The organism is Mesorhizobium sp. WSM4823 (genome assembly GCF_055811195.1).
On record NZ_JBVVQL010000002.1, the window covers coordinates 225,552 to 282,457 of the forward strand.

Sequence of the window (56,906 nt, forward strand, 5' to 3'; positions counted from 1 at the left end):
AATTGCCTACGTTAAGCCTATGTTGATTTTCGACGGCTTAGCTTTGTGCGGGGTTGGTGCGAATCATTGCGACGTTTTCTGATATGTGTTTCGTATGGAATGCGTTGCGGGAGCCGGAACACTGGCGGCGGCGAATTCCCGCGATAGATTGAATATGCGCCCTTTCAACCAGACCATCGGCGGGCGGCTATGAAAGGACATGAAAATGAGCAAGGTCGGCAACAACGGCGGTGATTCCAAGAACACGCTCTATTGCTCGTTTTGCGGCAAAAGCCAGCACGAGGTGCGCAAGCTGATCGCCGGCCCGACGGTGTTCATCTGCGACGAATGCGTCGAGCTCTGCATGGACATCATCCGCGAGGAGAACAAGACCTCGATGGTGAAGTCGCGCGAGGGCGTGCCGACCCCGCAGGAGATCCTCAAGGTTCTCGACGACTACGTCATCGGCCAACCCTACGCCAAGCGCGTGCTGTCGGTGGCCGTCCACAACCATTACAAGCGCCTTGCGCATGCCGGCAAGAACAACGACGTCGAGCTGGCGAAGTCCAACATCTTGCTGATCGGCCCGACCGGTTGCGGCAAGACGCTGCTTGCGCAGACGCTGGCCCGCATCATCGACGTTCCCTTCACCATGGCCGATGCGACGACGCTGACCGAGGCCGGCTATGTCGGCGAGGATGTCGAGAACATCATCCTGAAGCTCTTGCAGTCGGCCGACTACAATGTCGAGCGCGCCCAGCGCGGCATCGTCTACATCGACGAGATCGACAAGATCTCGCGCAAGTCGGACAATCCTTCGATCACCCGTGATGTGTCGGGCGAGGGCGTGCAGCAGGCGCTGTTGAAGATCATGGAAGGCACGGTCGCTTCGGTGCCGCCGCAGGGCGGCAGGAAGCATCCGCAGCAGGAATTCCTGCAGGTCGATACCGCCAATATCCTGTTTATCTGCGGCGGCGCCTTCGCCGGGCTGGACAAGATCATCTCGGATCGCGGCCGCAAGACCTCGATCGGCTTCGGCGCCACCGTCGCTTCGCCCGAGGATCGCCGCACCGGCGACGTTTTTCGCCTTGTCGAGCCTGAGGATCTGTTGAAGTTTGGCCTCATTCCCGAGTTCGTCGGCCGCCTGCCTGTCCTGGCGACGCTGGAGGACCTCGACGAGCCGGCGCTGATCCAGATCCTGACCGAGCCGAAGAACGCGCTGGTCAAGCAGTATCAGCGGCTGTTCGAGATGGAGAATGTCGACCTGACCTTCCATGAGAATGCGCTGTCGGCGATCGCCAAGCGCGCCATAGAGCGCAAGACCGGCGCGCGCGGCCTGCGCTCGATCATGGAAGCGATCCTGCTCGACACGATGTTCGAGCTGCCGGCGCTGGAAGGCGTGCGCGAAGTGGTTATTTCGGAAGAGGTGGTGTCCGGCAACGCCAGACCGCTCTACATCTATTCCGAGCAGAAGGAAAAGAAGGGCAACGTCAGCGCCTGACGTGAGCCGACAATGGACTTTGTTTTGAAACGGCGCCGCGAGGCGCCGTTTTGCCGTTGCGGATGTGCCAACTTGTGATGAACGGATTGTGACAGATTGGATGAACGGATTGTGACAGATTGGATGAGCGGTTTCGTGTTGGCCCTTGATCTTTGCCCCCCGGGCCTCCAACTAACTGAGGAAGGCCGGGGTGCCGAATTCTGTGCTGTAAAACTCCCGTCACAAACGGTGGTAGGCGGAACGATCCTCGGTCGTTAATATGAGATTCGCGGTTGGCCAATTGGCGGTCGCGACATGAAAGGTTGGACAATGGCCAAAATATCCAAGGCTCCCAGCGACGGCGTCTTCGCAGTCCTCCCACTGCGCGACATCGTGGTGTTCCCGCACATGATCGTTCCGCTCTTTGTCGGGCGTGAAAAGTCGATCAAGGCGCTGGAAGAGGTGATGGGTCAGGAAAAGCAGATCCTGCTTGCGACCCAGATGAATGCCGCCGACGACGATCCCGAGTCCGATGCCATCTTCGACATCGGCACGCTCGCCAATGTGCTGCAGTTGCTGAAGCTGCCGGACGGCACCGTCAAGGTGCTGGTCGAAGGCGCCTCGCGCGCGAAAATCGTCTCCTTCACCGACCGTCCCGACTTCCACGAGGCCCGTGCCGCAGCGCTGGTCGAACCGGAGGAGGAAGAGGTCGAGGTCGAGGCGCTGGCCCGTTCGGTCGTCACCGACTTCGAGAACTACGTCAAGCTGAACAAGAAGATCTCGCCCGAAGTGGTGGGTGCCGCCAGCCAGATCGACGACTATTCCAAGCTCGCCGATACGGTTGCCTCGCACCTTGCCATCAAAATCCCCGAGAAGCAGGAGATGCTGGCCACGCTCTCGGTCAAGGAGCGGCTGGAAAAGGCGATGGGCTTCATGGAAGCCGAAATCTCCGTCCTGCAGGTCGAGAAGCGCATCCGTTCGCGCGTCAAGCGCCAGATGGAGAAGACCCAGCGCGAATACTACCTCAACGAACAGATGAAGGCGATCCAGAAGGAGCTCGGCGAGGGCGAGGACGGCCGCGACGAGGCCGCTGAGATCGAAGCGCGCATCAAGAAGACCAAGCTCTCCAAGGAGGCCCGCGAAAAGGCGGAAGCCGAACTGAAGAAGCTGCGGACGATGTCGCCGATGTCGGCTGAATCGACCGTCGTGCGCAACTATCTTGACTGGATCCTGTCGATACCGTGGGGCAAGAACTCCAAGGTCAAGCATGATCTGGCCTTCGCGCAGAACGTGCTCGATACCGATCATTTCGGCCTCGACAAGGTCAAGGACCGCATCGTCGAGTATCTCGCCGTACAGAGCCGCCAGAAGAAGCTGAAGGGGCCGATCTTGTGCCTCGTCGGACCTCCCGGCGTCGGCAAGACCTCGCTCGGCAAGTCGATCGCCAAGGCGACCGGCCGCGAGTTCATCCGCATGGCGCTGGGCGGCGTGCGCGACGAGGCCGAAATCCGCGGTCACCGGCGCACCTATATCGGCTCGATGCCCGGCAAGGTCATCCAGTCGATGAAGAAGGCGAAGAAGTCCAACCCGCTCTTCCTGCTCGACGAGATCGACAAGATGGGCCAGGATTTCCGCGGCGATCCGTCGTCGGCTTTGCTCGAGGTGCTCGATCCCGAGCAGAACTCGACGTTCATGGACCATTACCTCGAGGTTGAATACGACCTGTCGAGCGTGATGTTCGTGACGACGGCGAACACGTTGAACATCCCTGCGCCTTTGATGGACCGCATGGAGATCATCCGTATCGCCGGCTACACCGAGGACGAGAAGATCGAGATCGCCAAGCGCCACCTGATGCCCAAGGTGATCCGCGATCATGCGCTGCAGCCGAAGGAGTTCTCCGTCGGCGAGGACGCGATCCGCGGCATCATCCAGACCTACACTCGTGAAGCGGGCGTCCGGAGCCTGGAGCGCGAGTTGATGAAGCTCGGCCGCAAGGCAGTGACCGAGATCCTGAAGACGAAGAAGAAGACGATCACCATCACGGCGGACAATCTCGCCGATTATCTTGGTGTTCCGCGCTTCCGCTTCGGTCAGGTCGAGGCCGACGATCAGGTCGGTGTCGTCACCGGCCTCGCCTGGACGGAAGTCGGCGGCGAGCTGCTGACGATCGAAGGCGTCATGATGCCCGGCAAGGGCCGCATGACGGTGACCGGCAATCTGCGCGACGTGATGAAGGAATCGATCTCGGCGGCGGCCTCCTATGTCCGCTCGCGGGCCATCGATTTCGGCGTCGAGCCGCCGCTGTTCGACAAGCGCGACATCCACGTCCACGTGCCCGAGGGCGCAACGCCCAAGGACGGACCGTCGGCGGGTGTGGCGATGGCGACGGCGATCGTCTCGGTGCTGACCGGCATCCCGGTCAGGGCCGATGTGGCGATGACCGGCGAGATCACGCTGCGCGGCAGGGTGCTGCCGATCGGTGGGCTCAAGGAAAAGCTGCTTGCAGCACTTCGCGGCGGCATCAAGAAGGTGCTGATCCCGGAAGATAACGCCAAGGATCTGGCGGAGATTCCGGACAACGTGAAGAACAATATGGAGATCGTTCCGGTCTCACGGGTCGGCGAAGTCTTGCGCCATGCGCTGGTGCGTATGCCGGAGCCGATCGAGTGGGTCGAGCCGGTCAATGCGCCGGCTGCGGTGGATGCCGGAGACGACGCCAGCAAGTCGCTGGCCCATTAGCACTTACTAAAGTTGCAATGCACAAACGGAGAGCCGGGCCTTGAGCCCGGCTTTTTCATGTGAAAAACCCCGGAATTCCGGGCTTTTTTCGATTTTTTTCACGCTTTTCGACTTGGTTGCAAGGACGCTTCTTTCTAAAGTCCGTTTCCTGCCGGATGAGTCGTACGTTTCCGGTTTTCTCATGGAAGGGAATTTTTATGAACAAGAACGAACTGGTGTCCGCTGTCGCCGATGCCGCGAGTATTTCGAAGGGTGACGCGCAGTCGGCGGTGGATGCGGTGTTTTCCGTGATCACCGGCGAGCTGAAGAAGGGCGGCGATGTCCGGCTTGTCGGCTTCGGAAATTTCACCGTGTCAAAACGCGCCGCATCGACCGGCCGCAACCCGCAGACCGGTGCGGAGGTGAAGATTCCGGCGCGCACCGTGCCGAAGTTTTCGGCCGGCAAGGGCCTCAAGGACGCAGTAAACTAAGCGCGCCCTCTTATCATTTTCAGAAATCAGAAAAGCCGGGCATGCCCGGCTTTTCTTTTACGTCCACTTCGGTGGCTTGTCCCTATCGCGAGATGACGGCGGACCAGGTCTATGCGGTCGGCGCATCCGCGCGCATCAGCCCTTCCTTCTTGAGATCGGCCCAGAGTGCCGATGGCAGCCTTGCCTCGAGCAGCGCCCGGTTGCTTTCGACCTCGCTCGGCCGCTGGCCGCCGGGGATCACCGACACGACCGAGGGGTGCAGCAGCGGAAATTGCAGTGCCGCCTCGATCAGGCGCACGCCGTGGCGTTTGCAGATGGCCTCGATGCGCGTGACGCGGTCGATAATGTCCTGCGGCGCCTCGGAATAGTTGTAGTAGGCGCCGGGCTTCGGCCCGGTTGCCAGGATGCCGGAATTATACGGCCCGCCGAGAACGATGCCGATGCCGCGCTTCTGGCACAGCGGCAGGAAGGACTGCAGGGCCTCCTGCTCCAGCAGCGTATAGCGCCCGGCAAGCAGGAAAAGGTCGAAGTCGCCACGCTCGGCAAGTGTCTGGGCGACCGGCCATTCGTTGATGCCGCCGCCGAACGCCTTGATGACGCCCTGGTCGCGCAGCGCCAGCAGCCCGTAATAGCCCGAACGCATGAACTCCTCGATGCGTTGGTCCGAGGCTTGCTTGCTGCCATGGGTGAAGATGTCGACGTCATGCACGAAAAGGATGTCGATGCGGTCGACGCCGAGTCGCTCCAGCGAGGCTTCGAAGGAGCGCATGACGCCATCATAGCTGTAATCGTAGACCTCCTGGCGCGACGGTGTGTCGAAGAATTTGCCGATGCCGGTGCGTTGGTCCGGCGGGCAGGCGCGCATGATGCGGCCGACCTTGCTCGACAGCACATAGTCGTCGCGCTTCTTCGAGCGCAGGAACGGATTGAGCCGCGTTTCCGACAGGCCGAGCCCGTAGAGCGGCGCGGTGTCGTAGTAGCGGCAGCCGATCCGCCAGGCGGCCTCCAGCGTGGCGTTGGCATCCTCGTCGGAGACGGCGCGATAGAGGTTTCCCAGCGGCGCCGTGCCAAAGCCGAGTTCCGTGAATGCCATGCCGCCATTGCCGATGCGGTCGAAATGCCGTGTCTTCATGTCCCGTTATTTCCTCACCTACGCAATTGCCATGACACTATCACGCCTGCGGCACTTCAAAAGTACTTCGAGCCGTTGGACACGGATTTTCACGGTGATAGCATGAGCAAAAACAAGCTGTTCGGGGGAAACGTGGCCAAAACGTTCAGACAGGTTTTTGATGCCGGCCAGCTGGTGGGTCTGCCATGACGAATGCCGGCACAAATCTGTTCGGGATTGCGCTGGGCGAGCTTGGCAGCGTGCTGGCACGGGTCGACGAGAGCCGCGTCGACGCTGCTTGCGCCATGCTGGCCGGCGCGAACAAAGTCGTCGTTTATGGCTGCGGCCGCGAGGCGCTGCAGGTCCAGGGCTTTGCCATGCGCCTCTACCATCTCGGCCTGCCTGTGTCGGTGGTCGGCGACATGACGACGCCGCCGCTCGGCGCGGGTGACGTCTTTCTCGTCAGCTCCGGCCCGGGCGAGACCTCGACCGTTCTGACCTTAATGCAGGTCGCCCGCAAAGCCGGTGCGACCGTCCTGCTGCTGACCGCGCAAGGCGAGAGCAGCGCCGCGAGACTTGCCGACTTCGCCTTGCTCATCCCTGCTCAAACCATGGCCGACGACCAGAGACCGGAAAAGACATCCATCCTGCCGATGGGTTCGTTGTTCGAAGGCGCGCTGTTCGTTCTGTTCGAGGTGATGGTGCTGAAGCTCAGGACAATCACCGGCATATCACCCGAAGCGATGCGCGCCCGTCACACCAATATGGAATAGATCATGCGCTACGAACTGATGCTGCCGCACCAGATCCGCAAGGCCATCGCCGAGAACTGGCCGGCCGTGCTCCCTCTCGGCGTGCTCGAATACCATGGCGAGCATATGGCTGTTGGCATGGACACGCTGGCGGTCGTCAAGATGCTGGAGTTGTACGAAAAGGAGGCCGACATCGTCATCCTGCCGCCCTTCTACTATGGCGCGGCGAGCTACGCGGTGGCGCCGCCGGAGGGCAATGGCTCGGTGCAAGTCGGCGGCAATTCATTGGCGCCGTTCGGCGAAGAACTGTTCTACAGTCTGCTGCGCATCGGCTTTCGCAACATCCACGCCGTCATCCACCACCAGACCGAGAATTTTGCCGCCGGGATGCCGACCGATCTCGCCTTCAAGACCGCCGGCCGCCAGGCGATCTTCCGCTTTCTCGAAAAGGAGCGCGGCGAGGGCTGGTGGGGCTCGCAGGCGATGGCCGACTACTATGCCGGGCATGCCGCGGGTGAAAATTTCTTCAACTGGGTGCAGGTGCATCCGCTGATGCCCGCCGCAATGAACGGCCAATATCCGTTCGATCATGCCGGCATCGGCGAGACGTCGCTGATGCTCGCGCTATGCCCGGAGGCGGTCGACGCCGGCCACTTCGCCGACAACAAGAGCTGGTATACGGCGACCGCCAAAGACGGGTCGGCGGAACTCGGGCAAAAGGGCGTTGCGATGATTCTTGAGCATCTGCGGGCGATATTGTAACCTATCGCGGCTCTGCCTTCTCCCCCTGTGGGAGAAGGTGGCCGAGCGAAGCTCAGTCGGATGAGGGGTGTTCCAGCTTGACACCGATGGTGCTCCGTCCAGCACCCCTCAACCGTCTTGGCGCTACGCGCCAATCCACCTTCTCCCACAAGGGGAGAAGGCAAGAGGGGGCGGCCTACTTCACCGCGCCCGCGGTCATGCCCATGATCAGATAACGCTCCAGCGCGATGCCGATGACGGCAAGCGGCGTGATCGCGGCGGTGGCCAGCGCCGCCATCGACCACCAGTTGATGCCTTGCGAGCCGGTCTGGCTCGCCACCATGACGGGAATGGTCTTGGCATCAGTCGAGGTCAGCAGGGCGGCGAAGAAATACTCGTTCCAGCACAGCACCATTGCCAGGATAAAGGCGGCGACCATGCCCGGCAGCGCGATCGGCATGACGATGCGGAAGAAGGCGCCCCAGATCGACAGGCCGTCAACGAGGGCTGCTTCCTCCAGCTCGACAGGGATCGAGTTGAATTGGTCGCGCATGATCCAGATGACGATCGGCAGCACCATCAGCGTGTAGAGCAGGATCAGGCCGATGCGCGTGTCGAGCATGCCGACTTCGCGGTACAGCACGAGAAAGGGCAGAGCGAGCACGACCGGCGGTAGGATCAGCTGCGACAGGAAGAAGAAGGAGATGTCCTCATTCTTGAACCAGGCGAAGTGATAGCGGTAGCGGGTGAGGCCGTAGGCGGCGAGGCTGCCGATGACGATGGCGAGGCTCGACGCGCCGACCGAGGTGATGACCGAATTCATGAAGCGCTTGATGAACTCGTCGCGCACTGTCGACGTCCGGAAGATCGAGTCGGGCGACAGGCCGAGCGAACGCCAGCCCTTCCAGTCCGGCCGGAAGTCGACGAAGGGGATGAGATGGCCCTGGGTGACGTCGACGGCGGTTTTGAACGAGGTGGTTATCGTCCAGTAGATCGGGAACAGGCAGATGAAGGCCCAGAACACCAGCGCGCCATAGATGAAAACGCGGTTGGCGAAAAAGCTCGCCGGCGAGCGGATTTCGGAAGCGGCATACTCGGTGGTCTGAACGCTCATGTTGCCGCCCCAATCAATTGACGTTGCGCACGAAGCGGTTGGCGAATTTCAACAGCCATGTCACGAACACGATGATGATGATGAGGTAGGCCATCGCCAGCATGGTGCCGTAGCCGACATTCGAGCGGTCGCGATACTCGCGATAGATGAAGCTCGACACAGAATCGGTCGCGCCGCCCGGGCCGCCCGAGGTAACGGTGATGATGATGTCGGCAAGCTTCAGCTTGAAGATGATGCGCAGGATGATCGCCGTCACCGACACCGGCAGCATCAGCGGGAAGGTGACCTGCCAGAAGGTCTGCCAGGCATTGGCGCCGTCCACCCTGGCCGCCTCCAGCACCTCGCGTGACATCGCCTGAAGGCCGGCGAGCAGCATGATCATCATGAACGGGATAAACGTCCAGGCATCCAGCACCATGATCGAGATGCGGGCGGTGATCGGGTTTGAAAAGAAGGCGGGGTTTTCCCAGCCGAGCTGGCGCGCCAGCGTTGCGGCCGGTCCGAAGCGGTATTCCATCAGCGACTTGCCGATCATCCATGATACTGCGACCGGCGACAGCATCAACGGCATGAGGAAGACGACGCGGAAGAATTTGCGCGCCCGGATCTGTGCGTTGAGGAGCAGTGCGAGGCCAAACGCGATGACATATTCGACCAGCACCGCGAGCACATAGAGCACCATGTTGAACAGCGCGTTGCGGTAGTAAGGATCGGCCAGCATCTGCCAAAAATTGTCGAGCCCGTTGAACTTCCGGCCACTGAAGGAACTGAGGTTCCAGTCGGTCAGCGCGATGTAGAAACCGAACAGCGTCGGGAAGATCACCATGGCGATGGTGAACAGCAGCGCCGGCAGCAGGAACAGCGCGCGTTGGCCATCTTCGCCGCGCGTCAGCACCTGGCCGATGCCGAGCGCAACACCCCACAGCACATAGGCATAGACGACCGGCCGCCAGGTCTCGAACCCGATGGTGTCGACCTCTGTTTTGTACAGGATCTGAACTGCGATCACCGCCAGAAGACCGAGTGTCGCAATAGCCATCAAGGTCCGGCCGAGCCGCTTGCGGCCCGGCGATATCAGATCGGATGGAACGGCGTTTGCCGGCCATGCATTGGTGGGCAAAGTCTGGTCAGCCACGCGTCTGGTCCGTTCACTGAAGGCTTTTGACCGGCTGGCCGGTCAAGCTGCGGTCCGGCGGCTTTGCGTCGCCGGACCGCGGTTCACGACAGTCTCAGCCTACATGCCGAGCGAGGCCTTGTAGAGCTTGATCTGATTTTCGCGGCCTATCTGGTCGGTCAGCTTCTCCCAGGCGGCTGCGATCGCGTCGGCGCCTTCCTGCGCCTTCATCTTTCCGGCAAACGTGTTGGCCAGAATGTCCTCGGCGGCGCTGTAGTACTGGAAGATGCCGGGGATGCGGGGTTCGATCGCGGCGTTCGGATGATTGTAGCTATCGGCTTCCGACTTCAGATACGAGGTGATGAACGCCTCGTCGTAACCGGCCGCCACCCATTCCGGAATGTCGAAATGCGAATTACGGTAGGGTTGGAAGCCGGACGGGTACATGGCTGTCCAGATCGACAGATCCTTGCCGCCGAGATGGGCAGCGGCCGACCACGCCGCCTTCTTCTTCTTTTCGTCGCTGTCGACGCGAGCCATGACATAGACGCCCCAGCCGAGATAGGCGCAGTTCGGCGCATAATTCGGTCCGCTGGCGAGCTTGTCCCACTGGCCGGTCTTGGAATTGTAGACGTCGTCCGAGCCCGGCAGGATCGAGAAGCCGGTGACGTCGCCGACGACGGAACTGTCGTTTGTCTTGACGTTTGAGCCGACGTCGCCCCACCAGGTGACCATCGAACCGGTGCCGGCCAGGAACTGCTGGAAGGCGGTGGTGTTCGGGTCGGCGTTGATCTGGTCGGCGGGCTCGGAAGGCAGCGCGTCGATGACGTCCTGGATCGCCCGCACCCAGGCTGGATTGTTGATGCGCGGCTTCATCGTGTCGGCGTCGAACAGCCAGGCCTTGTCGTCGGGATGCTTGGCGTAGGCGGTGGCGCGGCTGCCGAGGAAGTAGAAGCCGAAGCCGCCCCAGGCCTTGGGTGCGTCGAGATAGCCGAAGACGTCCTGGCCCTGGAACTGCTTGCCCTTGAGGAATTTGGTCACGGCCTGCACCTGCTGCCAGGTCTTTGGCACGCCCCATTCACCGCCACCACCGCCGTCCTTCCACGCCTTGGCGAGGTCGGCATCGGCGAACACGTCGGTGCGGTAGTTGAAGTTGTGGGCGTCGCCATCGACGGTCACGCGGTACTGCTTGCCGTCCCAGGTGCCGACAGGTGGCTGCAGATAGGCGACGACGTCCTTCATGTCGATCTGGTCCTTGACCCAGTCCGGCATTTCGGAGGTTAGGCCCTTGCCGCAGACATCGCCTTCGAACGGCGCGCCCATCTCGATGATGTCGAAATCGACGGTGCCGGTGGCGATCGACTGCTGCAGGCGGGCGTTGTAGTCCGCCTGCGCCAGGTCAATCCAGTTGATCTTGGCGCCGGTGTAGGTCTCCCACGGCTTCAGGAAGCCGCGAAACAGCACGTTGTGCAGGTTCTGGTTATTGAGCCCCATGAAGGTGAGCTGGACGCCGGCGAATTCGCCTTCCTTGACGTTGGCTTTGGTCGCCTCCAGGCAAAGCTCGCCGACTTGCTGGAAGTCGGCATCGGTCGGCTGGCCCTTGCCGACACCGGGAATCTGCAGGATCTGCGCGCGCAGTTCGCTTGCGGCGGAAGCCGGGCGCGTCAGCGCGCCAAGCCCGGCGCCGGATGCCGCGGCGATCGCGGCCATACTGGCCGCGCCCTTGAGCACATCGCGGCGAGTGGCTCCCGCGCGCATAAACTGGTTGTAAAGGCTGACTTTCATTTCGTTCCTCCCAGAATCTCAAATGATGATTGTTTTCGGATGCCTGGAGCGCTGGACCTGTTCCCCAACGACAGCGACTCCCCAGGATTAGTGGCCCAAATTCCCTCCCGCGACGCATCGATTTCCGTGGTCCGGATTAGCGTGAAGGCGCGCCCGGAACAGGGACATAGCACGAGCCCTTTCACTATTCTCGCAACCACGTGCCGTGTCAACGAGGGTGGAGTTTTTTATCGATAAAAGACTGACTTGCCCTCGCCGTTTGCGTTGTTTAGCTTCACCGCAACGAAAGGGGGGCCGATGGCTCAAGTCGCGATCAGCAATGTGGCCAAGGCGTTCGGAACCGTCAAGGTCCTGCACGATGTCAGCGTCGACATAGCTGATGGGCAGTTCGTGGTGCTGGTCGGCCCTTCGGGGTGCGGCAAGTCCACGCTGCTCAGGATGGTGGCGGGGCTGGAGACCGTTTCCGGTGGGACGATCGCCATCGGCGACCGTGTCGTCAACCATCTGCCGCCGGCCAAGCGCGACATCGCCATGGTGTTCCAGAATTATGCGCTCTACCCCCACAAGACGGTGGAGCAGAACATGGCCTTTGCACTGAAGCTGCGGAAGACCGACCCGGCTGATGTCGCCGAGCGGGTCAGGCGCGCCGCCGATATCCTCGACCTCAATCCCTACCTCAAGCGCTATCCGCGCCAGCTCTCGGGCGGGCAGCGCCAGCGCGTCGCCATGGGCCGCGCCATCGTGCGCAACCCGCAGGTGTTCCTGTTCGACGAGCCGCTGTCGAATCTCGACGCGAAGCTGCGCGTACAGATGCGCACCGAGATCAAGGAATTGCACCAGCGGCTGAAGACCACCACCATCTATGTCACGCACGACCAGATCGAGGCCATGACCATGGCCGACAAGATCGTCGTGATGCGCGACGGCCGCATCGAGCAGGTCGGCGCGCCGCTGGAACTGTTCGACCGGCCGGCCAATCTGTTCGTCGCCGGCTTCATCGGCTCGCCGTCGATGAACCTGCTCAAGGGCGCGGTGCGCAAGGGCGACAAGCCGGTCGTCGAGATCGCCGGGACGCCATTCCCGATATCAGCGAAGAGTGCGGTGGAGGACGGCCGCAATGTCGTCTACGGCGTGCGGCCCGAGCATCTCGAAATCCACCCCGACGGCGTGCCGGCGAAGATTTCGGTAGTCGAGCCGACCGGTTCCGAAACGCTGGTGTTCCTGCGTTTCGGCGAGGGCGAGATGGTGGCGCTGTTTCGCGAGCGCCACGACTTCAAGCCAGGCGACACGCTGCACCTGAAACCGCGGCTCGAGCAGGTCCACCTCTTCGACGCAGAGACCGGCCGCCGTATCTGACCTCACACAAAAAGCCCGTTCGGGAGGAATGCCATGCTCAAAGGGATCAATCCGCTGCTCAATGCCGACGTGCTCCAGGCGCTGCGGGCGATGGGCCACGGCGACGATTTGATCATCGCCGACACCAATTTCCCCTCCGATTCGGTGGCGCGCCAGACCGTGCTCGGCCGGCTGCTGCGCATCGACGCGCCGGCGGCGGATGTGGTCAAGGCGGTGCTGTCGCTCTATCCGCTGGACAGTTTCGTCGACGATGCCGCCGCCCGCATGGAGATCGTCGGGCAGCCGAACGAGATCCCGCCCGTCCAGAGGCAAGTGCAAAGAGAGATCGACGCGGCGGAGGGCAAGCCATGGCCGATGATTTCGGTCGAGCGTTATGCGTTCTACGAGCGCGCCAAGAAGGCCTATTGCGTCATCCAGACCGGCGAGCGCCGCTTCTATGGCTGCTTTGCCTTCCGCAAAGGCGTCGTTCCGCCGGACGCCGAGTAGCGGCATGCCAGGCAAGCCTGTCGTCATATTGGGCGTGTTCGTCGCCGACACTGCCTACCGCGCCGCCCGCCAGCCGCGCATGGGCGAGACGATCCTTGGAACATCCTTCACCCTCGGTCCCGGCGGCAAGGGCTCGAACCAGGCGGTCGCTGCCGGCCGTCTCGGCGCCGACGTCACCTTCCTGACGCGCCTCGGCGTCGATCCCTTTGCCGATATGGCCAGGCAAACCTGGACGCAGGCCGGCGTGAAGAGCGCTGTCATCGAGACGCCGGAAAGTTACACGGGTGCAGCCTACATCTTCGTCGAGGAGACGACCGGCAACAACGCCATCATCGTCAGCCCCGGCGCGGCCATGCTGATTTCGCCCGACGACATCGAGACCCATGCCGGCCTGATCCGCTCGGCCGGCGTTTTCGTCACCCAGCTCGAGCAGCCGATCGACGCGGCGCTGCGGGCGCTGGAGATCGCGCGCGGGGCAGGGGTGACGACCATCCTCAACCCGGCGCCCGCGGCAAAGCTTCCGAACCGTATCTACACGCTCTGCGACTATGTCACGCCCAACGAGACCGAGGCCGAGGAACTGACCGGCATCAAGGTGTTGTCCATCGACGGCGCCCGCCGCGCCGCCGACAGCCTGCTCAAAAAGGGCGTCGGCGCGGTCATTGTGACGCTCGGTGAAAACGGCGCGCTCCTGCATGCGGCCAGCCGCTCCGACCATGTCGGCGCGGTCAATGCCGGCCCGGTGGTCGAAACTACCGGCGCGGGCGACGCCTTCAATGGCGGCCTGGCCGCAGCACTTGCGAGAGGGGTGGAACCGTTGCAAGCGGTCCGCTTCGCCTGCGCGGTCGCCGGCATTTCGGTGACGCGGCCGGGCACGGCGCCGTCGATGCCGTCACTGCATGAGGTCGAGGCGCTGCTCGCCGGGTAATACTGGCTGTATGCGCAATGTCCGCAGGAAATGCTTGTCCGGCCGCGCTGAGGCGATCTAGCCGCGAATGCTCGACAATTCCCGGACCTCTGTCCGCAGCGCCTGTATCTCCGCAAGGATGGTGGCCTGATCGCTATGCAGCGTTGCCCTGTCGGCCGATTCTACCGCTTCATGCTCGGCCTCCATCGCCGAAACGATCACGCCGATGAATAGATTGAGCACGGTGAACGAGGTCGCGATGATGAATGGGATGAAGAACAGCCAGGCGGTCGGATAGACTTCCATGACCGGGCGCACCACGCCGTCCGACCAGCCTTCGAGCGTCATGACCTGGAAAAGCGTGAAGAGCGATTCCGGTATGCCGCCGAACAGTTCGGGAAAGGACGAGCCATAGAGCTTAGTCGCCATCACCGCAAAGACGTAGAACACCAGCCCGAGCAACAGCATGATCGAGCCCATGCCGGGCAGGGCGGTGATGAAGCCGGTGACGACACGGCGCAGCGACGGAACGATGCTGATCAGCCGCAGGACCCGCAGGATGCGCAGCGCCCTCAGCACGGAGAGCGAACCGGTCGCGGGGATAAGCGCGAAACCGACGACGAGGAGGTCGAAGATGCGCCATGGATCGCGGAAGAAATGCGTCCTGTAGACGACCACCCGGATCGCGAGTTCGAGCACGAAGACGCCGAGGATCGCGCGGTCGATGGCCGTCAGAAGCGGCCCAAAGGCAGCAACCGCGCCAGGCGAGGTTTCGAGGCCGAGCGTGACGGCGTTGATCAGGATCAGGACCATGATCACGAGGTCGAAACGGCGCGATTCGATGAGCGATTTCAGAGCGTCCAAGGCTTTTTCTCCGCCAGAGCATCGGACCCAAAAGTGGGAACCGGTTTTTGGGAAAATCCGATGCTCAAACAAAAATAGAGCATCGGACCCAGAAGTGGGAACCAGGTTGGGAATATCCAATGCTCAAACAAAAATAGCGGCGGCACTGCGGGCGCTGGAAATCTCGCGCGGGGGAGAAACGACCAGAATCCTCAATCCGGCTCCGTCCCCCGGGCAACGTTTCCCGACCGGATCTACGCGCTTTGCGACTTTGAGGATTTTTCCGAACGCAGGCTGGTGGCGATCCTTCGCAAGGGCCTCGTGATGCGCCAGCTTCTGGACTGGTACAAAGCTGCGACTACCGCTCGGCAAGCTTGCAGTTCTTTCTCCATCTTGTCCTTCTCCGTCGTCGCATTAGAGGCCGTATCCTGTAGTTCGATATAGCGTTGGCGAGCCAGATCGAGCTCATTTTGCAACCTCGATACCTCCGGTTGCAGTATGGCTTTTTCTGCTTGGACTTTTGCAAGTGTGGGTCGAGTCTTCTGCACGTCTTCCCAGGCAAGCCGTGCCACGAGATCGCCGACGGCCCGACGCATCTGCTCAACCCACGCCGCAGGTTCGACACGCATGAGGCGTGAATACTCGTGCTGTTCATTGCTGCCCGCCGGTACCCAAACTTGTAAGGCGGGGGGCCACCAGCCTGCTCTATCCGCAATCGCAAGGAGCGTAGAGAGTTGCGATACTGCGGAGTGCCGGGATTTTTTCCATGTTGCGCTGAAATGCAAGACAGTTGGGATACGGCAATAGCTGAAGGGATTGTGTGGATTCTCCCGTATGATCCGTTGCCACAATCGCCAGTCGGCGGCCGACGCGACATCCTCCGGCCAGACGTCTCGCGAAGGCAGGCTATCAGCCCGATACAGAAAACAACTGGCTGGTATTGTGTTACCATTCTCCATGAAAAATCGAAACTCGTCGGCCATGTCCAGATTGGTCAAAAAGGGCGCGGCTATGCCGTCCGTGGAAACCCACAGCGCCTGGCTGTACGAGATGGCAGCCCCGCCTTTGAGCGCATCGGCAAGAATCTCAAAATGATCTGGAAACAACAGATCGTCGTCGGCTGCAAAGCCAATCATTTCGCCCCGTGCCTCGCGCAGCGCGATGTTGCGATTTGTGTAGCCAAAACTCGGCGCCTTGGGGAGATCGAAGAAGCGAATGCGGTTGTCTCGAAAGCCTTCAACAACCTCCGCCGTGCCGGGCGCGCAGCCGTCGCCTACCACCAGCAGTTCGAAATCCTCGAAGGTTTGATCCAATACCGATTGGATGGCCAGGCCGATAACATCGACGCGCGAATGGGTCGGCATCAGGATGGAAATGCGGGGTGTGTTCACCATCCCTCTACGTTTCCGAAATCATAAGGAATGAGATCGGTATCAATCGGCAAACGGTACTTATCCGGATTTGAATGATCATACTGTATTGTTGGAAAATTAATAACGACTAGTTCGGATTTTCCAATATTGCGGTCGGCATGCCAGACAAATTTCGGAATATTGACAAGGCGGGGACGACTGCCAGAGAGGTAAACCTTCGAAATCTTCCCGTAGGTGCTGGATTCAGGTCGAGGGTCGTAAAGGACAAGTTCCAATTCGCCGCTCACCACGAAATAGCGGTCTTCATGCAGCTTGTGCAAACCCCAACCCTTCACCATGCCAGGACGAATCGTGAAAATGTAGGAAAAAACCAGGGGATCGGGATGCCAATCCCAGCGCGGATCATAGATCTCGGTGACGCTGCCGCGATCGTCATTGTGCCGAACGCTGTCAAAAAGAGACATGCCATCCACGAGAGGCGCAATGCTCTGACGCTGTTCGTCCACCGTACGTTGGTCCTGGAGCGCGGCGGCAAGTGTGGATTCAAGAAGATTTAGGTAACCATCGGTTTGATCACGCATGAACAAAGTCCCCCTTATTTGACCGGTCAGATCGAACCTAAATCTCACAATTTTCGATGGATGTCCTCATTTGCAAGAACCTCTCATCGCCATTAAGATTTTTGCAGCCATGGCACGAGCTTTGGATAGTCTTGGAGACAATGATGTTGACGGGCTACCTTGCTGGCGCGTCTTCTCGGATCTTACACTATCGCGATTTGTAGAGCACCTCACGGGTCGAGGCGATCACCGCTACGATTCGATCGACGAAAACCAGGCGCTAAAAGGAACCATCTGCCAGCTCAACTTTCAGAAAGAAATGAAAGTCGAGACTTTTCAAGGGACGGTAGCTAACCCCTTGAAAGAAATGGCGCGAGTGACGGGGCTCGAACCCGCGACCTCCGGCGTGACAGGCCGGCACTCTAACCAACTGAGCTACACCCGCGCATAGACGAGCACGTGTCAGCCGTGTTCGTCGTTGGGGCGGTGGATAAGGGGTAAGCCGCCGGGTGTCAAGCGGAGCAGGACAGCATTACAGCAAACAGGAGAAGGTTTTTTGACAGGCAGGATTTTGTTGCCAAAACCTGCTAGCGGCCAATGCGTTGTCTGCTCATTTGGCCTTGCGAAGCGTGCCCTAACTGCTTAAAGGTCCGGCCCGGAGCGGGCGATTAGCTCAGTTGGTAGAGCGCTTCGTTTACACCGAAGATGTCGGCGGTTCGAGCCCGTCATCGCCCACCACAACTGTTTGGTTCTAGCCTGGATCGCTGATCGGCTCACTTGCCGATGTGGCAGATGCAACGACGGTGCCAGTTCTTGGTATTTCGACGGGGCACAAAAGAGCAGCGCTCACTGGCTTCGGGGCAACTAAGCGCTTTTAGGTTCCGCACGTTTTGTCAGGTTAGAGCGGGGCGACTCGGGATTGCAAATCCGTCGAATGCACAAGCGATCTGTTATGGCTCCTGCCAGCCATGAGCCGCTACGCGACAGCGCCACCGCAACTCGGACAAGAGTTGGATTTACTTTTAGATGTAATTCTGTATCTGGATAAGATAATCATCATAAAAATTAACAGTTTTGTTTTAATTTACTGTTAACCATGCTCTGTATGACCATATGCGGGTTAACGCTTAAGACCACTATTGAGGTTATATTTCGGATCTCACCGATATATGGGCTGTAGTAATGTGCGGATTCGGGGGCTATTTCGGTTCGATCCGGGATGCGGAAGCTTTGCTTGCGCGCATGACGGCTGCGATCGCCCATCGCGGGCCGGATGAGCAAGGGACGTTTATAGCGCCGGACGCAGGGCTCGGGCATGCGCGGCTGTCCGTGATCGGGATCGGTGATGGCCAGCAGCCGATGTCGGACGTGTCAGGCAATTTGACGGTTGCGTTCAACGGCGAGATTTTCAACTATTTGGAATTGCGCGATGGGCTGATAGCCAAGGGCCGACGCTTCCGCACGTCGAGTGACACAGAGGTTATCCTGCAGCTATATGACGAGATGGGCGAAGACTGCCTGTCCCTTCTGAACGGTGATTTCGCCTTCGCGATATGGGATAACAGGCGTCGGCGTATGGTGCTTGCACGGGACCGGATGGGTGTCCGGCCGCTGTTCTACACGAGCAAGGACGGGGTGCTTTACTTCGCGTCGGAGATCAAAGCCCTGCTGAAGGTGCCCGGTGTCTCGGCCGAAATCGATCCGGTTGCACTCGACCAGATCTTTACGCTGTGGGCGCCGATCGCTCCCCGCACGGCTTTCCGCAATATCCACGAGCTTGAGCCGGCAAGCGTGATGATCGCGACGCAGGGGCAGGTCACGGTCAAACCCTATTGGCACCTGGACTATCCGCATCGAGACGCGCCGTCGAAAGTCACGAACGAGGACGATGCGGCCGAGGAGCTGCAGGCGCTTTTGACCGATGCGGTGAGGCTTCGCATGCGGGCCGACGTGCCGGTCGGCTCCTATCTCTCGGGCGGCCTCGATTCATCAGTTGTTTCGGCGCTCGCCGCCGGCATGACCCCTCGGAAATTGCAAACATTTTCCGTGACGTTCGACAGCACCGAGCACGACGAAAGTGTCTTCCAGGCCGAAATGGCTTCGGCACTTGGCACCTATCATCGAGCTATTGCCTGCCATGCCGGCGATATCGCTCGTGTCTTTCCCGAAGTCATCCATTTTACCGAACGGCCGATCATCCGCACGGCGCCGGCGCCTCTCTACCAGCTGTCCGGCCTCGTTCGCCAGGCCGGCCTGAAGGTCGTGCTGACCGGCGAGGGCGCCGACGAGGTCTTCGCAGGCTATGATGTCTTCAAGGAAGCGCGTGTTCGCCGGTTCTGCGGACGGCAGCCGGCATCGCGCATCAGGCCACAGCTGTTTCGCAGGCTTTATCCCTATCTGCCGGGTCTGCAACAGCAATCCGTGGAGTATCTGTCTGCATTCTTTGGCACCGGCAACGCTGACCTCGGCGATCCGCTATTCTCACATCGGCCGCGCTTCAAGACCACGGCGGCGGCGAAGATTTTCTTTTCCGGTGACCTGCGTGCGACCTTGAAGGGTTATGACGCGGCCGAGGATCTGGTCAGCCGGTTGCCCCAGGCATTTTCCCTATGGCACCCGCTGCATCAGGCGCAATATCTCGAAACCCGCTTCCTCCTGCCGGGCTACATCCTCTCCAGCCAGGGCGACCGCATGGCCATGGCGAATGGTATCGAAGGACGGTTCCCTTTCCTTGATCCTCGTTTGGTCGAGTTCGCAGCAAGACTCCCGCCGGGGATGAAGCTGAAGGGGTTGGTGGAAAAGCACATACTGCGCAAGGCAACCAAGCACCTGCTCCCGATGGCGATCGGGGGGCGTACCAAACAGCCTTACCGGGCTCCGGACGCCAGCTCCTTCGTAGGAGCCGGTGAACTGGATTACGTCCGCGACTGCTTGAGCGAAGCGAGCATCGCCGCCGGCGGACTGTTCAACGCCAAGGCGGTGGCAAAGCTTCATGAGAAATGCCGCACGCAGCCGGCGTCCGGGTTCCGCGACAACGCGGCCTTTGTCGGCATTTTGTCGACGCAACTGTGGCAGAAAAATTTCACCGGCCAAGAGGTCGGTGCAGCACGAGCAGCTTGAGAAGGGAAGGAAAGAAAATGGTTACAATCAAGGACAAGGTGAGAAGCTTTATCGTCGACAACTTCCTGTTCGGCGACACGTCGTACCAGCTTGCGGATACAGATTCGCTGATCGAAAACGACATCATCGACTCGACCGCCGTGCTGGAACTGGTGGCCTTCATCGAGGACGATTTCGGCATAGCGATGGTCGATTCCGACGTCGTGCCGGCCAATCTGGATTCGATTGAACGCCTCTCATCCTTCATCAGTGCGAGAGCAAAGGCGCTGGCAGCGTAGGTGCGGTCGGCGAGGAGCGTCCATGCGGATCGAACATTTTCTGGCCGCCAAGGCCGCTGCCCATCCCGCCAAAACGGCATTGATCACCAAGGACAAAAGGCTGAGCTACGAAGAACTGGACAATCTTTCTAGCCGCCTGGCCGCCGCACTTTTTGCGAATGGCGTCAGGCGCAACGATCGAGTCCTGATCTTCATGGACAATTGCTGGGAGGCTGCGGTTTCGATTTTCGCAGTACTCAAGGCAGGGGCGACGTTCAGTCCAATCAACGCATCCACCAAGGCCGACAAGCTTGCCTACATCATCGGCGATTGCGACGCTGCGGCGATCCTTACCCAGTCAAAACTGATGCCTGTGGTCACTGAGGCGCGCGGGTCGCACGGCATCTTCGTAGCTTCGACCGTCGGTACTGATGGCCAACGTCCGGTAGGGGCTGCGTCCCTGGCGGACTGCCTGACGTTCGAAGCCCGCGAGGTAGACCACCGCGGCATCGACGTCGATCTTGCGATGCTGATCTACACTTCGGGCTCAACGGGTCGACCCAAGGGCGTGATGATGACGCACCGCAATTGCGACGCGGCCGCGGACTCCATCACCACCTATCTGCGCAATTCGCCGGACGACATCATCCTGAATGTTCTTCCCCTTGCCTTCGACTACGGTCTCTACCAGTTGCTGATGGCCGTCAGGCTCGGCGCCACGCTCGTGCTCGAAAAGTCCTTCGCTTTTCCTCAAGCGGTCTTTGAGCGTATCCGCGAGGAGGGCGTGACCGGGCTTCCGCTTGTGCCCACGATGGCAGCGATGATCCTGCAGATGCGTGAGCTGACGCCGGGCTTCCTGCCCAGCCTTCGCTATATTTCCAACACGGCAGCTGCTTTGCCACCGGCGCATATAGAGCGCCTGCGCTCGCTCTTTCCCGGCGTCAGGCTCTATTCGATGTATGGCCTGACGGAGTGCAAGCGCTGTACCTATCTGCCGCCCGAGGAACTCGACCGCCGGCCGGGGTCGGTAGGAATAGCCATTCCGAACACTGAAGCCTTTGTCGTCGACGATAACGGGCAAATCGTGCCGCCGGGCGTAGCGGGTGAGCTGGTCATTCGCGGGCCGCATGTCATGCAGGGTTATTGGCGAAACGAAGCCGCAACGGAACGGACCCTGCGGCCAGGCCCCAACCCTTGGGAGAAGGTTCTCTACACCGGTGACCTGTTCAGGACCGATGAGGACGGCTACCTCTATTTCGTCGGGCGCAAGGACGACATCATAAAGACGCGGGGAGAGAAGGTGGCCCCGAAGGAAGTGGAAGCCGTGCTTCATGCCCATCCGGGCATCGCGGAGGCCGTAGTTGTCGGCGTGCCGGACCCGATGCTTGGGCATGCGATCGGCGCATTCGTCGTACGCTCGGACCTGACGCTCAGCGAAAAGGATGTCATGCGCCACTGCGCACGTCACCTTGAAGATTTCATGGTCCCCAAGGTCGTCGAGTTCCATCCGGAACTGCCGAAGACGGATACGGGCAAGGTTAGCCGTCGGCTTGCAGCAGAGATGATGGAGGCCGCGCAATGAATGTTCACCCGACCGAGGACGCGCAGGCCTTTCTGGCGCAGGCTCTGGCGATCGACCCCGCCATCGAAACGGACCGTATCGTAACGGCCTTGCGCCAGCAGTTGCGCGGCATTCGCAAGCGCGGCCTCGTGCTCGGTCTTTCGGGCGGGATCGATTCCAGCGTTTCGGTCGCCTTGGCCGCGCGGGCTATCGGCGGTCAGAATGTACTCTGCCTCTTCATGCCGGAAAACGACTCCGATCCGGAAAGTCTGCGGCTCGGCCGTCTTGTCGCCGACACTTTCGGTGTCGAGGCTCTTGTAGAGGATATCGGGCCGGCTTTGCGTGCCATGGGCTGCTATGAGCGTCGCGATGCTTTCATCCGAGAGGTGGTCCCGGAATACGGCGAAGGCTGGGCCTCGAAGATCGTGATCGCGAATGCTCTAGAGAGCGAGGGCTACAATATTTCGTCGCTTGTGGTGCAGGACCCCAAGGGCAAGCAGACGAAAATAAGAATGCCGCTGCCGGTCTATCTCGGTGTCGTCGCCGCCACCAACATGAAACAGCGCACGCGCAAGCAGATCGAATACTATCATGCCGATCGGCTGAACTTCGCCGTTCTTGGAACGCCGAACCGGCTGGAATACGATCAGGGGTTCTTCGTCAAGAACGGTGACGGGGCGGCTGACGTCAAGCCGATCGCACATCTCTATAAAACACAGGTCTATGCGCTGGCGGCCTATCTCGGCGTTCCCGAGGAAATCCGCAACCGGCCGCCTACCACCGATACCTACTCGCTGGCGCAGACACAGGAGGAGTTCTACTTCTCGCTTCCCTATGACCGCATGGATATTTGCCTTTGCGGCCTCAACAAAGGCGTGGCGGCCGAAGTGGTGGGGCAGGCGGCCGGCCTAGACGCCTCACAAGTGGAACGCGTCTGGGCGGATATCACCGCGAAGCGAAAGGCCACGCGCCATCTCCACCTGCGCCCGCAGCTCGTTGCCGAGGTCGAGGAAGTCGAGACCTGACCTGCCTCTCGAGCCGGCCACGGCGAGCGCTTCAGCTGAAACGGCCGCCGATCAGCTGGCTCCACTGCTCGCCCGCAAGCCCGTTCAGAAAAGCTTGTGAGGTCTTCATGGCGTCCAAAAGCCCGGAATCGCGTGAATGCACCACGGTCGAGGCAACGGTCAGGAAAGCTATGCGTCGCCCAAGCATCGCTTCCAGAAGTGCAGGTTGAATGCGTCCGCGCAGGCCGCTGACGCCGCGCGCGGCCGCATGATCGATCAGGCAGTCGATGACCGAACCGGCCTGGCCGGGGAGGGCGAGGATCTGCAGCACGCGACCGATTTCACCCCTCCGTGCGTGGTAGGCGAATGCGCCGATATTGGTGCCGACCGGGGATGCCACGGACACGAAAACGAGCTCGCCCAGATCAAGCTTTTGTGCCGCATCGGTCAGGATATGATCAAGCAGGTCTTCCGCCCACGCCGGGCGCAGGGCGAAATGGGCGGTCAACGGTTCGACGAGCTTGGCAAATGTGTGGCTGTCGATTTCGGACATCCGAAAGGCGCCATGGCCTGCCCCGTCCGCCGCCACACCGGACCAGCGCCGTTCGCTGGACTTCATTCGCCTGCAATAAAATCGATCGATAGCATGGGCAAACGGAATGAGCATCCGGACAAGCTTCATGCGACTGGCGGAAAGGCCGAGCACAAAGGCCGACGGCCGCATTACGCGTACCCAGTCAAGACTGTATTGCGGCAGGACCACGCCGCGCAGCCGGGTCCACAACTTCGTGGAGATATCATTAGCCGTCTCGCTGAACGAGATGTCCTGCGGACCATCCAAATAAGCTTTCAACAAGCGAGCGCCGGCCATCGGGTCGCGCTCATGATCCTCGACCATGAGCGAGCTGCAGATGGCGGCTCGTAGCTGTCGGCCGTTGAACTGCATCGGCAATACGTGAACGCCGACAAACCCCGACACGCGGCCTGAATCGTTGATATGGACAAGCGACCGCAGATCGCCTCCGCAACCCGGCGCCTCCAAGTAAAACCGTCTCATATATTCGATCAGCGCGGCCGGCGCTTCGGTCCGCTCTTTGCGCAGCACGCGTTGAAACATGCCCGCGATTGCCGGAAGATCGGCACCTTCCAGGGCGCGAATGATGCTCAAGCCCGGCTCCCTGCACCGGAGTCCCGCCCACCGCGTTTCCGGGCCATGGCAACACCAGCCTTCGCATTGGCCATCGCGGCGAACGTCAGGTGTTCGCGGCGGTGCAATCTCGACCAGTTGCAATCGCTCCGGTGGCCGAAAGGAGAGCTGTAATGCCGTGGCAAGGTAGGCCCTTTGCTTGAAGGATGAAAACCAGCGTCGTTGCTGTTAGCAACTTCGGGTAAACCGAAGTTAAAGTATTGGTAGCAAATCGAGTTTTATCGGCTCGGCCTTGCTTTGTCGGTGCCGCGGCACGTCAGCCTACAACTCCCGGTGCGAAGCCAAGTCGCTTGGCGACATAGATGCAGCGGCTTGGTAATTCGACGTCCTGCAGCACCTCGAACCCGACAGAATTATAGAAGTTCAGCGCATCGATATTCTGCGGCATGACTTCGAGGCAAAGTCCGGTTGAGCCGCTTGCGGCAAGGCGCTGATCGAGAAAGTCCATCGCTCTCCTGCCGATGCCCTTTCCGCGCGCCTGCGGCAACAGGTCGATATGGCCATGCGACGGATAGGCGGCCAGCGCTTGCGGTACGGCGAAATTTGGATGATGAATTTTGTGCCGCAGCCAATCGCTGCCGCGCCAGCGGGAACTGTCGGGTCCTGGGTCGGCCACGCGTGCCTGAAGGTTCGGATACCACTCCGCGGCCAACCTGGCATTGAAGGAATTTGTGTCGGCTGCGCCAAGGAGATAGCCGCAGGCACCTGCGGGGCCATCGACGATGAACGCCAGATCGGGTTCGAGGACCTGGTAGGGAATGGTGTAGACGAGGCCGAGCAGATCCGGGTCGTCTTCGCGGCCGGTCGCGTCCTTGCCTGCGTCGCCGGTCTTGAGGCAGATCATAGCAAGTGCCGGATGATCGGCTGTTGTTGCCTGGCGCAGGAAAAAACCGTCGCCAAAATCGAGGATCATGGCGGAAGCAGCCGAAAATCCTTGCCCTCGGGCAGCAACTGCCCGCCGTCGACGATTATGGTCGTGCCGGTGATGTAGCTGGCGTCGTCCGAGGCCAGGAACAGAAAAGCGTTGGCCACGTCGCGAGGACTGCCGAGGCGGCCGAGCGGAATGGCGTCTTCCATGTTCTTGATGAAGGCCGCGCCGCGATGTAGCTGGATTGCTTCGGTGAGGATGTTGCCGGGCTCGACGCCGTTGACGGTGATGCCATAGCCCGAGAATTCGAGGGCGGCCGAACGGATCAGGCCGTTAATGCCAGCCTTGGTCGCCGAATAGTGGCCATGACCCGGGCTGGTGACGTGCGGGCCGGTGATGGAGGAGGTGAACAGCATGCGGCCAAAGTGCTGCGCCTTCATCGGAACGAGCGCGGCACGGGCGGCATTGAAGGTGCCGCGTAAATTGACCGCCATGACACGGTCCCAGTCATCCGGGCTGGTGTTTTCCAGCAGCTGCCAGGGATAGATGCCGGCATTCTGGACCATGATGTCGAGACGGCCGTGATGTTCGAGCGCCAGCGCAACGGCGGCCTCCGCATCGGCCATCTGCGAGATATCGGTGCGAATGAAGGCAGCGCCGAGCTCGTCCGCGGCCGCTTGCCCGGCCTCGACCTCGGTATCGGCCAGGACGAGCTTCGCGCCCTCTTCGGCAAAACGTTGCGCAATGCCCCTGCCGATGCCGCGCGCACTGCCGACGATCAGCGCGACCCTATCTTCGAGACGGCCGGTCATGCCAGCCTCTGGCGGATGGTTTGCTTGAATGCGTCGAGCAGCACGGCGGCAAGCACCAGCAGCCCGTGGATCACCTGGGTGAAGTTGGCCGGAAGGCCCATGAGATTGATTGCAGTGTTGATGGCGGACAGCAAAAGCACGCCGGCATAAACGCCGGGCAGGGTGCCGACGCCGCCCTTCAGGCTGACCCCGCCGATGACGACGGCGGCGAAGGCGTTGAACAGCAGGCCGACGCCGAGATTGGCAGTGGCGCCGGAGGTGCGGATCGCCAGCAGCCAACCGGCAAGGCCGGCTATGGCGCCAGCGAGAACGAAGGCAACAACGAGGTTGCGGTTCACACGGATGCCGGCGCGGAAGGTTGCGGTCTCGTTGCCGCCGATCATGACGAGATGTCTGCCGAAGGGTGTCTTGGCCATGATCAGCGAGAAGACCACGAAACACGCAATGGCGATCCAGGCGGTAAGCGGCAGGCCAAGGAGGCGCTGAATGCCGAACCAGCGGATTGCCGGCGCAAGATCCTGTGCGGAGCGGCCGCCGGAAATAACCAGCACAAGGCCGCGCACCCAGATGTAGGACGCAAGCGTGATGATGAAAGCACTCATCTTCACCTTCACGACCAAATAGCCGTTGATGACGCCGATAATGCTGCCGACAGCCAGGGCAAGCAGCAGCGAAACCGGAACCATCAGCCATTCCGGGTGCAATTGAACGCCAAGGCCGATGCCCGCCGAGCAGAACAGGATGCCGACCGCCATGGCGCCGAGCGCTGCCACGGATTCGACCGACAGGTCCATGTGTCCGGTGATGATGACCAGCGCCAGGCCGATCGACATGACGCCAAGCACGCTCGACGCCTCTATGATGTTGGCGAAGATGCCGAGCTGGAAATAGTTCGGAATGAAGATTGAGAAGACCACCAGCACGAAGACCAGCATGAACCAGACGAGATTGTCGAGGATGAACTCGAGGACGTGGCGCGTGCGGGGGGACATCTGCTGATCCGGCTGGCGCATGCCCCGAAAATCATTTCGATTCTCGGAAGCGATTATGCGCGGATTGAAGTTGCTGCAGCGTTGCCTGCGCGTCTGTTCGGACGCGCCGAGCTGCAGAGGCAGGGCTTCGGGTCAGCGTGGCCCGAAGCCCTGGGCGACCTTGCTATTCGACCGGCTTCACAGTGTCCGAGGGCGGCTTCATGTTTCCCCAGAAGGCCGGGTTGTCGACGTTTTCCTTGGTGATCGCAGCGCCGGGGATCTTGATGTTCGGCCCCCAGGCTTCTTTGGTCACGGTCGACTTCAGGCCGAGCACTTCGTATTCGCCCGGCTTGATCTCCTGCTTGTTGACGACCTTGTCCATGAACATGGCGACGGCGGCGGCCTGAGCGTAGAGCGGTTGCTCGACTTCGACATTGAGCCAGCCCTTGCGGATCAGGTCGAGGCCGACCGGGGCGCCGTTCGAGCTCATCAGCATGACGTCGCCGGGCTTCTTGCCGGCGGCCTCGAGCGAAGCGACGGCCGCGACCGAGAGATGCGCGGCATGGCTGAAGATCAGGTCGATATCCGGGTTGGCGAGCATCTGGTCGGCAACGATCGTGCCGGCATTGCTGGCCTCCCATTGCATGGCTGGAACCGAGATGATCTTGACGTCCGGGAACGCCTTCATCTTCTCCTCGAAACCCTTCTGGATGTCGAGCGTGTAGGGATCGCCGGGATCGCCGAGTACCTGGAGGATCTTGCCTTTCACCGATCCGTTCTTCGCCTTCAAGAGCTTCTCGGTTTGATCGGCGGCGACGTAGCCGATCTCGACTGTTCCCGCCACCGATGTGAAGTCGGACGGTGTCGAGGTGATCTGGCGGTCGAATTCGACCACCGGGATGCCGGCGGCGCGGGCGGCTTCGATGGACGGCTTCAGCGCATTGAAATCGACGGCGGCGAGAATGATCGCCGACGGCTTGAGGGCGATAACGTCGTTCATCTGCGATTGCTGAGCGTCGGTCTTGTTGTCGGCGTTCAGCGTCTTCATCTCGTAGCCGACCTGCTTCAGGAACAATTCCAGAGCGCTCACCGAGCCGGTCTGAAATTCATCGAGTAGCGTCGGCACCATATAGTAGACGGTGCCCTTGGACTGGGCGAATGCCGGCGTGAGCGTGGCAAAGGCCAGTGCCAGGATACCGAAGACAGCAAGAAGTATTTTCTTCATGTCGTTCGCTCCTTTTGCGCCGGACCCCTCATTGGTCCCTCAACTCGCCGGTCCGGCACCGGCAAGCGTCTCACCGGTGATCATGTTGATCACCGCATCGGGACTTGTTTTATTGCGTGCGACATCGCCGGCCACGACGCCTTGCCGGATCACCACGATCCGGTCGGCGACCTGGAAGGCCTGCTGCATGATATGCGTGATGATGACGACGCCGATACCTTGGCTCGCCACCTGGCGGATCATGTCGAGGCCGCGCCGCGTCTGCTCGACGCCAAGTGCTGCGAACGGCTCGTCGAGAAGCACGAGCTTGCCGCCAAAATGCACGAAACGGTTGAGCTCGATGGCCTGCCGCTGGCCGCCAGAAAGGTGCTCGACATTGGTTCTGAGCGAGGGGATGCGCGTGCCGGCGCTGGCCAGCGCCTTTTTGACCACGTGCTCCATGGCAGGTTCGTCGAGCACGGGAACGCCGAGAAATTTCCTGGTGATCTCGCGGCCCATGAAGAAATTGGCGACCACGTCGACATTGGTGCAAAGCGAAAGATCCTGGTAGACGGTTTCGATCCCCGCCGCTTTTGCCTCGGCGGGAGACTTGGCCAGGAATTCCTTTCCCTCGAAAAGCATGCGGCCCGAGGTCGGCTCCAGTCCGCCGGCGATGATCTTCACCAGCGTCGATTTGCCGGCGCCGTTGTCGCCCAGAAGTGCCACCACCTCGCCCTTGCCGATCGAGAAGCTGATGCCCTTGAGCGCTTCGATCGCGCCATAATTCTTGGTGACGTTGTCAAGCACCAGCAGGGGCTCGCTCATGCCAGGCTGAGCTCCGATTATGCCAGGCTGAGCTGCGCTCATGCCGCGATCCCCTTGCTTTGCAGAATATCTCGCCCGCGTTCGCGCTCGGCGGTGAATATCTGGCCGAAGCGCGGCGAAAGCACCCCTGAGACGGCAAGCGCTGCGGCCCCGCGCAGCACCGCATGCTGGCCTCCGCGTGCGACGGTGACGCGGGGCGTCGTGCGGTCTCCGCGCGCCGAGACCGAGTTGGGGGGATTTGTGACCGCGCCGGCCAGCCGTTCGAGCAAATCGGTGGACGCCAATCCGCCGAGGATGATGGTTTCGGGATCGAACAGGTTCTCGATGATGGTGATGGCGTTGCGGAAGATCGGCCCGACTTCATCAACCCAATCGGCGTCGCTGACGTTCCGGCGCCGCAACGCCTCGAGCGAGAGGTATCTTTCCAGACAGCCCCGATTGCCGCAGGGACAGGGCTCGCCAGCCGGCACGACAGGAATATGACCGATTTCGCCGGCATTTCCCCAGGCGCCGCGCAAGGCGGTTCCGTCATGCACCATGACGCCGCCAAGACCGACACCGAAATAGAGATAGTAGTATTCGGAATATCCCGCTCCGAGGCCATACAGGCGCTCGCCCATTGCCGCGGCCGCCATGTCCGTCTCAAAAAACGCGGGCAGGCCGGTCGAGGCCTCCAGCCGTTCCCGAAGCGCCACGTCCTTCCAGCCGGTCATCGTCGTCGGGCCGATAAAGCTCATCGACTCCACGCCGAAAGGGCCGGGCAGGGCCATGCCGATGCCGAGAACGCGACCGCCGGGGCGCAGCCCGGTCAATTCGAGCACCATCGCGCCGATCAGCTCGAAGGCAAGGTCGGGCGTTGCGCTGGGGGCCTCACGATAGGTGCTCTCGATCACGTCTCCGCTCAGATTGATAAGCGCCGCATTGATGCCGAGGGGAGTGACGTGGATACCGACGGCGTAGCCGCCCTCCGGGTTGATCCGCAGGGTCGCCGGAGGCAGGCCGCGCCCGCGCGGCTCCTCGCGCATCGACAGAACGTAGCCGTGTTCTTCCAGCTCGCGAACGATGGTCGATACAGTTTGCACGGTGAGCCCGACCCGCCGGGCAATGTCGCCGCGGGCGATCGGGCCATGAAGGCGGATGGACTCAAGCACGATGCGCCTGTTGTAAGGCCGCCCGAATTCCTGATTGGTCCCCCGCAGTGCCATGTCTTGCGCGCCTCTAGGAAAGTATGAGGTTCGCACCGAATATTTATTCAGTCAAATGGAATTCAAAAATAAATTCGCTTGTAATTCGCAACCTTCGAGATTGGCCAGGCCCACCCGATTTCGTTTCCCAGGCGGAGCAGGAGCGAAGCGACGTTGCGGGATCCTCGGATGAGGAAGTCATGGAGGCCGGTGGGCTTCAGAGATACTGCGCGACTTTCTTGCCGACCCTCAGGAAGCGCAGCGGGTCGATGGCTTCGCCATTGTGGCGAATCTCGTAGTGGAGGTGCGGGCCGGTCGAGCGGCCGCTGCTGCCGGTCTTGCCGATAACGTCGCCGGCGTTGAGCTTCTTACCGACCGTCACGCTGATTTTGCTGAGATGCCCATAGCGCGTCGCAAAGCCATTGCCATGGTCGACCTCGACCATGCGACCATAGCCGCCGTTCCAGCCGGCCTTGACGACGACGCCAGGCGCCGTGACCTTGGCGGGCATTCCGGTCGGCGCCCTGAAATCCATTCCCGAATGCAGCGCGGCGGTGCCGAGGAGCGGGTCGGTGCGCACGCCGAACGGGCTGGTGACCGAACGGCCGGGGGCGGGATTGGCGAGCGGCAGCCGTCGCGCTTCCGTCTTCAGGCGGTCAAGCGCGTCCAGCGCCTCGTCGAGCTCCTTGACCTTGCTGTCGAACACCATCGAACTGTCGAGCGGTATCAGCGGGCCGCCGGCATCGCTCTTGCCGAAATCGCTGTCGATCGGCAGGCCAGCCGACTCGAGTGCCTGGGAAATCGCATCGGCGTTTCTGTAGGCGTTGTCGGCGAGCCTAGTGATGCGGGTGAGTTGCTGGCTCTCTATGGCCTTGAGCGACTCGTTGATCGACACGAACAGTCTGTCGGCACGGTCGGCCGCCGTGTCGCTCGGCAGCGGATCGGAGCGGGTCGACCACAAGGAGAACGGCCTGGTGTCGCCGGCTCCAAGTTCGGCGCCGACGCTGGCAACCGAATAGGTCTGCGGCTGGGCGTCGGTCACGTCGGCGCGTTTATCCGGGTTTGCGTTAGCCGCAGGTGGTGTTCCAACGTCGCTCCCGGTGCGTTCAAGGATCGGGCCGAGGCGGCCATGGCGCAGGCTGAGCTGGGTCTGCCGTTCCAGCAGTTCGCCAACCTTGGTTTCCATGAGCTGCTGGTCGAGAAGCTGGCGGCTGGTGATCCGGTCGACCTGGGCTCGGAGTGCGGAGATGCGGTCCTCATAGGCCTGCTGCATGCGCGCCTGCCGTGCCGTGGTCGCGCCGATCAGGTCGTCGCGCAGCACCAGGTAGGAGGTCGCCAGCAGATAGCCGATGGCCATCGCTGCCAGCGCGGAGCCGCAAAACGCGGCAACCCATGGCCGTATGGTGAAATGCCTTATCTCGTTGCCCCGGGCGATAATGACCGTGTGGGGCTCCTTGCGCCTGCCAAAGACCGTTGACTGACTGGCTACGTTCACGGGACCAAGCTTTCGTTACGACACCAACGACAAGCCTGATTACACATCATTAAGGTTAACGGTCGGTTGCTTCAGCGCAACTCCCTTACCGTTGGTTGCGTCGAATTTTGGCGGCTCATGTTTCATTTGGGGCTTTCAAGGCCGCCATCGGCTCACCGTCAAAGTGCGCGCACCGCCTCCAGCACCGCCTCAGCATGGCCTTTGACCCGAACATTTCGCCAGATCCTGGCAATCCGTCCGTCGCTGCCGATCAGGAACGTCGCACGCTCGACACCCATGTAGCGGCGACCATAAAGCTTCTTCTCGACCCACAGATGATAGGCTTCGATTACCTTGCGATCCTCGTCGGCGACAAGATCGACGGCGAGGCCGTATTTCGATTTGAATTTGTCGTGCTTTCGGATGCTGTCCGGCGACAGGCCGATGACCGCGGCGCCGAGCTTTTCGAACTCCGGCTTCAACTGCGTAAAGCCGATCGCCTCAGTGGTGCAGCCTGTGGTGTCGTCCTGCGGATAGAAGTAAAGTACGACCGGCTTTCCCAGCAATGCCGCGAGGCTGAGTGATCCGCCACCGTCTCGGGGAAGTTCGAATTGCGGCGCAAGCTCGCCGACGTCGAGATCAGCCATATCGATGCCCTTGTTTGTGGTTACGCGCCAAGCCGCATCGATATAATGTCAAACTGGGATTCGTCCACCGGTCGAGTTCGTTCAACGGAAAATTGCGTGGATCAGGAGCAGCCGCAGCACGAGAAGATCAGATTCAGGCGTGATGAGATCACCGACCTGGGGACCTTCCCGTCCGCGTGCCGCATACCGCCGCTCGGCCAGGCGCCGATCGGCCGCGGCGTTCGTATTCTTGCGCGGCTATTTGCCGGCCTTGTGGCCCTTGTGCTGCTGGCCGCCGTCGCTGTGTATGCGATCGGCATGTCCGGTTTCGGCGCCGAGCGGCTGCGGGCCGAAGCCGAAACGGCCATCGAGAAATTGGCCGGCGTCGACGTTGACGTTACGGTCGGGCCGGCCCGTCTCACGCTCGACGGATCGAGCTTCATCGCGCTGCAGGTCAGCGACGTCAGCCTCAAGACCGCCGACGGCAAACCGATGGCCGATGCCGGGCGGGTCCGTTTCGGCATAAGGCTGATACCGCTGTTTTCGGGCGAGGTGCGGCTCACCAGCGCCAGGATTTCCGATGCGCGCATAATGATGGCGGCGATGCCGTCGGGCGGCGACTGGACGGCGCCGCTGCGCAATGACGATGGCCTCATCGACCCGGAAAAACTGTCCGATGCGGTCTTTGCTAACGTCAACCACGCGCTCGATGCGGTGCGGGAGGATTCGATGCGCCAGATCGACCTCAGCAATGTCGACCTCGTTCTGCCCGAGACCGGCTCGGTCAAGCTGGTCAGGATCACCGATGCGTCAGTTGCGCAGTCCGGGCCGGGTGGCATGGAGTTTTCATCCGACGCGGATGTCGACGGCAGGGCGCTTACCATCGCTGCCTCAGCCGCCCGCAATACCGCAACGCGGCGCGTGACCGGGTTGGACGCCAGCATCGAGATAGCGGAGGCCGACAAGGCTGCCGCGACGCCAGGCGGAAAAATCGGCGCCATTGCCTTGAAGCTGGCTGGATCGGAGGGATCCGGCGAGACCCCGTCGCGGCTGACGGCCTCCTTGTCGCTTGCCGGTTCCGTGCTCGATTTCGGTCCGCGTGCCGGGATACTTCCAGCCGACGTCGATCTCGATGCGACGCTTGTTGCCGGCGCCAACAAGGTCCAGGTGGATCGGCTGCAGGTCAGGACCGGTCGCTCGACATTCGATTTCGCCGGTTCGATCGGGCCGAAGCCGGCGACTGGAACGGCGGGCGAGGAGCCATCCTACCGCTACGATCTGACCAGCGATCACTCGACACTGGCGCCTTTGGAATCGTCCGAACCTGCGCTCGATTTCATCGCCCGCGTCGCCGGCGTCTACCAGACCAGGAGCCATAAGCTCGTGGCCGAGCAGATCGGGATCAGGTCCGGGGGAGCCAGCGAGGCGCTGGGCACGGCGTCGGTAGAGTTCGTCGAGGGAAAGGTGCCGGGCATATCTGTCGCCTTCAACCTCCACGACATGCCGCTCTCGCATGTCAAGCAGTTGTGGCCCTGGTTTTCCGCGCGAAATGCTCGCCTTTGGGTGCTGAAGAACCTGTTCGGCGGCCACGTCGTTGACGCCAGCCTGCAGTTCCAGGTCGTGCCGGGGCGCCTGGGCAACGGCATTCCGCTATCCGACGACGAGGTGTTCGGCCGTTTCCAGATCGAAGGAGCGCGCTTCGATACGGCCGGTCACATTCCGCCGATACGCGATGCCGTCGGCGTTGTCGAATTCCACGGCAACGACGTCGACGTCAGGCTCTCCTCGGGTAACGTCTATATGGTGAGTGGCCGCACGGTGGCGGCGAGCAACGGCACGATGACGGTTAAGGCTGCAAACCGCCCGCCGGTGATCGGCGCGCTCGACATCGACGTCGCCGGCGAGGCGTCCGCAATCGCCGAACTCGCCTCCTACGAGCCGATCAACGCCATGCGCCATGTTGGCCTGCTGCCGGACGACCTGTCCGGTACCGTGACCGGCCACGTGAGAGCGGACATTCCGCTGCAGTCCGGCGTCGACACTTCGAAACTCGATTGGCTGGTGGCGCTCGATTACAAAGACCTGTCGCTGGCCAAGCCGTTCGAAGGCCAGGCGGTGACGGACGCCGACGGTTCGATTACCGTCGAGCCCAATCGGGCCGTGATATCAGCCAAGGCGCTGCTGAACGGCATTCCAGCCGAGCTCGATCTGATCGAGCCGCTCAACAATGCCGGGCCGCCACGCAGCCGGAAAGTGGCGCTGGTGCTCGACGACAAGATGCGGGCAACCGCCATGCCTGGCCTGTCGGCGCTGCTTTCGGGAACCATCAAGGTTGCAATCGACAAGAGCGGTGGCAGCAACCAGACTGTTTCGGCGGACCTGACCAATGCCAGGCTGAACATTCCCTGGGCAGGCTGGAGCAAGGGACCCGGCGTCCCAGCCAATGTTACATTTGCCATGACCAAGTCCGCCGACACCACGACGCTGTCCGATTTCGGCCTGAATGGAAAAACTTTTTCGATCGACGGCGGCGTGGTGCTGGTCAACGGCGCCCTGTCCTCGGCGCGGTTCAGCAAGGTCACGTTGAACCGGGGGGACGACGTTGCCGTATCGGTGAAGCGATCGGGCAAGGGCTATGCAATCGACATCAGCGGCAACAAGCTGGATGCGCGTTCGCTGATCAAGCAATTCACGTCCGATGTCGACACCGCCACCAAGGCCACGGGTTCCGACGCGATTTCCGTCAGCGCCGATGTCAATTCCCTGATCGGCTTCCACAACGAGACACTGTCGAACCTGAAGCTCGACTACAGCGCCGCCGGTTCCAGGGTGAACGGTCTCAAGGTGAGTGCCACGGCAAGTTCGGGTGCTGCCATAAGGATCAGCAATACGACCGGCGCCGGCAGGCGCAACCTTAACATGACGTCGGCCGATGCCGGCGCCATCCTGCGGTTCCTCAACATTTACGAGCATATGGAGGGCGGTTCGATCACGCTGGCGCTTGCCGGGGCAAGCGACGGGCCGATGAAGGGCCAGGTCGACTCAAGCGACTTCTTCGTGGTCAACGAGCCGAAGCTCGCCTCGCTCGTGTCGACGACGCCGGCGGGCGACAGCCGCAGCCTCAACGAGGCTGTAAAAGCCAATATCGACACGTCGAGAGTGAAATTCGAGCGCGGCTTTTCCGAGATCGAGAAGGGCGACGGTTATCTCAAGCTGGCCAATGGCGTACTGCGCGGTCCACGCATCGGCACCACCTTCCAGGGCACGCTCTACGACCGGAACAACAACATGGACATGACCGGCACGTTCATGCCGGTCTACGGCCTCAATCGCATCTTTGGCGAACTGCCGCTCTTCGGCGCGCTGCTCGGCAACGGCCGCGACCGCGGGCTGATCGGCGTGACCTACCGGCTCAGGGGCGATGCCAACAAGCCGAAACTGGACGTCAACCCGCTGTCGGTGATCGCGCCTGGAATTTTCAGGTCGATCTTCGAGTATCGGTGAGGGCCAAAACCCAATCACTTCGAGCGACCTAGTCTTGACTCTAAGCGGACTCTAGCTCGCCCCGGCCAAATTCACGCCCATGACCCATAGACGACGGTTTGCGAACAACGCTGAGACCATCACGTGCATGATACCCAAATAGATCGACTCGCCGTTTCACAAGCCACTTATGATCATTTTCCCGATCGCCAACTCGCTCGGGAAATAGCCGCTGTATTTGGGCAAGCTATCGGGCATGTCCAGCACACGACGGTGATAGAATACATCCATCCGAACCGGCGGCAGCCGGGCCTCGGGCTCGAAATTGCTGGCCGGGATGAACATCACCTTGAACGGCCCGACGCCCGCAACCTCCACAACCGGCTTGCCGCAAGTCCGGCAAACCCCGCGATTGAAGTTCGGCGGCGGACGGTATTTCTTGAATGAGATATTGCCGGCGTTTTTCAGCACGACATCCTTGCCGCGAACGGCGACCACATCCGCGAACGGTTTGCCGTTGAACGCCTGGCAGATCAGGCAGTGGCACCGGAACCTGGCTTTCGGCGAGGTATGCACCTCGAACGAGCAGGCGCCGCATTCGCATGAGCCGCGTAGCGGCAACGACGTGTGGGTGGTCATGTGCTGATACTCCTGAGCCTGACTTGATGACGGCATGCTGATCACCGGAGCATCAATGTTGAGGATGGTATCGATCGGCTGTCTGAAGGGCGCGCGCAGGAGATTGGAGAGGTTCCAACGGCCCTGCTCATAGATCCCCTTGGCATGGCTGAGGGTACGGAAGCCCTCGACGCCGTGGTAAGCGCCCATGCCGCTGGCCCCGACGCCGCCGAAGGGCAAGTCATCCTGGGCGATGTGCATGATCGTCCCGTTGATAGTGACGTTGCCTGAGGTTGTTCGGCTCAGCACCATGCGTCGGTCTTCGTCATCGGCACCGAAATAGTAGAGCGCGAGCGGCCGGGGCCGGGCGTTCACATAGGCGATCGCTTCTTCGACGTCGCGGTAGGAAAAGATCGGCAGGATCGGGCCGAAGATCTCCTCATGAGCGATGCGCATTTGCGACGGTTGCGGATCAGATACTTTGTGCCCTCGGCGACCCCTCCAACCTCCATGATCGCTGTCTCATACCTTGAGCGATGCCCGAAATCGGCATTGATGGCGATCGCCTTGCGATGCCCGATGATCGCGGCTCGAAACTTGGTCAGATCGGCGCGTCGCTGCGCCAGCGAAGGCGCTCCGTCACGCAGGAAGGCAGCACGCTGGGCCGCGAGGAGGCTGCCTAGCCGATCAGCGTCGATGATTTTTGCGATTGCGTTCATTGTTCACTCCGATGTAGACAGGAGAAACTTACGCCCTTGATGTAGCCCCTTAAGTAGCCACTGTCAACAATGTATTCACAAGAAACTTTGAGGTACCATGCAGGACGCACCCAACCGTCCCTATCACCACGGTGATCTCCGTCGTGCGGTTATCGAGACGGCGTTGGATATGCTTCGGGAGGAGAAAGGCTGGCAGTTCACGCTGCGGGAAGTCGCCCGCCGAGCTGGCGTAAGCCACGCGGCACCCTATAAGCACTTCCCCGACAAGGCCGCGCTGCTTGCGGAGATCGCCATGATTGGGTTCGACCGGTTGCGCGCGTCCCTAGCGGCTGCGAAGCCCAAGGCGGCCAAAACTCTGCGCGACGAAATTGCTCCGATAGCTCGTGCCTACGTCGCGTTCGGAACGGACAACCCCGCTCTCTACCGCCTGATGTTTAGCGCGGAGGAGGGGAAAGCGGTGGGAATGCATCTCAATGAGCGGGCGCTGGCGGTATTCGATGTTCTCCTCGAAATCCTCCGGCGCGGCCAAGCCGCGGGGAGCATTCGCAAGCGGCCTATACAAGGTCAGGCGGCAGCCGGCTGGGGGCTCATCCACGGCATGACCATGCTTGCGATCGATGGGCTCCTGGTGCCCGAGAAGGTGGGATCGGCCCCCTTGGATGCGGCCTTGAGCACGCTGGTGGAAGGGCTGGAGAGCCCAGCAACATGACACTAACTGCGCATGCAATAATACCCGCTCGTGCGATGTTCCGGCTATCAGTTCTGATTGCGACCGACATCCTCTTTCGGGAAGGGAATCCGGCGCGGCAAGGGCAGTTCACGTCGATGGCAGGCAGCCCTCCTGAAGGTCCGCTTCTGACATTCCGAGCCTCTAAGCCGCGCGTCCGCTTACTTTATCAGAGGATCAGGCGACCGGTCAGACCGGCCGCACCAGAACGTGTTTTTTCTTACCGAGCGAAAGTTTTACGACCTCTTCCGGGCCGAGATCCTGAAGTGTCACCAACCGGCGATCGTCGGATACAGGCTGGTCGTTCAGGCGCACGGCGCCGCCCTGGATATGCCGCCGCGCCTCGCCGTTGGACGCGGCAAGCCCGGCGGTGACTAACAGCGACAATATTCCGACGCCGCTTTCCAGATCGGCCTTGCCCACCTCGACGGTCGGTAGCGTTTCGGCCAGCGCGCCTTCTTCGAACGTCTTGCGTGCGGTCTCCTCGGCTTGCTCTGCTGCCTCGCGGCCGTGCACGATGGCTGTCGTTTCGGTGGCCAGGACTTTCTTGGCTTCGTTGATCTCCGAGCCGCCAAGGGCGGCGAGCCGTGCGATTTCGGGCAGCGGCAGACGGGTGAAAATCTTCAGAAAGCGCGCAACGTCGGCATCCTCGGTGTTGCGCCAGTACTGCCAGAAATCATAGGGCGAGTAGAGATCCCCGTTCAGCCAGACCGCGCCCTTGGCCGATTTGCCCATCTTGGCGCCTGACGAGGTCGTCAGCAGCGGGGTGGTCAGCGCGTAGAGCTGCGGCGTGCCCATCCGGTGCCCGAGATCGACGCCGTTGATGATGTTGCCCCACTGGTCGGATCCTCCCATCTGCAGGCGGCAGCCATAGCGACGGCTGAGCTCGACGAAATCGTAACCCTGCAGGATCATGTAGTTGAATTCGAGGAACGACAGCGATTGTTCGCGATCGAGCCTCAGCTTGACGCTGTCGAAGGTCAGCATGCGGTTGACCGAAAAATGCCGGCCGACATCGCGCAGGAATTCGACATAATTGAGCTTCATCAGCCAGTCCGCATTGTTGACCATGATCGCGTCGTTCTGCCCGTCGCCGAAACGCAGAATGCGGCCGAAAATGCGCTTGATGCCCTCGATGTTGGCGGCGATCGCCTCGGGCGTCAAAAGCTGGCGCTGGTCGTCGCGGAAGGAAGGGTCGCCGATCATCGAGGTGCCGCCGCCCATCAGGGCGATCGGCCGGTGGCCGGTCTCCTGCAGCCAGTAGAGCATGGTCGCCGAAATCAGATTGCCGATATGAAGGCTGGTCGCCGTGGCGTCGTAGCCGACATAGGCGGTCACCGTTTCCTTGGCGAAAAGCTGGTCGAGGCCGGTATCATCCGAAATCTGATGGATGAAACCGCGCTCGCTCATTATGCGCAGGAAATCGGATTTGAAGGCGGACATCTTTACTTTCCCGAAAGCGCCCGACCGAAGCGGATCGGGCATGGTATGCGTGAACGCGGGCGTTTAGCATCCAAGCGCGCTCAGCAAAAGGGGCGCGCTCAGCAAAAGGGGCGCGCTCAGCAAAAGGGGAATCCGGTTCTGCGGCCCGCACGGATGGCGTGCAGATGCTTGCTTCATCGTTTGGGCTGGCGTAATGAGGCGCCGCGCCAGCGGGTTCTTGCAGTATCCAGTCCGCTGGAACGGCACCGCACGGCATCGAATCGAATGCCATATCCTGTGACAGAGCCCGACGCGACATGCCGGAGATATCCATCGTCATCCCTTGCCGGAACGAGGCGGCGAACCTGCCGCTTCTGCTCGACGAGATCGGGGCGGCGATGGCCGGACGCGATTTCGAGGTGATCGTCGTCAATGATGGTTCGACGGACGAGACCGCTTCGGTGCTTGCCGCCCAGGCGGCACTTCGCCCGTTTCCGCTCCGCCACCTCAGGCATGAGAAATCCGCCGGCCAGTCTCTCTCGGTGCGTTCGGGCGCATGGGCGGCCCGCGGCGATATCGTCGCCACGATCGACGGCGACTGCCAAAACGATCCGAAATACATTCCGGTGCTGGTCGACGCCCTGCGGCAGGCCGGTCCCGATTTCGGTGTTGCGCAAGGAGAGCGCCTGAAGCGCCGTGACAGCAAGATCAAACAACTGGCGTCCCGTTTTGCCAATTGGCTGAGAAAGGCCATCCTCCATGACGAGACCCGCGACACGGGCTGCGGCCTGAAGGCGATCCATACCGATATCCTCAGGAAATTGCCGTTCTTCGACGGCACGCACCGCTTTGTTCCGGCGCTCGTCATCCAGGAGGGGTATCGGGTCGTGCATTGCGACGTCGTCGACCGCTCTCGCCGGCACGGCAAGTCGAATTACGGGATCTTCGATCGCGGCCTGCAGGGAGTGCTCGATCTCGCCGGTGTCTGGTGGCTGCGCCGCAGGCGCCGGAGAATGCCAAAAACAGAGGAAATCAGGCATGGCTAACGTGCTTCAGGAATTGATGACCTGGCTTCACGAGGTTTTCGTCAGGCAGTTCGATACGTGGATTCTGCTCGGCTTCGTCGCTCAGTTCTTTTTTTCGATGCGCTTCCTCGTGCAGTGGATCGCATCGGAAAAAGCCAAGCGCAGCGTGGTGCCGATCGCTTTCTGGTTCTTTTCGCTGTTCGGCGGCAGTCTGCTGCTGATCTATGCCATCCAGCGGCAGGATCCGGTGTTCATCGCCGGCCAGGGCATGGGCCTGTTCATCTACATCCGCAATCTTTGGCTGATCGCCAATGAGCGCAAGGCAGCGATGACGAAGGTCGATTGAGCGACCTGCCGGCGGCGAAGATTACGCTCCGTCCAGCCCGCCATAGGATCGTACCAGCCGGACCATGTCGGGCGAGCTCGGGCTCTCGCTCTCAAGCCCCTCGGCGACACCGCTACGGTCGACAATCGGCCGGTTCTGGCTGACCTTCCACTTGCCTTGCATGTCCGTGATCTCGAGTTCCAGCCCGACGATGCCCTTGATCTGCGACTGGATGAAGGTGGCTGGCGCGTCGGTCACTGCCCACGGTGCTTCGCGAGCACCTTCCTGTGACGCGGTCAAATCGGCAATCTGCTGTGCCAGCCAGTCCTGGTCCTCGATCACCTTGACGGTGCCGCGCACCTGGACGATGGCGTAGTTCCAGGTCGGCACGACCTTGCCGGTCTCGCGCTTGGTCTCGTACCAGGACGGTGTCACATAGGCGTCGGTGCCCTGGAAGACGACCAGCACCGGCGATGCCGGGCTGTCGGCCAGCAGCCGCCACTGCGGATTGGCTCGCGCCAGATGGGCGCGCAACCTGCCGTTCGGCGGCACTTCGGCGTCGAGCAGGGAGGGGGCGTCGAGCAGGAACGGGATCGCGTTGGCGACCGGCCCCTCGGTTCCATTTGAAATCAGCAGGCCAAGCGGATGGGCGCGGATCAGCCCGTGCAGCACGTCCTGCCGTGTTTCCTGGAAATGAGGGGGCTGGTACATCGCTGTTATCTCAGCCGTTTCGGCCGCGGGTCGGACAATTCACCGGCCAGCCGGCGATCGAGATAGTCCGCGCATTCCTGGAGCAGGAGGTCCGCATCGTTGGAGAAGAAATGGTTGGCGCCGGGCAAGGTCTTCTGGGTGATGGTGATGCCCTTTTGCGTGTGTAATTTGTCGACGAGCCCCTGCACGTCCTTCGGCGGCGCCACCTTGTCGGCATCGCCGTGGATGATGAGGCCGGACGACGGGCAGGGCGCCAGGAACGAGAAATCATAGGTGTTGGGCTGTGGCGCGATCGAGATGAAGCCTTCGATCTCCGGCCGGCGCATCAGAAGCTGCATGCCGATCCAGGAGCCGAACGAATAGCCGGCGACCCAGCAGCTCTTGGAGTCCGGATGCAGCGACTGCACCCAGTCGAGCGCCGCGGCCGCATCCGACAATTCGCCGGTGCCGTGGTCAAATTCGCCCTGGCTGCGGCCAATGCCGCGGAAATTGAAGCGAAGCGTGGTGAAATCCCGCTTCTGGAACATGTAAAAGAGGTCGTAGACGATCTTGTTGTTCATCGTGCCGCCGAACTGGGGGTGCGGATGCAGGATGATGGCAATCGGCGCACTCTTTTCCTTGGAAGGCTGATAGCGACCCTCCAGGCGACCGGCCGGACCGGTGAAAATGACCTCAGGCATAAAATACTCCACATGGCATATGAATGCGCGGCGCCCGGAACAACTCTTCCTATGGCCTTGACGCAGGGCGAGCGTCTTTCTAGAAGCTAGTTTAGAATTGTTCAAAACTGGATGGCCGAAAAAATCGTGGCTCGGCCACCCGCGCCGCAAGTCGCGTAAATAGGACGGCTTGCCTTGCAATTTCAAGGAAATAACGCGCTATCCCAGTGGAATGGCTATTGAAGGGACCGATCGAAACGAAAATGGCCGGAAGACGCGCCTATCTCGACTATAATGCCAGCGCGCCGCTGCTTGCCGCGGCGCGCGCCTCAATGGTTGCCGCGCTCGATGCCGCCGCCAACCCGTCGTCGGTCCACGCCGAAGGTCGCGCCGCACGGCGGCTGATCGAGAATGCGAGGCGCGATGTGGCAGCACTGGTCAACGCCAGGGCCGAGCACGTCGTGTTCACCTCCGGTGCGACTGAAGCCGCCTCGACGCTGCTGGCGCCGGATTGGCAGATGGGCCGCGGCACTGTCCGCGTGGACAGGGTCTATGTCTGCGAAGCCGATCATCCTTGTGTGCTGAATGGCGGGCGGTTTCCGGCAGCCCTGGTGACGCGCATCGGCGTCGACGCCGACGGCGTCGTCGGGCTGGACGCGTTGGCGGCTGCACTTGGCGGTCACGACAAGGCAGACGGTCTGCCGCTGGTGGCGATCCATGCCGCCAATAACGAGACCGGCGTCATCCAGCCCATCGACCGCGTCGCCGAGATCGTCAAGGCGGCGGGCGGCATCCTGGTCGTCGACGCCGTGCAGGCGGCGGGCCGCATTCCGATCGACATGTCAGCGGGTTATGCGGATTATTTGATTCTGTCCTCGCACAAGATCGGCGGCCCCAAGGGCGTCGGCGCCATCGTTGCCGCCGCGGACCTGATGACGCCGAAGCCCTTGATTAATGGCGGCGGCCAGGAAAAGGGCCATCGCGGCGGCACCGAGAACCTGGCAGGCATTGCCGGTTTTGGCGCGGCGGCGCGGGAAGCCGTGACCGGATTGAAAAGCATCGATGCGGTTGGTCGCCGCCGCGACGAGATCGAGGCCATCGTGAAAACGCTGGTCCCCGATGCGGAAATCTTTGGAACCGGCGCGCCGAGGCTTGCCAACACGACATTCTTCGCTATTGCGGGCATCAAGGCTGAGACGGCGCAGATCGCCTTCGACCTGGCCGGCGTCGCGCTGTCGGCCGGATCGGCCTGTTCGTCTGGCAAGGTCGGCCCGAGCCATGTGCTGAAAGCCATGGGACACAGCGACAGCCTTGGTGCTTTGCGCGTGTCCATTGGCCACGCAACGAGTGCCGAGGACATCGAACTGTTCCGTGCCGCGCTGACAGGTATCGCCTCGCGCCGCGCAGGCAGGGAAGAAGCTGCCTGAGTGCGGCAGAATGATGCAGGCCTTCCGGCCTGGTAGAGCCGTGCGTTTCGTGGTGGCCGGGTGAATTTCCGGCAGGAACGCACTATATGGAACTTACGCCGTCTTGGTTGCCCACGGGCACTCGTTTCGCGGTGCCATAGTTTGAAAACTGCCGGGCCTTGACCCCGGCGTGGATGGAGAACGCATATGCCTGCTGTGCAGGACACGATCGATCGGGTCCGAAAGATCGACGTCGACCAATATAAATACGGATTCCAGACCGAAATCGCGATGGACAAGGCCCCAAAGGGCCTGAGCGAAGACATCATCCGCTTCATCTCCGCGAAAAAGGACGAGCCGTCCTGGATGCTGGAATGGCGTCTGGAGGCCTATCGGCGCTGGGTGACGCTGGACGAGCCGAAGTGGGCACGCGTCCATTATCCGAAGATCGATTTCCAGGACCTCTACTATTACGCGGCGCCCAAGAGCACGCCGGGACCGACATCGCTGAGCGACGTCGATCCTGAACTGTTGAGGGTCTATGAAAAGCTCGGTATCCCGCTGAGGGAACAGGAAATCCTCGCCGGCGTGCAGAAGACCGATGCGTCGGAACTCGAGGAACCCAGCGACAATGTCTATAAGTCCGGCCGCGTTGCGGTCGATGCCGTGTTCGATTCCGTGTCCGTCGTCACCACCTTCAAAAAGGAGCTGGCGCAGGCCGGCGTCATCTTCTGCTCGATCTCGGAAGCCATCCGCGAGCATCCGGAACTGGTGCAGAAATATCTCGGTTCGGTCGTGCCGACCTCCGACAATTTCTACGCCACGCTGAACTCTGCCGTGTTCACCGACGGCTCCTTCGTCTTCGTGCCCAAGGGCGTGCGCTGCCCGATGGAACTGTCGACCTATTTCCGCATGAACGAGAAGAACACCGGCCAGTTCGAGCGCACGCTGATCATCGCCGAGGAGGGGGCTTACGTCTCCTACCTCGAAGGCTGCACGGCGCCGCAGCGCGACGAGAACCAGCTTCACGCCGCGGTGGTCGAGCTGATCGCGCTCGACGATGCCGAGATCAAATATTCGACGGTGCAGAACTGGTATCCCGGCGACGCCGAGGGCAAGGGCGGCATCTACAATTTCGTCACCAAGCGCGGTGACTGCCGGGGCCACCGTTCGAAGATTTCGTGGACGCAGGTCGAGACCGGCTCGGCCATCACCTGGAAATATCCGAGCTGCATCCTGCGCGGCGACGATTCCAGCGGCGAGTTCTATTCGATCGCCGTGTCGAACGGCTACCAGCAGGTCGATAGCGGCACCAAGATGATCCATTTGGGCAAGAACACGTCGAGCCGCATCATCTCCAAGGGCATTGCTGCCGGCTTCTCGCAGAACACCTATCGCGGCCAGGTCTCGGCACACCGCAAGGCGACCAACGCCCGTAACTTCACCAACTGCGACTCGCTGCTGATCGGCGACCAGTGCGGCGCGCACACCGTGCCCTACATGGAAGCCAAGAACGCCACGGCACAGTTCGAGCACGAGGCGACGACGTCGAAAATCTCCGAGGACCAGAAGTTCTACGTCATGCAGCGCGGCATTCCGGAAGAAGAGGCGATCGCGCTGATCGTCAACGGCTTCGTCAAGGACGTCATCCAGCAACTGCCGATGGAATTCGCAGTCGAGGCGCAGAAGCTTATCGGCATCAGCCTCGAGGGCTCGGTCGGCTGACCGGACAAAAATTTTCAGGAAAAAGACAAATGCTTGAAATCAGAAACCTTCATGCCCGCATCGTCGACGACGGCACCGAGATCATCCGCGGCCTGAACCTGACGGTGAAAGCCGGCGAGGTCGCCGCCATCATGGGTCCGAACGGCTCGGGCAAGTCGACGCTGTCCTATATCCTCGCCGGGCGCGAGGACTATGAGGTCACCGAAGGCGACATCCTCTATAACGGCCAGTCGATCCTCGAAATGGATCCGGCCGAGCGTGCCACGGCGGGCATTTTCCTCGCGTTCCAATATCCGATGGAGATACCGGGCGTGGCGACCATGGAATTCCTGAAAGTGGCGATGAACGAGCAGCGCAAGGCGCGCGGCGAGGAGCCGCTGAAGATCCCGGAATTCCTGAAGCGGGTGAAGGAGGCGGCGGCCTCGCTCAACATGGACATGGCGATGCTGAAGCGGCCGCTCAATGTCGGCTTCTCCGGCGGCGAGAAGAAGCGCGCCGAGATCCTGCAGATGAAGCTGCTGGAACCGAAGCTTTGCGTGCTCGACGAGACCGATTCCGGCCTCGATATCGATGCGCTCAAGATCGTCTCGGACGGCGTCAACGCGCTGCGCTCGCCGGACCGCGCCATCGTCGTCATCACCCACTACCAGCGCCTGCTCCAACATATCGTGCCTGATAGTGTGCACGTGCTCTACAAGGGCCAGGTGATCAAGTCGGGCGACAAGTCGCTGGCACTCGACCTCGAGGCCAATGGCTATGCCGGCGTGATCGGCCAAGCCGCGTGAGATGCCAGAAGGCCAAGAAGGCAAGCCAAACAAGGCGATACTGATGAATATGCATACTCAACCCCAGCGAACCCCGGCCGAAACGGCGCTGATCGACGCCTTCAGCGAGCGGCTGTCGCTGCTGCCTGGCGACGGCGCGGTGATGCTGAAGCGCGATGACGCCATCGAGGCGATCAAGAGCGGCCTGCCGACGCGGCGCATCGAATCCTGGCACTACACCGACCTGCGCCGCCTGCTGACTTCGGTTCCGGACTTCGATCCCGCAGCCGCCCCGAAAGCCATTGCACCGATCGTTGAAGGCTCCGCCGTTCTGCCGGTGCTGAATGGCGTGTCGAGCGCGAAGGTTTCCGCGGTCGAAGGCGTTACCGTGCAGCGCCTGTCGGAGAAACTGACCGACGGCAGCATCGCGCCCGGGCTCGATACCTATGGCGCCGATGACGCGATCGGCGCGCTGAACACCGCCTTTGTCGCCGACGGCTATTTTGTCGACATCGCCGACGGCACCGAACTGGACAAGCCGATCGAACTGCAGAACCTGCAATCCGGCGGCCAGACCCATGTGCGCCTGACTGTGCGCGTCGGTGCCGGCGCCAAGGCTGTTATCGTCGAGCGCCAGACGGGTGAGGGCGCCGCATTGGTCAGCTCGGTCAGCCAGCTTCTGCTCGGCGCGGGTGCCGACGTGACGTGGCTGATCGTGCAGGAGCAGCCGGATACCGCGACGCATCTTGCCCAGTTCAAGGCGCATCTCGGCAAGGGTGCGAAGCTGACGCTGTTCGTGATGAATGCCGGCGGCAAACTGGTGCGACAGGAGGTCGTCGTCAAGACGACAGGCGAAGGCGCCGATTTCACGCTGCGCGGCATCAATCTGCTGGCTGGTGACACCCATACCGACGTCACCATGGTCCTTGACCATGCGGTGCCGCATACGACTTCGACGGAAGTGATCCGCAATGTGGTCACCGGCCAGGCGCGCGGCGTCTTCCAGGGCCGCATCAACGTCCACCAATATGCGCAGAAGACCAACGCCAAGATGGCCTGCAACACGCTGCTCCTGTCGGACGATGGCGAATTCTCGACCAAGCCTGAGCTCGAAATCTTCGCCGACGACGTCGTCTGCGGCCATGGCGCGACCGTCACCGAGATCGACCACAACCACCTGTTCTACCTGATGGCGCGTGGCATCGACGAGAAGTCGGCCCGTGGCCTGTTGGTGAAGGCGTTCGTCGCCGAGGTGATCGAGGATCTGGACGACGAAACGATCGTCGAGGCGCTGGAAACGAGGCTCGACGGCTGGTTCGTCGCGCACGGGTGAGCGCCTGACCTTCTCCCCTTGTGGGAGAAGGTGGCCGAGCGAAGCTCGGTCGGATGAGGGGTGCTGGACGGAATGAGGCGGTGCTTCGAGAGAGCTTGTGATGGACCAGAAAGTCGAAAACATCCCCTACGACGTAGAGGCGATCCGCCGCGACTTCCCGATCCTGTCGCGGGAAGTCTACGGCAAACCGCTGGTCTATCTCGACAATGGCGCCTCGGCGCAGAAGCCGCAGGTCGTGCTCGACACCATCCAGCACGCTTATTCCCAGGAATACGCCAACGTCCATCGCGGCCTGCATTTCCTGTCGAATGCCGCGACCGATGCCTATGAAAAAGCGCGTGAGACGGTGCGCCGTTTCCTCAACGCGCCCACCACCGACAACATCGTCTTCACCTCGAACACCACCGCGGCGATCAACACCGTTGCTTATGGTTATGGCATGCCGAATATCGGGGAGGGCGACGAAATAGTCCTGTCGATCATGGAGCACCATTCCAACATCGTGCCGTGGCATTTTATCCGCGAGCGCCAAGGCGCCAAGCTGGTCTGGGTGCCGGTCGACGATCTCGGCGTCTTCCACATCGAGGAGTTCGAGAAGCGGCTGACCGATCGCACCAAGCTGGTCGCCATCACGCACATGTCGAATGCGCTGGGCACGGTGACGCCGATCAAGGAGATCGTCCGCATTGCGCATGCGCGCGGCATTCCGGTGCTGGTCGACGGCAGCCAAAGCGCCGTGCATATGCCGATCGACGTCCAGGATCTCGACTGCGATTTCTTCGTCTTCACCGGCCACAAGGTCTACGGTCCCTCGGGCATCGGCGTGCTCTATGGCAAGAAGGACATGCTGGAGCGCATGCGCCCGTTCATGGGCGGCGGCGAGATGATCGAGGAGGTGACGGAGGATATCGTCACCTACAACGATCCGCCGCACCGCTTCGAGGCAGGCACGCCGCCGATCGTGCAGGCGATCGGGCTGGGTGCTGCGCTGGAATACATGGAAAAGATCGGCCGCGAGCGCATCGCCGCCCACGAGGCCGATTTGAAAGACTATGCACATCAGCGGCTGCGGGCCATCAATTCGCTGCGCATCTTCGGCGACGCGCCTGACAAGGGCGCCATCATCTCCTTCGAATTGCAAGGCATTCATGCCCACGACGTGTCGATGGTGATCGATCGGCAGGGCGTTGCCGTTCGCGCCGGCACCCATTGCGCTCAGCCGCTGTTGAAACGCTTCGGCGTAACCTCCACATGCAGGGCATCGTTCGGCATGTATAATACCAGGGCCGAAGTCGACGCTTTGGCCGATGCGCTCGAAAAAGCGCGAAAGTTTTTCGGGTGACGATCATGGATGATGCCAGCCATACCGCTGAGACCACTTCGGAAACGACTGCCAACGGTCTGGTTTCCGCCTCGGCCATTCCCGCCGACGAACTGGCGCGGCTGACCGACGACATCGTCTCGGCGCTGAAGACGGTTTACGATCCGGAAATCCCAGCCGATATCTACGAGCTCGGTCTGATCTACAAGATCGACATCGAGGACGACCGCTCGGTCAAGATCGACATGACGCTGACCGCGCCCGGCTGCCCGGTCGCCGGCGAAATGCCCGGCTGGGTGGAAAACGCCGTCGGCGCCGTCGAAGGCGTGTCCGGCGTCGAGGTCAACATGACCTTCGACCCGCCCTGGTCGCCCGACCGCATGTCGGAAGAGGCGCAGGTGGCGGTCGGCTGGTATTGATGGGCGTACTTGCGCCGGGCAGAAAATTTCACCATTTTAGGTGAGGAATCATTCGGCAGGCCTTGAACCTGCGCGCAATGGAGAAAGAAAAAGATGGGACGCTTCGCCGTCATCACGATGACCGAAAAGGCTGCCGACAGGGTGCGCGAGATCGTCGCGACCCGTGAGAATGCGCACGGCATTCGCCTTGGCATCAAGAAGGGCGGTTGCGCCGGCATGGAATACACGGTCGATCTGGTGACCGAGCCAAACACCAAGGACGACCATATCGAGCGCGACGGCGCCCATGTCTATGTCGCGCCTGAGGCAGCGCTTTTCCTGTTCGGTACCGAGATGGATTTCGAGCAGACGACGCTGCGCACCGGCTTCACCTTCCGCAACCCGAACCAGAGCTCGGCCTGCGGCTGCGGCGAATCGGTTGAGCTCAAGCCGGCCGATCTGAAGGCCTTGGCCGAGGCACGCGCTTCGGCCTGAGCGGTCAGTCCACCCACATTCCCGTCCGCTTGTGCCAGTCGGCGATCGACTCCTCGGGATAGACATCGAAGCTCTTGTCATCCTTGCCGATATCGGGCTCGACCCAGTTCGCCTTGTATTTCAGCATGAGGTGCACCTTTTCAGGCGGTTTCGGCAGATCTGTGTTGATCGCCGAGGCGAAGGGATGGACCAACTCCGGCCAGGTCGGATCGTAGAGCCAGAGTGCCGATCCGCATTTCCTGCAGAAATTCCGCTCGCCTGACGAAATCTCGCATTGCGGATGTTCGTCGTCCTCGATCTCCGCCTGGTAGACGCCAAGATGGCGCTTGCCCTTGATTTTCAACGTGTCGAAATCGGCGCCGAGATTGATGGCAAAGCCGCCGCCGCCCTGCTGCTTGCGGCAGATCGAGCAGTAGCACAGCATGAACGGCACCGGCGTGGGGCTTTCCACCTCGAAGCGGACGGCATTGCACCGGCAGGACCCTTTGAGCAGAAGCGGCATGACAAAACTCCGACGAAATTGGTCTCAACTTGTCAGGATGGTGCTGGTCGCGGCGATGACAAGGAGAAATCCGGGTGACATGATCGACGCATGGACAATGAACGCATCGCCGAGCTTTTCGAAGGGCTTGGCCCGGTCAGCATACGAAAACTGTTCGGTGGCAAGGGCATTTATTTCGACGGCGTCATCGTGGCGATCGTCCTTCGTGGCGAACTTTTGCTGAAGGCCGACGCCGAAAGTGCGCCGGAATTCGAAGCGGCCGGCTGCCGGCAATGGACTTATACCGGCTCGAGGCATGGCAAGCTGGTCTCGATGCCGTATTGGAGCATTCCCGACAGTGCCTTCGACGATCCGGACGAGATGGCGGTGTGGGCGCGCCGGGCCTATGAGGCGGGGCGGCGGGCCGGCAAGTAGGCGGCCTCCCCGCTGGCAATTTCCCGTGCCTCGGGCACAAGCGTCAGCGCGTCGGCAAAACTCGCAGCCGTGAAAGCCGGCGCAAGCCCCGTACCCTCGACGGCAACCATCGCCGCGGCAACGCCTTCGCGCAGTGCTGCGCGCAGTATCAGGCCGTTGAGCAGGGCAGCCACCGTTGCACCCGCCAGCGCATCGCCGGCGCTGTCCGAGACCTTTCCTGGCGGCAGGATCGAGAAGGCGCCGGCTTCGTCGAAACCCAGCACCGGACCGTCATCGGCCGTCACCACGCCACCTTTGAGGCCCGCGCGCCTCAGACCGTCGACGACGTCTTGCTCCGCGGCGCCGGTATCGACATCGGCGAGTGCGACGGCCTCGCGCCGGTTCATGAAGACCAGCGCCAGACTGCCGAGCATCGGCGCGAGCCGCGTCGCCTTGGCCGGTGAGACGGCAAGGGCGAAGACCGGCTTGCCGGCGGCAAGCGCCACCAGCCGCTCCAACGCCGTCGACGGCAGGTTAGCGTCGCACAGGACCGCATCGGCAGTGTCGATGGCCTCGCGCACCTTGGCGCGGCGGATCTGCTTGGCAAGCGCCAGATCGTAGAGCGCCATGTCGGCAAGGCCGACGATCAGCGCGCCGTCGCCGTCGACCAGCATCGTGTTGCTCGGCGTCGCGCGATCGAGGAACACCGCGGACAGATCGGCAATGCCGGCAGCATGGATGGCGCGCGACACCGTATCGGCCGGAGCATCGCCGCCGCGCACCGAAAGCAGCGACCCGGAGACGCCGCGCCGCACGGCGCTGCGCAGGGCATTGAAGACGGCGCCGCCGACAGCCTCACGCATCGTGCCGGGATTTGACGCCGCCGACACAAAAGCGCCCGAGACCTGGCCGCGTCGGTCTATATAGGCGCCGCCTACGGCCAGGATTGTCGGCGACTTCGTCATGCCGGCGAGATGACCTTTGCTGATTGCCGGGTGGAGACTAGGTTGTCCGGCGCAACCCGGCAACCTACGGCGCGATTCGGAAGATGGCACCACGATCCCGCCGAGGGTGCGGGATAGATCCGAGCCGAAAAATGCGAAACAAAAAAAGAACAAATACGGATATCGTTTGTTTTTCAGCCATTTGATGCCTCTTGCCAAACGAGAACAAATAAGGTACAAATTAAGAAGGATTACGGATTGTCCGGCCTTCATTGACGACCAAGGGGTGATGTATCATGGCTCAGAATTCTTTGCGGCTTGTAGAGGACAAGGCAGTGGACAAATCAAAGGCTCTGGATGCGGCGCTGTCGCAAATCGAGCGTGCTTTCGGCAAGGGCTCGATCATGCGGCTCGGCGCAAACGAGCAGGTCGTCGAGATCGAAACGGTGCCGACCGGCTCTCTCGGCCTCGATATCGCGCTTGGTGTCGGCGGTCTGCCGCGCGGCCGCATCGTCGAGATCTATGGGCCGGAAAGCTCGGGCAAGACGACGCTGGCGCTACACACGGTGGCCGAAGCCCAGAAGAAGGGCGGCATCTGCGCCTTCGTTGATGCCGAGCACGCACTCGACCCGGTCTATGCCCGCAAGCTTGGCGTCGATCTGGAAAACCTCCTGATCTCGCAGCCTGACACCGGCGAGCAGGCACTGGAGATCTGCGACACGCTGGTGCGTTCCGGTGCCATCGACGTGCTGGTGGTCGATTCGGTCGCGGCGCTGACGCCGCGCGCCGAAATCGAGGGCGAGATGGGCGATTCGCTGCCCGGCCTGCAGGCCCGCCTGATGAGCCAGGCGCTGCGCAAGCTGACCGCCTCGATCTCGCGCTCCAACACCATGGTCATCTTCATCAACCAGATTCGCATGAAGATCGGCGTCATGTTCGGCTCACCCGAGACCACGACCGGCGGCAACGCGCTGAAATTCTATGCTTCGGTGCGGCTCGACATTCGCCGCATCGGCTCGGTCAAGGATCGCGACGAGGTCGTCGGCAACCAGACCCGCGTCAAGGTGGTCAAGAACAAGCTGGCGCCGCCCTTCAAGGTGGTCGAGTTCGACATCATGTATGGCGAGGGCGTGTCCAAGACCGGCGAGCTGGTCGACCTCGGCGTCAAGGCCGGTGTGGTCGAGAAGTCGGGCGCCTGGTTCTCCTACAATTCGCAGCGTCTCGGCCAGGGCCGTGAGAACGCCAAACTGTTCCTGCGCGACAATCCCGACACGGCGCGCGAGATCGAGCTGGCGCTGAGGCAGAATGCCGGGCTGATCGCGGAGAAATTCCTCGAGAGTGGTGGTTCCGAAGGCGGCGACGATGGTTTCGAGGATGAAGCTGGCGCGATGTAAGGCCTCAGTGGTGGCCAGAGTTTGGCCATAATCCCGGTTCATCACCTCCAGCTTATGTAATCGAGTTCTGTATTGTTGCGTTTCAAACCGCCGGCTTAGCGCCGGCGGTTTGCGTTTCAGATGTAGCGCGGAGACGACCGGCAAGCGGCACGAATTGGCCCAATTCCGTGTTTCTGGACAGGCTGCGGCGTGATCGCTAAAAGGCCAAGTCCATCTTCTAAAATGAAGACCCCATTTACCGTCGGCCGGGCCGGCGATTCTCTCCAGAAGGCAGAATTATTCATGAGTGGCGTGAACGAGATCCGGTCGACATTCCTCGACTATTTCCGCAAGGAGGGTCATGAGGTCGTCGCGTCGAGCCCGCTGGTGCCGCGCAACGACCCGACGCTGATGTTCACCAACGCCGGCATGGTGCAGTTCAAGAACGTCTTCACCGGCCTGGAAAAGCGGCCCTATTCGCGTGCTACGACGGCTCAGAAGAGCGTACGCGCCGGCGGCAAGCACAATGACCTCGACAATGTCGGCTACACGGCGCGCCACCTGACCTTCTTCGAGATGCTCGGCAATTTCTCATTCGGCGACTATTTCAAGGAACGCGCCATCGAGCTTGCCTGGAACCTGATCACCGAGGAGTTCGGGCTGAAGCAGGACAAGCTGCTGGTCACCGTCTATCACACCGATGACGAGGCCGCCGACTTCTGGAAGAAGATCGCCGGCTTTTCCGACGATCGCATCATCCGCATTCCGACCTCGGACAATTTCTGGGCAATGGGCGATACCGGACCTTGCGGACCGTGCTCGGAAATCTTCATCGACCGTGGCGAGCACATCTGGGGCGGCCCTCCCGGCAGCCCCGAGGAGGATGGCGACCGTTTCCTCGAATTCTGGAACCTGGTGTTCATGCAGTATGAACAGGTGACGAAGGACGAGCGCATCGACCTGCCGCGCCCGTCGATCGACACCGGCATGGGCCTGGAGCGCATGGCCTCCATTCTGCAAGGAGCGGAGAGCGTCTTCGAAACCGACCTGTTCCGTCACCTGATCGACGCTGCGTCATCCGCGCTCGGCCGCGGTCCGGATGCGGACACCGTCGCATCGTTCCGCGTCATCGCCGACCATTTGCGTTCATCCTGCTTCCTGGTGGCCGACGGTGTGCTGCCGTCCAATGAAGGCCGCGGCTATGTGCTTCGTCGCATCATGCGCCGCGCCATGCGCCATGCGCAGTTGCTCGGTGCCCGCGATCCCCTGATGTGGCGCCTGGTGCCGGCGCTGGTGCGCGAGATGGGCCAGGCCTACCCGGAACTGCTGCGCGGCGAACAGATGATCACCGAGACGCTGAAGCTTGAAGAAACCCGTTTCCGCAAGACCCTGGTGCGCGGCTTGGGCCTGCTTTCGGAGGCGACGGAAAGGCTAGGCGCCGGTGACATGCTGGATGGCGAGACAGCCTTCAAACTCTACGACACCTATGGCTTTCCACTCGACCTGACACAGGACGCGCTGCGTCAGCGCAACATCTCGGTCGACCTTGCCGGCTTCACCAATGCGATGGAGCAGCAGAAGGCCGAGGCGCGCAAGAGCTGGGCAGGTTCCGGCGAGGCCGCGACCGAAACGGTGTGGTTCCCGGTGCGCGAGAAGAACGGCGCCACCGAATTCCTCGGCTACGAGACCGAGCAGGCGGAAGGCATCATCCAGGCGCTGGTCAGGGACGGCAAGACCGTCGACAGCGCGGCCAAGGGCCACGCCGTTGCCGTGGTTGTCAACCAGACGCCGTTCTATGGCGAGTCCGGCGGCCAGATGGGCGATACCGGCACCATTTCAGGCGAGGGGTTCTCGATCGAGATCTCCGATACGCAGAAGAAGGCCGATGGGCTGTTCGTGCATCTCGGCAAGGTGGTCAACGGCACGGTCAATACGGGCGCAACCGTCCAGCTGAAGGTCGACCATGCGCGTCGCTCCAGGCTGCGCGCGAACCATTCCGCGACGCATCTGATCCATGAGGCGCTGCGCGAGGTGCTTGGCACCCATGTCGCGCAGAAGGGCTCGCTGGTCGCGCCCGAGCGTCTGCGCTTCGACATCTCGCACAACAAGCCGATTTCGCCGGACGAGCTCGAAGAGGTCGAGCGGATGGCGAACGAGATCGTCGTGCAGAACAGCCCGGTCACTACGCGGCTGATGTCGGTTGACGATGCCATTGCGGAGGGCGCCATGGCGCTGTTCGGCGAGAAGTATGGCGACGAAGTGCGCGTCGTTTCGATGGGTACGGGCCTGCATGGCGCCAAGGCCAACCGGCCCTATTCGGTCGAGCTCTGCGGCGGCACGCATGTCAGGGCGACCGGCGATATCGGTCTGGTGCGCGTCGTGTCGGACAGCGCTGTCGCCGCCGGCGTGCGCCGTATCGAGGCGTTGACCGGGGAGGCGGCCAGAAAGCATCTGGACGAGCAGGACAAACGGCTGAAGGCGGTCGCTGCCACGCTGAAGATATCGCCGGCCGATGTGCCGGCGCGCGTCGAGGCGCTGCTCGATGAGCGCAAGAGGCTCGAGAAGGAACTGACCGAGGCGCGCAAGAAGCTGGCGCTGGGCGACCGCTCGCCATCCGGCGTGCCTGCGGAAAACGAAACCATCGCCGGTGTCGGTTTCCTCGGTAAGGCGGTATCCGGCGTTTCGCCGAAGGATCTGAAGCCGCTCGCCGATGCCGGCAAGAAGTCGCTCGGCTCCGGCATCGTCGTCTTCGTTGGCGCTGGCGAGGACAACAAGGCGAGCGTCGTGGTCGGCGTCACCGACGACCTGACCGGTCGCTTCAGCGCCGTCGATCTGGTGCGCGTGGCATCCGCCGCCTTGGGCGGGCAGGGCGGCGGCGGTCGGCCTGATATGGCCCAGGCCGGTGGCCCGGATGCCTCGAAGGCCGAGGATGCGATTGCCGCGGTGAAGGCTGCGCTCGAAGCTGCGTGAACCTGCACGCGAGGCCGAAGTGGCAGCGGGGATGATGTGGCAACGTTGACCATGTATCAAGTCGACGCTTTTGCCGAACGGGCTTTCCAAGGCAACCCTGCTGCGGTTCTCGTTTTGGCAGACTGGCTATCGGACGATGTGATGCAGGCCATCGCAAACGAGAACAATCTTGCTGAAACCGCGTTTGCGCGGCCGAATGGCAAGGGTTGGGATTTGCGCTGGTTCACGCCGGTTCATGAAGTAGACTTCTGTGGCCATGCTACTCTTGCGACCGCCCATGTATTGGCCGCGGAACACAATGTGCCTGGCGACATGGCCTTTGCCACGCGGGTGGGTGAGTTGCGGGTTTCGCAGCGGGAAGGCGCCTACCAGCTCGATCTGCCGTGTTTTCCGCCGCAGCCGCTCGGCGGGAAGTTAACGCTGGCGCTGCAAGAGATACTTCCTCTGGCGCCTGTTTCGAGCTTCCGCAATTTCGAAAACCTGTTTGTCGAACTTGCCGACGAGGCATCCGTACGGTCATTCGTTCCCGATCTGCTCAGGATCGGAACCCTTCATCCTCTTGGCCTGGTCATTACCGCGCCTGGGCGAGCCCACGATTTCGTCTCGCGTTATTTCGTGCCTGGGGCGGGCATTCCCGAGGATCCGGTGACTGGCTCCACTCATGCAACGTTGGTGCCTTACTGGGCTGAAAAACTCGGCAAGACGCATCTGTCGGCATTCCAATGCTCGCGGCGCGGCGGGCATTTGCTGTGCGACTTGGCTGGAGATCGCGTGCTGATCGTAGGTCGTGCGAAGACCTTCATGAAGGCGGAAATCTACCTTCCTGAATGAGCAGCTGCCATTCGGGGGCCGCTTCGCCTCACCCGGCCTTTTCAGTACGGGCAAAACTCGGGCGCTCGGCGATGCGAACCCACCAAGCCTGGATATCGGCGAACTCGGCCAGCAGATCCCGTCCTTCGGCCACCTTGACGAAATAGGCGATGATCGGTGCTGCATGCAGGTCGGCCAGCGTCAACTCGCTTCCCATCAGCCATGGTCTCGGGGCTTTCAGTGAGGAGAGCGCCTGCAACGTCTTGCGGGCCTTTAAAAGCCCGTCGGCGATCAGGGCTTCGTCAGGCGCCGTCTTCTCCAGCCGCTCGACAGCGACATCCCAGACCATCGCCCGATAGGCATAGGCGTCGAGCATGCCGATGATCTGGTTCATGGTTGCGCGAGGCCGAACCTCAACCGGCTGCAAAGCCGGCCCACCAAACGCTTCGTCGACATAGCGCGCAATCGCGCTCGCTTCGAACAGGCGAAAGCCGTCATGCTCGAAGGCCGGGATGCGCCCAAACGGATGGTGCTCGAAGTACCAGCCGGGAATGCCTTCAGCCGCGAAGACATCAACCGGCACGAGCTCGTAGTCGATGCCCTTTCCTCGAGCGCGAGGCGGACGATGCGCACATAGACGCTGTAGTCCGCCCCGTAGAGGATCGGCTTGGTCATCGATCACCCCTTCTTCCGCTCTCGTTGCTTGCCCTAAGAAGAAGGCTCCTCTCGGAGCCTTCGATGTTGCCGGGTTTTGGCCGTCAGGCCATCGCCTTCTGCAGATTCTCGTCGATCTTGTCGAGGAAGCCGGTGGTCGAAAGCCATGGCTGGTCGGGTCCGATCAGCAGCGACAGGTCCTT

51 protein-coding genes, 2 tRNA genes and 1 pseudogene (1 of these 54 only partly in view) are annotated in these 56,906 nt (G+C 61.6%); 28 read left to right on the plus strand and 26 right to left on the minus strand.

Annotated features, from left to right (window positions below):
• The first annotated feature begins 205 nt into the window (after positions 1-205).
• The 3 genes from clpX (at position 206) to AC0L26_RS05970 (ending at position 4,671) form a co-directional block, all read left to right on the plus strand.
• Positions 206-1,480: an ATP-dependent Clp protease ATP-binding subunit ClpX gene (gene clpX, locus AC0L26_RS05960; RefSeq protein ID WP_029353486.1), complete on the plus strand. Its 1,275-nt coding sequence runs from the start codon at positions 206-208 to the stop codon at positions 1,478-1,480.
• Positions 1,481-1,789: 309 nt separating this feature from the next.
• Entirely contained in the window at positions 1,790-4,201 is a 2,412-nt protein-coding gene (gene lon / locus AC0L26_RS05965) for an endopeptidase La (RefSeq protein WP_352934995.1), read from the plus strand.
• Between the two features lie 197 nt (positions 4,202-4,398).
• Positions 4,399-4,671, plus strand: coding sequence for an HU family DNA-binding protein (locus AC0L26_RS05970; protein WP_006201846.1), 273 nt, complete (start codon positions 4,399-4,401; stop codon positions 4,669-4,671).
• Between the two features lie 109 nt (positions 4,672-4,780).
• Here the strand turns inward: AC0L26_RS05970 and AC0L26_RS05975 are convergent, their stop codons facing one another.
• Complete coding sequence (locus tag AC0L26_RS05975; protein ID WP_473631719.1) at positions 4,781-5,803, minus strand: aldo/keto reductase; 1,023 nt, start codon at positions 5,801-5,803, stop codon at positions 4,781-4,783.
• A 185-nt stretch (positions 5,804-5,988) separates the two neighbouring features.
• Between AC0L26_RS05975 and hxlB the strand changes: the two genes are divergently transcribed.
• Both hxlB and AC0L26_RS05985 read left to right on the plus strand, forming a co-directional pair.
• Positions 5,989-6,555, plus strand: a complete 567-nt coding sequence (gene hxlB, locus AC0L26_RS05980; RefSeq protein ID WP_473631720.1) for a 6-phospho-3-hexuloisomerase — start codon at positions 5,989-5,991, stop codon at positions 6,553-6,555.
• 3 nt (positions 6,556-6,558) lie between these two features.
• Positions 6,559-7,296, plus strand: a complete 738-nt coding sequence (locus AC0L26_RS05985) for a creatininase family protein (protein ID WP_473631721.1) — start codon at positions 6,559-6,561, stop codon at positions 7,294-7,296.
• 175 nt (positions 7,297-7,471) lie between these two features.
• Here AC0L26_RS05985 and AC0L26_RS05990 read toward each other — a convergent pair whose 3' ends face one another.
• From AC0L26_RS05990 to AC0L26_RS06000, 3 genes are all read right to left on the minus strand, one after another.
• Positions 7,472-8,389, minus strand: coding sequence for a carbohydrate ABC transporter permease (locus tag AC0L26_RS05990; RefSeq protein ID WP_029353494.1), 918 nt, complete (start codon positions 8,387-8,389; stop codon positions 7,472-7,474).
• 13 nt (positions 8,390-8,402) lie between these two features.
• Positions 8,403-9,524, minus strand: coding sequence for a carbohydrate ABC transporter permease (locus tag AC0L26_RS05995; RefSeq protein WP_473631722.1), 1,122 nt, complete (start codon positions 9,522-9,524; stop codon positions 8,403-8,405).
• Between the two features lie 99 nt (positions 9,525-9,623).
• Positions 9,624-11,288 (minus strand): ABC transporter substrate-binding protein, encoded by a 1,665-nt coding sequence (locus AC0L26_RS06000; RefSeq protein ID WP_354493442.1) that lies wholly within the window; start codon positions 11,286-11,288, stop codon positions 9,624-9,626.
• 297 nt (positions 11,289-11,585) lie between these two features.
• Here AC0L26_RS06000 and AC0L26_RS06005 point away from each other — a divergent pair, with 297 nt between their 5' ends.
• Genes AC0L26_RS06005 through rbsK form a run of 3 tightly spaced genes read left to right on the plus strand, consistent with a single transcriptional unit; the run spans position 11,586 to position 14,058 of the window.
• Entirely contained in the window at positions 11,586-12,644 is a 1,059-nt protein-coding gene (locus AC0L26_RS06005) for an ABC transporter ATP-binding protein (RefSeq protein WP_473631723.1), read from the plus strand.
• A 33-nt stretch (positions 12,645-12,677) separates the two neighbouring features.
• Complete coding sequence (locus AC0L26_RS06010; RefSeq protein ID WP_473631724.1) at positions 12,678-13,130, plus strand: RbsD/FucU family protein; 453 nt, start codon at positions 12,678-12,680, stop codon at positions 13,128-13,130.
• A gap of 4 nt (positions 13,131-13,134) precedes the next feature.
• Positions 13,135-14,058 carry a ribokinase gene (gene rbsK / locus AC0L26_RS06015; RefSeq protein ID WP_473631725.1) on the plus strand — a complete coding sequence of 308 codons (924 nt, stop codon included), beginning with the start codon at positions 13,135-13,137 and terminating at the stop codon, positions 14,056-14,058.
• 57 nt (positions 14,059-14,115) lie between these two features.
• Here the strand turns inward: rbsK and AC0L26_RS06020 are convergent, their stop codons facing one another.
• The 4 genes from AC0L26_RS06020 to AC0L26_RS06035 all read right to left on the minus strand — a co-directional run bounded on the left by AC0L26_RS06020 (position 14,116) and on the right by AC0L26_RS06035 (position 17,258).
• Positions 14,116-14,901, minus strand: a complete 786-nt coding sequence (locus AC0L26_RS06020; RefSeq protein WP_473631726.1) for an ion transporter — start codon at positions 14,899-14,901, stop codon at positions 14,116-14,118.
• A 233-nt stretch (positions 14,902-15,134) separates the two neighbouring features.
• Positions 15,135-16,274 carry a glycosyltransferase family 2 protein gene (locus tag AC0L26_RS06025; protein WP_473631727.1) on the minus strand — a complete coding sequence of 380 codons (1,140 nt, stop codon included), beginning with the start codon at positions 16,272-16,274 and terminating at the stop codon, positions 15,135-15,137.
• A complete protein-coding gene (locus tag AC0L26_RS06030; protein WP_473631728.1) occupies positions 16,268-16,834 on the minus strand; it encodes a polysaccharide biosynthesis C-terminal domain-containing protein in 567 nt (188 codons plus the stop codon). Before AC0L26_RS06030 ends, AC0L26_RS06025 begins: the two co-directional genes overlap by 7 nt.
• A 347-nt stretch (positions 16,835-17,181) precedes the next feature.
• Positions 17,182-17,258 (minus strand) — tRNA-Asp (locus AC0L26_RS06035).
• 217 nt (positions 17,259-17,475) lie between these two features.
• On the opposite strand from AC0L26_RS06035, the gene AC0L26_RS06040 reads away from it, so the two are divergent.
• The 5 genes from AC0L26_RS06040 (at position 17,476) to nadE (ending at position 22,776) form a co-directional block, all read left to right on the plus strand.
• Positions 17,476-17,551: transfer RNA gene (locus AC0L26_RS06040), tRNA-Val, on the plus strand.
• Between the two features lie 444 nt (positions 17,552-17,995).
• Entirely contained in the window at positions 17,996-19,933 is a 1,938-nt protein-coding gene (gene asnB, locus AC0L26_RS06045) for an asparagine synthase (glutamine-hydrolyzing) (RefSeq protein ID WP_473631729.1), read from the plus strand.
• A 17-nt stretch (positions 19,934-19,950) separates the two neighbouring features.
• The gene (locus AC0L26_RS06050) at positions 19,951-20,211 is read left to right on the plus strand and encodes an acyl carrier protein (protein ID WP_352934954.1); all 261 of its coding nucleotides are present in this window, start codon (positions 19,951-19,953) and stop codon (positions 20,209-20,211) included.
• A gap of 22 nt (positions 20,212-20,233) precedes the next feature.
• Positions 20,234-21,772 (plus strand): class I adenylate-forming enzyme family protein, encoded by a 1,539-nt coding sequence (locus tag AC0L26_RS06055; protein WP_473631730.1) that lies wholly within the window; start codon positions 20,234-20,236, stop codon positions 21,770-21,772.
• Entirely contained in the window at positions 21,769-22,776 is a 1,008-nt protein-coding gene (gene nadE, locus AC0L26_RS06060; protein WP_473631731.1) for an NAD(+) synthase, read from the plus strand. Before AC0L26_RS06055 ends, nadE begins: the two co-directional genes overlap by 4 nt.
• 31 nt (positions 22,777-22,807) lie before the next feature.
• On the opposite strand, the gene AC0L26_RS06065 is transcribed toward nadE, so the two are convergent.
• The 9 genes from AC0L26_RS06065 to AC0L26_RS06105 all read right to left on the minus strand — a co-directional run bounded on the left by AC0L26_RS06065 (position 22,808) and on the right by AC0L26_RS06105 (position 31,947).
• Positions 22,808-23,923, minus strand: a complete 1,116-nt coding sequence (locus tag AC0L26_RS06065; RefSeq protein ID WP_473631732.1) for a hypothetical protein — start codon at positions 23,921-23,923, stop codon at positions 22,808-22,810.
• A 295-nt stretch (positions 23,924-24,218) separates the two neighbouring features.
• On the minus strand, positions 24,219-24,875 hold the full coding sequence (locus AC0L26_RS06070; RefSeq protein WP_473631733.1) for a GNAT family N-acetyltransferase: 657 nt from the start codon (positions 24,873-24,875) through the stop codon (positions 24,219-24,221).
• Positions 24,872-25,642: an SDR family oxidoreductase gene (locus tag AC0L26_RS06075; RefSeq protein ID WP_473631734.1), complete on the minus strand. Its 771-nt coding sequence runs from the start codon at positions 25,640-25,642 to the stop codon at positions 24,872-24,874. Before AC0L26_RS06075 ends, AC0L26_RS06070 begins: the two co-directional genes overlap by 4 nt.
• On the minus strand, positions 25,639-26,634 hold the full coding sequence (locus AC0L26_RS06080; protein ID WP_473631735.1) for an ABC transporter permease: 996 nt from the start codon (positions 26,632-26,634) through the stop codon (positions 25,639-25,641). The genes AC0L26_RS06075 and AC0L26_RS06080 overlap by 4 nt, the downstream gene beginning before the upstream one ends.
• A gap of 163 nt (positions 26,635-26,797) precedes the next feature.
• Positions 26,798-27,838: a sugar ABC transporter substrate-binding protein gene (locus tag AC0L26_RS06085; protein ID WP_352934932.1), complete on the minus strand. Its 1,041-nt coding sequence runs from the start codon at positions 27,836-27,838 to the stop codon at positions 26,798-26,800.
• Between the two features lie 39 nt (positions 27,839-27,877).
• Positions 27,878-28,642 (minus strand): ATP-binding cassette domain-containing protein, encoded by a 765-nt coding sequence (locus AC0L26_RS06090; RefSeq protein WP_473631736.1) that lies wholly within the window; start codon positions 28,640-28,642, stop codon positions 27,878-27,880.
• A 38-nt stretch (positions 28,643-28,680) separates the two neighbouring features.
• Complete coding sequence (locus AC0L26_RS06095) at positions 28,681-29,847, minus strand: ROK family transcriptional regulator (RefSeq protein ID WP_473631737.1); 1,167 nt, start codon at positions 29,845-29,847, stop codon at positions 28,681-28,683.
• A 196-nt stretch (positions 29,848-30,043) separates the two neighbouring features.
• On the minus strand, positions 30,044-31,321 hold the full coding sequence (locus tag AC0L26_RS06100; RefSeq protein WP_473631738.1) for a M23 family metallopeptidase: 1,278 nt from the start codon (positions 31,319-31,321) through the stop codon (positions 30,044-30,046).
• A 158-nt stretch (positions 31,322-31,479) separates the two neighbouring features.
• Positions 31,480-31,947 (minus strand): peroxiredoxin, encoded by a 468-nt coding sequence (locus AC0L26_RS06105; RefSeq protein WP_473631739.1) that lies wholly within the window; start codon positions 31,945-31,947, stop codon positions 31,480-31,482.
• A 96-nt stretch (positions 31,948-32,043) separates the two neighbouring features.
• Here AC0L26_RS06105 and AC0L26_RS06110 point away from each other — a divergent pair, with 96 nt between their 5' ends.
• Complete coding sequence (locus AC0L26_RS06110; RefSeq protein ID WP_473631740.1) at positions 32,044-35,430, plus strand: hypothetical protein; 3,387 nt, start codon at positions 32,044-32,046, stop codon at positions 35,428-35,430.
• Positions 35,431-35,586: 156 nt separating this feature from the next.
• Here the strand turns inward: AC0L26_RS06110 and AC0L26_RS06115 are convergent, their stop codons facing one another.
• A complete protein-coding gene (locus AC0L26_RS06115; protein ID WP_473631741.1) occupies positions 35,587-36,483 on the minus strand; it encodes a GFA family protein in 897 nt (298 codons plus the stop codon).
• Positions 36,399-36,746 (minus strand): hypothetical protein, encoded by a 348-nt coding sequence (locus AC0L26_RS06120; RefSeq protein ID WP_473631742.1) that lies wholly within the window; start codon positions 36,744-36,746, stop codon positions 36,399-36,401. The genes AC0L26_RS06115 and AC0L26_RS06120 overlap by 85 nt, the downstream gene beginning before the upstream one ends.
• 97 nt (positions 36,747-36,843) lie before the next feature.
• Here AC0L26_RS06120 and AC0L26_RS06125 point away from each other — a divergent pair, with 97 nt between their 5' ends.
• The gene (locus AC0L26_RS06125) at positions 36,844-37,455 is read left to right on the plus strand and encodes a TetR/AcrR family transcriptional regulator (RefSeq protein WP_473631743.1); all 612 of its coding nucleotides are present in this window, start codon (positions 36,844-36,846) and stop codon (positions 37,453-37,455) included.
• Between the two features lie 207 nt (positions 37,456-37,662).
• On the opposite strand, the gene tyrS is transcribed toward AC0L26_RS06125, so the two are convergent.
• Positions 37,663-38,916, minus strand: a complete 1,254-nt coding sequence (tyrS, locus tag AC0L26_RS06130) for a tyrosine--tRNA ligase (protein WP_473631744.1) — start codon at positions 38,914-38,916, stop codon at positions 37,663-37,665.
• A gap of 296 nt (positions 38,917-39,212) precedes the next feature.
• Between tyrS and AC0L26_RS06135 the strand changes: the two genes are divergently transcribed.
• Together AC0L26_RS06135 and AC0L26_RS06140 are read left to right on the plus strand one after the other, a co-directional pair.
• Entirely contained in the window at positions 39,213-39,941 is a 729-nt protein-coding gene (locus tag AC0L26_RS06135; RefSeq protein WP_473631745.1) for a glycosyltransferase family 2 protein, read from the plus strand.
• The gene (locus tag AC0L26_RS06140; protein WP_354493418.1) at positions 39,934-40,266 is read left to right on the plus strand and encodes a lipid-A-disaccharide synthase N-terminal domain-containing protein; all 333 of its coding nucleotides are present in this window, start codon (positions 39,934-39,936) and stop codon (positions 40,264-40,266) included. Before AC0L26_RS06135 ends, AC0L26_RS06140 begins: the two co-directional genes overlap by 8 nt.
• Before the next feature lie 21 nt (positions 40,267-40,287).
• On the opposite strand, the gene AC0L26_RS06145 is transcribed toward AC0L26_RS06140, so the two are convergent.
• Positions 40,288-40,956 carry an FMN-binding negative transcriptional regulator gene (locus AC0L26_RS06145; protein ID WP_473631746.1) on the minus strand — a complete coding sequence of 223 codons (669 nt, stop codon included), beginning with the start codon at positions 40,954-40,956 and terminating at the stop codon, positions 40,288-40,290.
• Positions 40,957-40,961: 5 nt separating this feature from the next.
• The gene (locus AC0L26_RS06150) at positions 40,962-41,636 is read right to left on the minus strand and encodes an alpha/beta hydrolase (protein WP_027154148.1); all 675 of its coding nucleotides are present in this window, start codon (positions 41,634-41,636) and stop codon (positions 40,962-40,964) included.
• 242 nt (positions 41,637-41,878) lie between these two features.
• Here AC0L26_RS06150 and AC0L26_RS06155 point away from each other — a divergent pair, with 242 nt between their 5' ends.
• The 7 genes from AC0L26_RS06155 to sufA all read left to right on the plus strand — a co-directional run bounded on the left by AC0L26_RS06155 (position 41,879) and on the right by sufA (position 49,057).
• The gene (locus AC0L26_RS06155; RefSeq protein WP_473631747.1) at positions 41,879-43,042 is read left to right on the plus strand and encodes a cysteine desulfurase family protein; all 1,164 of its coding nucleotides are present in this window, start codon (positions 41,879-41,881) and stop codon (positions 43,040-43,042) included.
• A 186-nt stretch (positions 43,043-43,228) separates the two neighbouring features.
• Positions 43,229-44,746: a Fe-S cluster assembly protein SufB gene (sufB, locus tag AC0L26_RS06160; protein WP_352934898.1), complete on the plus strand. Its 1,518-nt coding sequence runs from the start codon at positions 43,229-43,231 to the stop codon at positions 44,744-44,746.
• A gap of 29 nt (positions 44,747-44,775) precedes the next feature.
• On the plus strand, positions 44,776-45,531 hold the full coding sequence (gene sufC / locus AC0L26_RS06165; protein ID WP_473631748.1) for a Fe-S cluster assembly ATPase SufC: 756 nt from the start codon (positions 44,776-44,778) through the stop codon (positions 45,529-45,531).
• Between the two features lie 43 nt (positions 45,532-45,574).
• On the plus strand, positions 45,575-46,843 hold the full coding sequence (gene sufD / locus AC0L26_RS06170; RefSeq protein ID WP_473631749.1) for a Fe-S cluster assembly protein SufD: 1,269 nt from the start codon (positions 45,575-45,577) through the stop codon (positions 46,841-46,843).
• Positions 46,844-46,943: 100 nt separating this feature from the next.
• On the plus strand, positions 46,944-48,185 hold the full coding sequence (locus AC0L26_RS06175) for a cysteine desulfurase (RefSeq protein WP_473631750.1): 1,242 nt from the start codon (positions 46,944-46,946) through the stop codon (positions 48,183-48,185).
• A gap of 5 nt (positions 48,186-48,190) precedes the next feature.
• Positions 48,191-48,583 carry an SUF system Fe-S cluster assembly protein gene (locus tag AC0L26_RS06180; protein WP_292393203.1) on the plus strand — a complete coding sequence of 131 codons (393 nt, stop codon included), beginning with the start codon at positions 48,191-48,193 and terminating at the stop codon, positions 48,581-48,583.
• A gap of 93 nt (positions 48,584-48,676) precedes the next feature.
• Positions 48,677-49,057 carry a Fe-S cluster assembly scaffold SufA gene (gene sufA, locus AC0L26_RS06185; RefSeq protein WP_006206001.1) on the plus strand — a complete coding sequence of 127 codons (381 nt, stop codon included), beginning with the start codon at positions 48,677-48,679 and terminating at the stop codon, positions 49,055-49,057.
• A 4-nt stretch (positions 49,058-49,061) separates the two neighbouring features.
• Here sufA and AC0L26_RS06190 read toward each other — a convergent pair whose 3' ends face one another.
• Positions 49,062-49,559, minus strand: a complete 498-nt coding sequence (locus AC0L26_RS06190) for a GFA family protein (protein WP_473631751.1) — start codon at positions 49,557-49,559, stop codon at positions 49,062-49,064.
• Between the two features lie 90 nt (positions 49,560-49,649).
• Here AC0L26_RS06190 and AC0L26_RS06195 point away from each other — a divergent pair, with 90 nt between their 5' ends.
• On the plus strand, positions 49,650-49,973 hold the full coding sequence (locus tag AC0L26_RS06195; protein ID WP_473631752.1) for a TfoX/Sxy family protein: 324 nt from the start codon (positions 49,650-49,652) through the stop codon (positions 49,971-49,973).
• On the opposite strand, the gene AC0L26_RS06200 is transcribed toward AC0L26_RS06195, so the two are convergent.
• Positions 49,943-50,917 (minus strand): carbohydrate kinase family protein, encoded by a 975-nt coding sequence (locus AC0L26_RS06200; RefSeq protein ID WP_473631753.1) that lies wholly within the window; start codon positions 50,915-50,917, stop codon positions 49,943-49,945. The two genes, AC0L26_RS06195 and AC0L26_RS06200, sit on opposite strands and share 31 nt — an antisense overlap.
• Positions 50,918-51,192: 275 nt before the next feature.
• Between AC0L26_RS06200 and recA the strand changes: the two genes are divergently transcribed.
• From recA to AC0L26_RS06215, 3 genes are all read left to right on the plus strand, one after another.
• Positions 51,193-52,290 carry a recombinase RecA gene (gene recA, locus AC0L26_RS06205; RefSeq protein WP_473631754.1) on the plus strand — a complete coding sequence of 366 codons (1,098 nt, stop codon included), beginning with the start codon at positions 51,193-51,195 and terminating at the stop codon, positions 52,288-52,290.
• Between the two features lie 282 nt (positions 52,291-52,572).
• Complete coding sequence (gene alaS, locus AC0L26_RS06210) at positions 52,573-55,239, plus strand: alanine--tRNA ligase (protein WP_473631755.1); 2,667 nt, start codon at positions 52,573-52,575, stop codon at positions 55,237-55,239.
• A 36-nt stretch (positions 55,240-55,275) separates the two neighbouring features.
• Positions 55,276-56,070: a PhzF family phenazine biosynthesis protein gene (locus tag AC0L26_RS06215; protein ID WP_473631757.1), complete on the plus strand. Its 795-nt coding sequence runs from the start codon at positions 55,276-55,278 to the stop codon at positions 56,068-56,070.
• A gap of 28 nt (positions 56,071-56,098) precedes the next feature.
• Here the strand turns inward: AC0L26_RS06215 and AC0L26_RS06220 are convergent.
• Positions 56,099-56,724: pseudogene (locus AC0L26_RS06220) on the minus strand (glutathione S-transferase family protein).
• Positions 56,725-56,807: 83 nt separating this feature from the next.
• Positions 56,808-56,906: the end of an NADP-dependent isocitrate dehydrogenase gene (locus AC0L26_RS06225; protein WP_473631758.1), read on the minus strand. 1,113 nt of this gene lie beyond the right edge of the window; the window shows 99 of its 1,212 coding nt (coding positions 1,114-1,212); its start codon lies off the right edge, out of view; the stop codon is at positions 56,808-56,810.

Bases quoted from the DNA above. Each gene is read 5' to 3' on its own strand.
- AC0L26_RS05985 (WP_473631721.1), top strand. From the start codon at position 6,559: ATGCGCTACGAACTGATGCTGCCGCACCAGATCCGCAAGGCCATCGCC.
- AC0L26_RS06025 (WP_473631727.1), bottom strand. From the start codon at position 16,274: ATGGTGAACACACCCCGCATTTCCATCCTGATGCCGACCCATTCGCGC.
- AC0L26_RS06135 (WP_473631745.1), top strand. From the start codon at position 39,213: ATGCCGGAGATATCCATCGTCATCCCTTGCCGGAACGAGGCGGCGAAC.
- AC0L26_RS06195 (WP_473631752.1), top strand. From the start codon at position 49,650: ATGGACAATGAACGCATCGCCGAGCTTTTCGAAGGGCTTGGCCCGGTC.
- AC0L26_RS06105 (WP_473631739.1), bottom strand. From the start codon at position 31,947: ATGGCTGATCTCGACGTCGGCGAGCTTGCGCCGCAATTCGAACTTCCC.
- AC0L26_RS06115 (WP_473631741.1), bottom strand. From the start codon at position 36,483: ATGCGCATCGCTCATGAGGAGATCTTCGGCCCGATCCTGCCGATCTTT.
- AC0L26_RS06200 (WP_473631753.1), bottom strand. From the start codon at position 50,917: ATGACGAAGTCGCCGACAATCCTGGCCGTAGGCGGCGCCTATATAGAC.
- AC0L26_RS06070 (WP_473631733.1), bottom strand. From the start codon at position 24,875: ATGATCCTCGATTTTGGCGACGGTTTTTTCCTGCGCCAGGCAACAACA.
- AC0L26_RS05975 (WP_473631719.1), bottom strand. From the start codon at position 5,803: ATGAAGACACGGCATTTCGACCGCATCGGCAATGGCGGCATGGCATTC.
- lon (WP_352934995.1), top strand. From the start codon at position 1,790: ATGGCCAAAATATCCAAGGCTCCCAGCGACGGCGTCTTCGCAGTCCTC.
- AC0L26_RS06125 (WP_473631743.1), top strand. From the start codon at position 36,844: ATGCAGGACGCACCCAACCGTCCCTATCACCACGGTGATCTCCGTCGT.
- sufD (WP_473631749.1), top strand. From the start codon at position 45,575: ATGAATATGCATACTCAACCCCAGCGAACCCCGGCCGAAACGGCGCTG.
- asnB (WP_473631729.1), top strand. From the start codon at position 17,996: ATGTGCGGATTCGGGGGCTATTTCGGTTCGATCCGGGATGCGGAAGCT.
- rbsK (WP_473631725.1), top strand. From the start codon at position 13,135: ATGCCAGGCAAGCCTGTCGTCATATTGGGCGTGTTCGTCGCCGACACT.
- AC0L26_RS06055 (WP_473631730.1), top strand. From the start codon at position 20,234: ATGCGGATCGAACATTTTCTGGCCGCCAAGGCCGCTGCCCATCCCGCC.
- sufA (WP_006206001.1), top strand. From the start codon at position 48,677: ATGGGACGCTTCGCCGTCATCACGATGACCGAAAAGGCTGCCGACAGG.
- sufB (WP_352934898.1), top strand. From the start codon at position 43,229: ATGCCTGCTGTGCAGGACACGATCGATCGGGTCCGAAAGATCGACGTC.
- nadE (WP_473631731.1), top strand. From the start codon at position 21,769: ATGAATGTTCACCCGACCGAGGACGCGCAGGCCTTTCTGGCGCAGGCT.
- AC0L26_RS05970 (WP_006201846.1), top strand. From the start codon at position 4,399: ATGAACAAGAACGAACTGGTGTCCGCTGTCGCCGATGCCGCGAGTATT.
- AC0L26_RS06030 (WP_473631728.1), bottom strand. From the start codon at position 16,834: ATGCGTGATCAAACCGATGGTTACCTAAATCTTCTTGAATCCACACTT.
- AC0L26_RS06120 (WP_473631742.1), bottom strand. From the start codon at position 36,746: ATGAACGCAATCGCAAAAATCATCGACGCTGATCGGCTAGGCAGCCTC.
- AC0L26_RS06190 (WP_473631751.1), bottom strand. From the start codon at position 49,559: ATGCCGCTTCTGCTCAAAGGGTCCTGCCGGTGCAATGCCGTCCGCTTC.
- sufC (WP_473631748.1), top strand. From the start codon at position 44,776: ATGCTTGAAATCAGAAACCTTCATGCCCGCATCGTCGACGACGGCACC.
- clpX (WP_029353486.1), top strand. From the start codon at position 206: ATGAGCAAGGTCGGCAACAACGGCGGTGATTCCAAGAACACGCTCTAT.
- AC0L26_RS06075 (WP_473631734.1), bottom strand. From the start codon at position 25,642: ATGACCGGCCGTCTCGAAGATAGGGTCGCGCTGATCGTCGGCAGTGCG.
- AC0L26_RS06095 (WP_473631737.1), bottom strand. From the start codon at position 29,847: ATGGCACTGCGGGGGACCAATCAGGAATTCGGGCGGCCTTACAACAGG.
- alaS (WP_473631755.1), top strand. From the start codon at position 52,573: ATGAGTGGCGTGAACGAGATCCGGTCGACATTCCTCGACTATTTCCGC.
- recA (WP_473631754.1), top strand. From the start codon at position 51,193: ATGGCTCAGAATTCTTTGCGGCTTGTAGAGGACAAGGCAGTGGACAAA.
- AC0L26_RS06155 (WP_473631747.1), top strand. From the start codon at position 41,879: ATGGCCGGAAGACGCGCCTATCTCGACTATAATGCCAGCGCGCCGCTG.
- AC0L26_RS06085 (WP_352934932.1), bottom strand. From the start codon at position 27,838: ATGAAGAAAATACTTCTTGCTGTCTTCGGTATCCTGGCACTGGCCTTT.
- hxlB (WP_473631720.1), top strand. From the start codon at position 5,989: ATGACGAATGCCGGCACAAATCTGTTCGGGATTGCGCTGGGCGAGCTT.
- AC0L26_RS06145 (WP_473631746.1), bottom strand. From the start codon at position 40,956: ATGTACCAGCCCCCTCATTTCCAGGAAACACGGCAGGACGTGCTGCAC.
- AC0L26_RS06090 (WP_473631736.1), bottom strand. From the start codon at position 28,642: ATGAGCGAGCCCCTGCTGGTGCTTGACAACGTCACCAAGAATTATGGC.
- AC0L26_RS06000 (WP_354493442.1), bottom strand. From the start codon at position 11,288: ATGAAAGTCAGCCTTTACAACCAGTTTATGCGCGCGGGAGCCACTCGC.
- AC0L26_RS06080 (WP_473631735.1), bottom strand. From the start codon at position 26,634: ATGTCCCCCCGCACGCGCCACGTCCTCGAGTTCATCCTCGACAATCTC.
- AC0L26_RS06005 (WP_473631723.1), top strand. From the start codon at position 11,586: ATGGCTCAAGTCGCGATCAGCAATGTGGCCAAGGCGTTCGGAACCGTC.
- AC0L26_RS06175 (WP_473631750.1), top strand. From the start codon at position 46,944: ATGGACCAGAAAGTCGAAAACATCCCCTACGACGTAGAGGCGATCCGC.
- tyrS (WP_473631744.1), bottom strand. From the start codon at position 38,916: ATGTCCGCCTTCAAATCCGATTTCCTGCGCATAATGAGCGAGCGCGGT.
- AC0L26_RS06140 (WP_354493418.1), top strand. From the start codon at position 39,934: ATGGCTAACGTGCTTCAGGAATTGATGACCTGGCTTCACGAGGTTTTC.
- AC0L26_RS06050 (WP_352934954.1), top strand. From the start codon at position 19,951: ATGGTTACAATCAAGGACAAGGTGAGAAGCTTTATCGTCGACAACTTC.
- AC0L26_RS06180 (WP_292393203.1), top strand. From the start codon at position 48,191: ATGGATGATGCCAGCCATACCGCTGAGACCACTTCGGAAACGACTGCC.
- AC0L26_RS06150 (WP_027154148.1), bottom strand. From the start codon at position 41,636: ATGCCTGAGGTCATTTTCACCGGTCCGGCCGGTCGCCTGGAGGGTCGC.
- AC0L26_RS05990 (WP_029353494.1), bottom strand. From the start codon at position 8,389: ATGAGCGTTCAGACCACCGAGTATGCCGCTTCCGAAATCCGCTCGCCG.
- AC0L26_RS06010 (WP_473631724.1), top strand. From the start codon at position 12,678: ATGCTCAAAGGGATCAATCCGCTGCTCAATGCCGACGTGCTCCAGGCG.